At 64.5% G+C, this 41,154-nt stretch carries 35 protein-coding genes and 2 pseudogenes; 26 read left to right on the top strand and 11 right to left on the bottom strand.

The window, feature by feature from the left end:
* Nucleotides 1-1,435 (top strand): annotated as a pseudogene (locus Q0627_RS12315) (hypothetical protein); the annotation flags it as partial.
* Nucleotides 1,436-1,661: 226 nt separating this feature from the next.
* On the opposite strand, the gene Q0627_RS22500 reads toward Q0627_RS12315, so the two are convergent.
* From Q0627_RS22500 to Q0627_RS12300, 3 genes and pseudogenes are all read right to left on the bottom strand, one after another.
* Nucleotides 1,662-1,919, bottom strand: coding sequence for a hypothetical protein (locus tag Q0627_RS22500; RefSeq protein WP_367180763.1), 258 nt, complete (start codon nt 1,917-1,919; stop codon nt 1,662-1,664).
* A gap of 107 nt (nt 1,920-2,026) precedes the next feature.
* Nucleotides 2,027-3,287, bottom strand: a pseudogene (locus tag Q0627_RS12305) (IS256 family transposase).
* A 220-nt stretch (nt 3,288-3,507) separates the two neighbouring features.
* Nucleotides 3,508-3,762 carry a type II toxin-antitoxin system Phd/YefM family antitoxin gene (locus tag Q0627_RS12300; RefSeq protein ID WP_291019712.1) on the bottom strand — a complete coding sequence of 85 codons (255 nt, stop codon included), beginning with the start codon at nt 3,760-3,762 and terminating at the stop codon, nt 3,508-3,510.
* A gap of 180 nt (nt 3,763-3,942) precedes the next feature.
* Between Q0627_RS12300 and Q0627_RS12295 the strand changes: the two genes are divergently transcribed.
* From Q0627_RS12295 to crcB, 5 genes are all read left to right on the top strand, one after another.
* Complete coding sequence (locus Q0627_RS12295) at nt 3,943-4,137, top strand: FitA-like ribbon-helix-helix domain-containing protein (protein ID WP_291019714.1); 195 nt, start codon at nt 3,943-3,945, stop codon at nt 4,135-4,137.
* Between the two features lie 16 nt (nt 4,138-4,153).
* On the top strand, nt 4,154-5,035 hold the full coding sequence (locus Q0627_RS12290; RefSeq protein WP_298810195.1) for a Sir2 family NAD-dependent protein deacetylase: 882 nt from the start codon (nt 4,154-4,156) through the stop codon (nt 5,033-5,035).
* A 129-nt stretch (nt 5,036-5,164) separates the two neighbouring features.
* Nucleotides 5,165-6,529: an amidohydrolase family protein gene (locus Q0627_RS12285; RefSeq protein ID WP_298810194.1), complete on the top strand. Its 1,365-nt coding sequence runs from the start codon at nt 5,165-5,167 to the stop codon at nt 6,527-6,529.
* 173 nt (nt 6,530-6,702) lie between these two features.
* Nucleotides 6,703-7,224, top strand: a complete 522-nt coding sequence (locus Q0627_RS12280; RefSeq protein WP_291013188.1) for a CrcB family protein — start codon at nt 6,703-6,705, stop codon at nt 7,222-7,224.
* Nucleotides 7,221-7,598 (top strand): fluoride efflux transporter CrcB, encoded by a 378-nt coding sequence (gene crcB / locus Q0627_RS12275; RefSeq protein ID WP_291013190.1) that lies wholly within the window; start codon nt 7,221-7,223, stop codon nt 7,596-7,598. Before Q0627_RS12280 ends, crcB begins: the two co-directional genes overlap by 4 nt.
* Here crcB and Q0627_RS12270 read toward each other — a convergent pair whose 3' ends face one another.
* Both Q0627_RS12270 and Q0627_RS12265 read right to left on the bottom strand, forming a co-directional pair.
* A complete protein-coding gene (locus Q0627_RS12270; protein ID WP_291013193.1) occupies nt 7,599-8,363 on the bottom strand; it encodes an SDR family NAD(P)-dependent oxidoreductase in 765 nt (254 codons plus the stop codon). It lies immediately after the preceding gene.
* Between the two features lie 31 nt (nt 8,364-8,394).
* Nucleotides 8,395-9,546 (bottom strand): acyl-CoA dehydrogenase family protein, encoded by a 1,152-nt coding sequence (locus tag Q0627_RS12265; protein ID WP_291013215.1) that lies wholly within the window; start codon nt 9,544-9,546, stop codon nt 8,395-8,397.
* 95 nt (nt 9,547-9,641) lie between these two features.
* On the opposite strand from Q0627_RS12265, the gene Q0627_RS12260 reads away from it, so the two are divergent.
* Nucleotides 9,642-10,217, top strand: a complete 576-nt coding sequence (locus tag Q0627_RS12260) for a TetR/AcrR family transcriptional regulator (protein ID WP_291013218.1) — start codon at nt 9,642-9,644, stop codon at nt 10,215-10,217.
* A gap of 94 nt (nt 10,218-10,311) precedes the next feature.
* Here the strand turns inward: Q0627_RS12260 and Q0627_RS12255 are convergent, their stop codons facing one another.
* Together Q0627_RS12255 and Q0627_RS12250 are read right to left on the bottom strand one after the other, a co-directional pair.
* A complete protein-coding gene (locus Q0627_RS12255; RefSeq protein WP_291013220.1) occupies nt 10,312-11,535 on the bottom strand; it encodes an amidohydrolase family protein in 1,224 nt (407 codons plus the stop codon).
* A 163-nt stretch (nt 11,536-11,698) separates the two neighbouring features.
* Nucleotides 11,699-12,598, bottom strand: coding sequence for a LysR family transcriptional regulator (locus Q0627_RS12250; RefSeq protein WP_291013222.1), 900 nt, complete (start codon nt 12,596-12,598; stop codon nt 11,699-11,701).
* Between the two features lie 253 nt (nt 12,599-12,851).
* Here Q0627_RS12250 and Q0627_RS12245 point away from each other — a divergent pair, with 253 nt between their 5' ends.
* The 5 genes from Q0627_RS12245 to Q0627_RS12225 all read left to right on the top strand — a co-directional run bounded on the left by Q0627_RS12245 (nt 12,852) and on the right by Q0627_RS12225 (nt 17,343).
* Nucleotides 12,852-13,205 (top strand): helix-turn-helix transcriptional regulator, encoded by a 354-nt coding sequence (locus tag Q0627_RS12245; RefSeq protein WP_291013225.1) that lies wholly within the window; start codon nt 12,852-12,854, stop codon nt 13,203-13,205.
* A 46-nt stretch (nt 13,206-13,251) separates the two neighbouring features.
* A complete protein-coding gene (locus Q0627_RS12240) occupies nt 13,252-13,554 on the top strand; it encodes a hypothetical protein (RefSeq protein ID WP_291013227.1) in 303 nt (100 codons plus the stop codon).
* Between the two features lie 121 nt (nt 13,555-13,675).
* On the top strand, nt 13,676-15,211 hold the full coding sequence (locus Q0627_RS12235) for an AMP-binding protein (RefSeq protein ID WP_291013229.1): 1,536 nt from the start codon (nt 13,676-13,678) through the stop codon (nt 15,209-15,211).
* Nucleotides 15,212-15,263: 52 nt separating this feature from the next.
* Nucleotides 15,264-16,070, top strand: coding sequence for an alpha/beta hydrolase (locus tag Q0627_RS12230; protein WP_291013232.1), 807 nt, complete (start codon nt 15,264-15,266; stop codon nt 16,068-16,070).
* Between the two features lie 142 nt (nt 16,071-16,212).
* Nucleotides 16,213-17,343, top strand: a complete 1,131-nt coding sequence (locus tag Q0627_RS12225) for an NAD(P)/FAD-dependent oxidoreductase (RefSeq protein ID WP_291013234.1) — start codon at nt 16,213-16,215, stop codon at nt 17,341-17,343.
* A gap of 2 nt (nt 17,344-17,345) precedes the next feature.
* On the opposite strand, the gene Q0627_RS12220 is transcribed toward Q0627_RS12225, so the two are convergent.
* The gene (locus Q0627_RS12220; protein WP_291013236.1) at nt 17,346-18,392 is read right to left on the bottom strand and encodes a DMT family transporter; all 1,047 of its coding nucleotides are present in this window, start codon (nt 18,390-18,392) and stop codon (nt 17,346-17,348) included.
* A 226-nt stretch (nt 18,393-18,618) separates the two neighbouring features.
* Between Q0627_RS12220 and Q0627_RS12215 the strand changes: the two genes are divergently transcribed.
* Entirely contained in the window at nt 18,619-20,853 is a 2,235-nt protein-coding gene (locus Q0627_RS12215) for an NADP-dependent isocitrate dehydrogenase (RefSeq protein ID WP_298810178.1), read from the top strand.
* 24 nt (nt 20,854-20,877) lie between these two features.
* Here the strand turns inward: Q0627_RS12215 and Q0627_RS12210 are convergent, their stop codons facing one another.
* Genes Q0627_RS12210 through Q0627_RS12200 form a run of 3 tightly spaced genes read right to left on the bottom strand, consistent with a single transcriptional unit; the run spans nt 20,878 to nt 26,439 of the window.
* The gene (locus Q0627_RS12210; protein WP_298810199.1) at nt 20,878-24,222 is read right to left on the bottom strand and encodes an ATP-binding protein; all 3,345 of its coding nucleotides are present in this window, start codon (nt 24,220-24,222) and stop codon (nt 20,878-20,880) included.
* The gene (locus tag Q0627_RS12205; RefSeq protein WP_291013241.1) at nt 24,216-24,968 is read right to left on the bottom strand and encodes a DUF4194 domain-containing protein; all 753 of its coding nucleotides are present in this window, start codon (nt 24,966-24,968) and stop codon (nt 24,216-24,218) included. Before Q0627_RS12205 ends, Q0627_RS12210 begins: the two co-directional genes overlap by 7 nt.
* 7 nt (nt 24,969-24,975) lie before the next feature.
* Nucleotides 24,976-26,439, bottom strand: coding sequence for a DUF3375 domain-containing protein (locus Q0627_RS12200; RefSeq protein ID WP_291013244.1), 1,464 nt, complete (start codon nt 26,437-26,439; stop codon nt 24,976-24,978).
* A gap of 221 nt (nt 26,440-26,660) precedes the next feature.
* On the opposite strand from Q0627_RS12200, the gene Q0627_RS12195 reads away from it, so the two are divergent.
* The 13 genes from Q0627_RS12195 to Q0627_RS12135 all read left to right on the top strand — a co-directional run bounded on the left by Q0627_RS12195 (nt 26,661) and on the right by Q0627_RS12135 (nt 41,080).
* Nucleotides 26,661-26,888, top strand: coding sequence for an AbrB/MazE/SpoVT family DNA-binding domain-containing protein (locus Q0627_RS12195; protein ID WP_291013246.1), 228 nt, complete (start codon nt 26,661-26,663; stop codon nt 26,886-26,888).
* Nucleotides 26,881-27,294, top strand: coding sequence for a type II toxin-antitoxin system VapC family toxin (locus Q0627_RS12190; protein WP_291013248.1), 414 nt, complete (start codon nt 26,881-26,883; stop codon nt 27,292-27,294). Before Q0627_RS12195 ends, Q0627_RS12190 begins: the two co-directional genes overlap by 8 nt.
* Before the next feature lie 248 nt (nt 27,295-27,542).
* A complete protein-coding gene (locus Q0627_RS12185; protein WP_291013250.1) occupies nt 27,543-31,106 on the top strand; it encodes a DEAD/DEAH box helicase family protein in 3,564 nt (1,187 codons plus the stop codon).
* Entirely contained in the window at nt 31,106-32,524 is a 1,419-nt protein-coding gene (locus tag Q0627_RS12180) for a restriction endonuclease subunit S (RefSeq protein ID WP_291013252.1), read from the top strand. The genes Q0627_RS12185 and Q0627_RS12180 overlap by 1 nt, the downstream gene beginning before the upstream one ends.
* A 29-nt stretch (nt 32,525-32,553) precedes the next feature.
* Entirely contained in the window at nt 32,554-33,462 is a 909-nt protein-coding gene (locus Q0627_RS12175; protein ID WP_291013254.1) for a hypothetical protein, read from the top strand.
* Nucleotides 33,455-34,201: an HIRAN domain-containing protein gene (locus Q0627_RS12170; protein ID WP_291013256.1), complete on the top strand. Its 747-nt coding sequence runs from the start codon at nt 33,455-33,457 to the stop codon at nt 34,199-34,201. The genes Q0627_RS12175 and Q0627_RS12170 overlap by 8 nt, the downstream gene beginning before the upstream one ends.
* Before the next feature lie 31 nt (nt 34,202-34,232).
* A complete protein-coding gene (locus tag Q0627_RS12165) occupies nt 34,233-35,237 on the top strand; it encodes an Rpn family recombination-promoting nuclease/putative transposase (protein ID WP_291013258.1) in 1,005 nt (334 codons plus the stop codon).
* 82 nt (nt 35,238-35,319) lie between these two features.
* The gene (locus tag Q0627_RS12160; protein WP_291013260.1) at nt 35,320-35,664 is read left to right on the top strand and encodes an Rpn family recombination-promoting nuclease/putative transposase; all 345 of its coding nucleotides are present in this window, start codon (nt 35,320-35,322) and stop codon (nt 35,662-35,664) included.
* 65 nt (nt 35,665-35,729) lie between these two features.
* Nucleotides 35,730-37,244: a class I SAM-dependent DNA methyltransferase gene (locus tag Q0627_RS12155; RefSeq protein ID WP_298810171.1), complete on the top strand. Its 1,515-nt coding sequence runs from the start codon at nt 35,730-35,732 to the stop codon at nt 37,242-37,244.
* A 127-nt stretch (nt 37,245-37,371) separates the two neighbouring features.
* Entirely contained in the window at nt 37,372-37,728 is a 357-nt protein-coding gene (locus tag Q0627_RS12150) for a PadR family transcriptional regulator (RefSeq protein ID WP_291013266.1), read from the top strand.
* Nucleotides 37,725-39,056 carry a permease prefix domain 1-containing protein gene (locus Q0627_RS12145; protein WP_291013269.1) on the top strand — a complete coding sequence of 444 codons (1,332 nt, stop codon included), beginning with the start codon at nt 37,725-37,727 and terminating at the stop codon, nt 39,054-39,056. Before Q0627_RS12150 ends, Q0627_RS12145 begins: the two co-directional genes overlap by 4 nt.
* 69 nt (nt 39,057-39,125) lie before the next feature.
* The gene (locus Q0627_RS12140) at nt 39,126-39,803 is read left to right on the top strand and encodes a Clp protease N-terminal domain-containing protein (protein WP_291013272.1); all 678 of its coding nucleotides are present in this window, start codon (nt 39,126-39,128) and stop codon (nt 39,801-39,803) included.
* 50 nt (nt 39,804-39,853) lie between these two features.
* Nucleotides 39,854-41,080, top strand: coding sequence for a multidrug effflux MFS transporter (locus tag Q0627_RS12135; protein ID WP_291013275.1), 1,227 nt, complete (start codon nt 39,854-39,856; stop codon nt 41,078-41,080).
* Nucleotides 41,081-41,154: the final 74 nt, after the last annotated feature.

Raw genomic sequence — 41,154 nt, 5'->3', positions numbered from 1 at the left:
GAGAAATTTGAGGCGCTACTCAAGGCCAATGTTGCTTCCACGGCTTGACACTGCCGTGTACTGGGCGCCGCACTACCGCGACACCCGGTTGGTGGAAGTCCTGGCGTGGATTGTGGGAATGCTGCGTCGAAGACGCAGCAGCGTCACGACCGTGAGGCTTCGAGGCGAAGATGACAAGCTGCCCGTCGCCACCCTGATTGCGCAGTTGGTCGTTCTAGCTCTTGCGATCATATACGTAGTCTTTGCGATCGTCGGGAAACCGTCGTGGTGGGTATCGATTCTCGTCTGCCCGGTCGTCATGGCCGTGGCCCTTTTGATTCTCGCATGGTCGGGATACTGTGGGCTTCAAGCAATGTTGCGCTGCTTGGTGGTCTTCATTCCGACCGTCATTCCGACCGTCGTACTGACCTTCGTGGCCGCCGGAATCGGGATTGCGTGCATCGAAGACAAGTGCTTGCGCGCGGTACTCTATATCCTGGTTGTGCTGCTCGGTGCGCCGTTCGTTGTGGTGCCCGTTGTGGCGACTATATGGGGCGGAAAATTCCTCGCAATGTCACTTGGCGACGTCGCTCGATACTTCTCGACCAGCCCAGCCGTTATTCGTGAGAATGACAGCATCCGAGCCCAAGCCCGAAAACTGATCGAGGAGTTGCACGATCTGACTGTCGCCGACGTTTCCCAAGACGCGCAGAAGCGATTTCGGTACTCGCGCATCATCGTCGTCGGCCATAGTTTAGGTAGTGTGATTGCCTACGATGCGGTGCACTCCGCCTGGCGTGCACGTCACAACGATATTCCCGTCCCTAGTCGAAGATTCAATAGCACTCAGCAACGTGAGCTGTTAAAGGAACTCGAAAGTGCTTTCTACGAGCCCAAGGTTCAGGATGGGGCGCCAGCGCCACGCCCTGAAGAAGCGAAGCGATGGATCGTGTCGGATCTGATCACCTTGGCATGCCCACTGGCTCATGCTGAAGTTACGCTCGCTAGGTCGCCAGAGGACCTCGAGAAGCGATTCGCTGCCGGTGAACTGCTGTCGTCGAATCCTCCGGAACCGCCGTTCCCGGGTAACGATTACGAAGGCGAGGACAGGGAGGAGTTAGGTCTGTACCTGCGACGAAGCTCCAACAGTACGCGTCGACTATATCATCGCACGCTGTTCGCATTCACCCACTGGACCAACGTGTGGATCAGCCACGACATTGTCGGTGGACCATTGCCGTACCCCACGTCGCCGGGCTCTAAGAAGTGGAATAGTTTCGGTGACATGGTCAAGAATGAGCCCTGCGGAGGGTCGAATTGGATGTGGAACATGATCTTCCAATATCCGCACTCTTCGTACTTCACCCTGTCTGAGCGGTCCAAAGTCAAAGACCCGAGCAAGAAAAGCCTGGAAGCCATCCGCAATATTGTCGATCCGTCGCGTCGCGATAAATGAGCGTGATGGCGTCGACTATTGAGGGCTCCGGCCACAGCCGCACCGCAGCCCGACCGCGATCTCGGTCCGATCCACAGGCCATCCACCACATTTGATCCCGACCCAACCCGGTCTCACAATGGCGCTCAGTGCCATTGTCGAACCGGTGGTCGATCGGATACTGGAGTCGCTCGGCCTCGGACGTGGCGATTCGTACCTGGTTGAAGGGTTCCTTGCCTGGCGCACCTCAAACGCCGGGACGGATCACGGGAAGACCGATCTCTTCGGCTGCCCCGGCGAGGCGAATGTCATAGGTGACCAACGCATCGACGTCGAGACGTATCGATGCCGCCAGGTGCAGAGCGTCGAGGGATCGCAGAGACTGCCCGGGGAGTAGGCCAGCCGCGCGGTACAGACTCGGCGGAAGGTCGTGAATGTCGACTCGCGCGAGGATCGCAGACACGTCGGCCTGCGGGAGTTCATGCCGCCCCGCAAACCGTCGCAGCTCGGTCTCCAGGAGATGCGTCGCGACGAGGTCACCGCCGATCTTATCGGCCCACGGTCAAGTCCCAGGGAGTGGTGTAGCTCGGTGATTCCTTCTTGTTGAGATTTCTAGGCGGTGATTTCGGCTAGCGGTACGGGTTCGGTGGGTACCTCCGTTTGTGGGGTGGTGTCGGGATCGGTGGCGGCGCGGGCGCGGGCCAGGACGTCCAGGCCGAGGTAGCGTCGGCCTTCGGCCCATTCATCGGTTTGTTCGGCCAGCACGGCGCCGACCAGCCGGATGATGGCTTCGCGGTTGGGGAAGATCCCGACGGAGTCGGTGCGGCGCCGGATCTCGCGGTTGAGCCGTTCAGCGGGGTTGTTCGACCAGATCTGGACCCATACGTCCTTGGGGAACGCGGTTAAAGGCCAGGACGTCTGTGCGTGCGCCGCCGAGGTGTTCAGCCACCGGCGGTAGCCGCTCTTCGGTGTACTCGATGAGACGATCAAACTGTGCAGCAACAGATTTGGCGTCGGGCTGGTCGTAGACCGAGTGCAACATCGCTTTCACTGCCGGCCACATGCTCTTGGGGCACACATCCATCAGGTTCGCCGCGTAGTGGGTGCGGCAGCGCTGCCAGCCAGCACCGGGCAGGTTCGCCGCGATTGCCTCGACCAGACCTTTGTGGGCATCGGAGGTCACCAATCGCACGCCGGCCAGGCCGCGGGCGACCAGGTCGGCGAAGAAGGTGTTCCATGCCGCCCCGGTTTCGCTGGTGGCCACGTGCAGGCCCAGGACCTCGCGGTGCCCGTCAGCGTTGACGCCGGTAGCGATCATCGCAACCGCGCTGACCACTTGCTTGTTCTCCCGAACTTTCATCGTCAGCGCGTCGGCGGCAACGAACGTGAACGGCCCGGCGGTATCGAGGCGACGGTGCCGGAACGCGGCGACCTGCTCGTCGAGTTCTGCGGCCATCCGCGAGACCTGGGACTTTGACAGTGAGTCGATGCCCAGGGTCTTGACGAGTTTGTCCATCCGGCGGGTTGAGACCCCGGCCAGGTAGCAGTCGGCGACCACGGTGATCAACGCTGATTCGGCGCGTTTGCGTCGTTCGAGGAGCCATTCGGGGAAGTACGAACCGGACCGCAGTTTCGGGACGGCCACATCGATCGTGCCGACCCTGGTATCGAGGGGACGGTGCCGATACCCGTTGCGCTGGTTGCTGCGCTCGGTACTGCGCCGGCCCCATTCAGCCCCGCACACCGCGTCAGCCTCAGCCGAGAGCAGAGCGTTGATCATCGTTTGCAGCAGATCACGCATCAAGTCCGGCGATGCATCGGTCAGCGCTTGGCTCAGGACACCAGAAGGGTCGACAATGTGAGGTGCGGTCATCGTGTTGATCTCCATTCGAGGATTCTTTGGAAGGTTGACTCGAAAGATCACGCGGTGACCGCACCCACCTCCAGCAGCGACACGCCACTGGCATCAGGCCCGGTCACCAGGTTCTACACCACTCTATGGGGCACTACCCGGCCCACGCCGCCAGTGCGGCACTCTCGTCCTCTTTCTACCAGCAACTTGGCTGCTGCCGAGGTGTCGAGATAGTAGCGGCTCAACGATCTCCCCGAAGGTCGTTGATCGTCTCAGCGCTTGCTGTCGCAATCGTATGCCGACGCAACCCGGAGAACCCACCGTGAACCGCCGCCGGACGGTGCAGCGGCAGATCGGGACCCGCGTCCGCGATCGGCACCAAGCGAGCCACCGGTTTGCCGCGATTGGTGACGGTGTACGTCTCGCCGCTTTCAACGGCATGCAGAACCTCTCCGCTGCGATTACGCAGGTCACGATGACTGACGGTCGATGACATCCTACAAATTGTAGCGCGCGTAGCATCCCGCTTGTCGGATTTGTCCACAGCCCAGCTCGCTGAGCAACGCGGACCCCGTGGCACAGGTCCTGCCCGGGCGAAGCGGCCGGTCTCCCCTACGCGGGCGAGGTCATCGCCTGGCGTACCGTTTCCGAAGGAAACATACGTGGGAGGGCGCCCATGACCATTCTGACTATCCGCAATCTCAAGCCCGAAGTTCATCAGAAACTCCGTGAGCAGGCGGCGGTAAACGGCCGATCGATCGAGGCCGAGGCATGCGCGATTCTTGAGGCCGGTGTGGGCGCCCAGGCAATCAGCCTGGTCGAGGCGCTGCGTGGATTCGCCGACGACGCCGCCATGAACTCGCGTCACTGACAACTATCCTGGCGGGGTGCGTACGCGCTTGCAGCTGGGCCGGATTCCGGTCGAACCGACTCCGCTCGACGAGGACGTCGACGTGCGGGTCGGGCGGTTGCGGGAGATGGTGCGCGGCGGACGGATCACGGAGCTGACCGGTGCGGGGTTGTCGACTGATTCGGGTATTCCCGACTATCGGAGTCCTGGCGCACCGACGCGGACGCCGATGACGTTGCAGATGTTTCTGTCGTCGGATGAGTTTCGGCGGCACTATTGGGCGCGGAACCATCTGGGGTGGCGGCACATGGATTCGGCCAGGCCCAATGACGGTCATCTTGCACTGACACGGTTGCAGGGGCAGGGGCGGTTGACCGGGGTGATCACGCAGAACGTCGACATGTTGCATCTGAAGGCCGGCACTCGGCGCGTCGTCGAACTGCATGGGTGTTATGGCCGAGTCCGCTGTCTCGAATGTGGCGCGTTGTCGTCGCGGCAAGAACTGGCCGGCCGGCTTGAGGCGCTCAATCCCGGTTTCGCCGACAGGGTTGCGGGGCGTGGGGCGATCGAGGTGGCGCCGGATGCCGACACCACGCTCACCGACACCCGCGACTTCGTTGTTGCCGACTGCCGCAGGTGTGGTGGCATTCTCAAACCCGACATCGTCTACTTCGGGGAGAACGCCGCCAAAGAGATTGTTGATCAAGCATTTTCGCTGGTCGATGAGGGCGATGTGCTGCTGGTGGCGGGTTCGTCGCTGACGGTGACCAGTGGTCTGCGGTTCGTTCGCCACGCGCACCGCATCGGCAAGCCCGTCGTAATCGTCAATCGTGGTGTCACCCGGGCCGACTCGATCGCCGACCTCAAGATCGACCACTACTGTTCGCGGGTTCTCTCGGCCCTCGCCGAATCCGTGTGAAACATGGCGAACCACCAGGAGTAACCGGGCCGAAACCCGGACTCCCTAGCGTTGGCGAGCGTGATCCCGCACCCGTGCGGGATAGACGACGCCAGTGCCGGTCGCCGCATACAGGAGGTAGCTGTCCGGATGAGTGACACGGTTTTTCATAACGCACTGATCGTGCCCGTCGACGGTGTCCGCGACTGGTTCGAGGGCTGGCTGTCGGTCGACGAGAAAGGCATCATCACCGGGATCGGTTCAGGTACGGCGCCCACCGGTGCGGCGAACTACCGGGACCTCGGCGGTGCCTTGGTGGGGCCTGGATTCGTCTCGGCGCACAGCCACATCTTCACCGGCGGGATGCGCGGCACCGCGGCCTGCAGCCCCCTGTACGACTGGGTGTCGACGATGGGGCGAATGATGGTCGGCGCCGAGGCCGACACCCTGTACTGGCTCACGCTGTCCGGGGCGCTCGATCACATCTCCAACGGCATCACCTCGGTGTACAACTTCGCCCAATCGCGGGTGGTGTCGGTGTTCGACTACGAAACCTCCACCCTGCGCGCCGAGCGGGTGCACTCCCCCGAGTTCATCACCCGGCAGATCGACGGCATGGCCGATGCCGGGATCCGGTTCGTCACCAGCGTCCGCCTCGACGACGAACAGCTGCCCGAGGCAGATGCGTTCGACGCGTTCGGGGTGGCGATGGCACACCTGGACACCGTCGACCCACGATTGACCCTCGGTGGGTCGGTGTACGGGGCGGTGCAGTGGTCGTCAGCGGCGGTCACCGCCGAACGCGAGCACGAGATGATGACCCGGTACGGAGTCACTAACCAGGCCCATTTCGTGGAAACCGCCGAACAACTCGACATCCAGCAGAACAAGTTCGACTGGTACGACCAATCAGGTTGTCTTGGAACTGATTTCGCGTTCGGCCATTTCGTGCATCCGACGTCGCGGATGGTGGAGCGAGTCGTGGAGACCGGATCGTCGGTGGTGTGGCAGCCCATGTCCAACGGGCGTCTCGGCTCCGGGATCTGTGATACTCCCACACTGCTCAAGCGTGGCGTCCGAGTCGGGATGGGTGTCGACGACCAGTCGTGCACCGATCTGTCCGACCCGTTCCAGAACATGCGCACCGGTCTGTACCTGCAGCGTGCCCTGCACTCGGACGCCTCGATCATCTCCCCGCTGGACATGCTGACGCTGCACACGATCGGGTCGGCGCGGGCGATCGGCGTCGACGACCGCGTCGGCTCCCTCGAAGTGGGCAAATACGCGGACTTCCTCGTCGTCGACCCCACGAACCCACACCTGGGACCGATCTGGGATCCGGTGGCCACCTACGTGCTCGCGTGCGGGCTGCGCAACCTCGCCGAGGTTGTCATCGGCGGGACGACGGCGTGGTGTCGTGATCAGGAACAGCCGTTGCGGACCGAAGCCGACGAGCAGGCGACCGCTCGGATGATCGCCGCCGGAGCGGTGTCGGGGTTCACACCGGTGCGATAGATCGGACCGGACAACGGCCGGTTACGGTGGGCGATCACTACCGGATATGAGAGCATGGCAAACAGGCACTGCGGTGCCGCGGCGGTGGGGCTCGCCGTACCCAACCTCGGATCGTCCGACAACAGTCCCTACCCGAATGGCGCACCCGTGCGCCCACACGGTAGGAGACCCGCATGCATTCCGACGCCGACATGACCGCCGGAGACCCCGCACACGAGACGACGTCCGGCCTTCCGGCCGATCCCGATACCGCGTCCCCCGACACCACGCCCAGAGACCGGCCGGCACATCTACGTCCGGACTACATCGGTGCCGTCTTCGCCGGCGGCTGCTGCGGCGTCGCGGCACGTGAGGCGCTCATCGACAGATTTCCGACCGACGGCGTCCCGTGGACGGTCTTCGTGATCAACATCGTCGGCGCTTTCCTTCTCGGCATCTTGCTCGAGGCGCTGGCCAGGCGCGGCCCGGACATAGGCCGAAGACGATTCCTCCGGATGCTGGTGGGTACCGGGTTCATGGGCGGATTCACCACCTACAGCGCGCTGGCCACCGACGCTGCCGACCTGCTGTCGTCGGGATCACCGGGGGCCGGAGCCGCCTACGGCGTGGGCACCGTGATCGTTGGAGCGATCGCCACCTGGACCGGAATCGCCGTCGGCGCACTCACCCACCGCACCGAAGGCGACGTCCGATGAGCCCGGGAGTGTTCATCGCCGTCGCGGTGGCCGGTGGGTTCGGTGCGGTGTGCCGGCTCGTTCTCGACGGGGTGATCCGCGCCCGGACCGGCGGCCCGTTGCCGTGGGGAACGATCACGATCAACCTCACGGGATCGTTCGTCCTGGGTGTGGTCACGGGGCTGGCTGTCGATCACGTTGTGTCCGAATCGTTCCGGATGGTCGTGGGGACGGGCTTCCTCGGTGGCTACACCACGTTCTCGACCGCGTCGTTCGAGACGGTCCGGCTGCTGCAACAACGTCGGTGGACCTCCGGCGTTGTCAATGGATTCGGCGTTCTCGTCGGTGCCACCTGTGCGGCCGGGCTGGGATTGTGGCTCGGCGGGCTCTTCTGACTAGCGGGGTGCCATCCGGATCGCGCCGTCGAGCCGGATCGTCTCGCCGTTGAGCATCGGGTTGTCGACGATGTGCATCGCGAGGGCGGCGTACTCGGCGGGCTTGCCGAGCCGCGACGGATGCGGCACCTGCTGTCCGAGAGAGCGCTGGGCCTCCTCGGGGAGGCCGGCCATCATGGGTGTCTCGAAGATGCCGGGGGCGATCGTCGCCACGCGGATCAGGTGATCGGCGAGCTCGCGTGCCACAGGCAGGGTCAGCGCGGCGACACCACCCTTGGACGCGCCGTAGGCGGCCTGACCGATCTGGCCGTCGAACGCGGCGACCGATGCGGTGTTGATGATGACGCCGCGTTCGCCGTCGACCGGCTCGGTCTGCGATATCTTCTCCGCACCCAGGCGGATGACGTTGAATGTGCCGATCAGGTTGATGCGGATGACGCGTTCGAATGCGTCCAGCGGCAGCACACCCTTGCGGCCGAGGACCTTTCCCGGGGTGGCGACGCCGGCGCAGTTGACCACCACGCGGACCGATCCGAGTGTCGCGGCGAAGTCCATCGCGGCGGCCACGTCGTCGGCCGAGGTCACGTCGGCGGCGACGAAGTGGGCGCCGGAACCGATAGCGCTTGCGGCGTTCTGGCCGTCCGAGGACGGCAGGTCCACGAGGACGACCTGCGCGCCGCGGGAGTGCAGTGCGCGGGCGGTGGCATTGCCGAGGCCGGAGGCTCCGCCGGTGATGACGGCGACGGATGAGGTGTCGATGTTCATGGTGCTTCTTTCTGTGCGGAGCAGGTGGTGGCTACGCGCCGGTGGTCAGGCTGCGGCTGATGACCAGCCGCTGGATCTGGTTGGTGCCTTCGAAGATCTGGGTGATCTTGGCTTCACGCATGAGGCGTTCGACGCGGAAGTCGCGGGTGTAGCCGTAGCCGCCGAACACCTGCACCGCATCGGTGGTGACCTTCATGGCGGCGTCGGTGGCGACGAGTTTGGCCACGGATGCGTTGCGCGAGTACGGCAGTCCCGCGTCGCGGCGGCGGGCGGCGTCGAGGTAGGTGGCGCGGGCCGAATCCACGGCGGCGGCCATGTCGGCCAGCAGGAATCCGAGGCCCTGATGGTCGATGATCTTGCGGCCGAACGTGGTTCGTTCCTGGGCGTAGGTGACGGCGTCGTCGAGGGCGGCCTGTGCGATGCCGACCGCCACAGCGGCGATGCCCAGTCGCCCGGAATCGAGTGCGCTGAAAGCGATCTGGAGCCCTTGGCCCTCGGTGCCGATGCGCCGGTCGGCGTCGATGGCGGCGTTGTCGTAGTGGGCCGCGGTGGTGGGTACTGCGTGCAGCCCCATCTTCTCCTCGGGTTTGCCGAAGCTCAGTCCCTCGGTGCCTTTGGGGACCAGGAAGCATGAAATCCCTTTGGAGCCTTCGCCGGTGCGGGCGAAGAGGTTGTAGAAGTCGGCGATACCGCCGTGGGTGATCCATGCTTTGCTGCCGTTGATCACATAGCCACGGCCGTCGGCTGAGGGGGTGGCCTTGCATGCCAGGGCCGCGGCATCGGAACCGGCCTGCGGCTCGGACAGACTGTAGGCGCCGACGGTCGACCCGCCGAGCATGTCCGGCAGCCACCGCTGTTTCTGCTCGTCGGTGCCGAATGCGGTGAGCGGATGGCAGGCAAGGCTGTGCACGCTGACGGCGACCGCCACGGCGGCCCAGCGAGCGGCCAGTTCCTCCAGGACCTGCAGGTACACCTCGTACGGTTGCGCTCCCCCGCCCCACTCCTCGGGATATGGCAGGCTCAGCAGTCCCGCCGCGCCGAGTGTCGCGAACACGCCGTCGGGGTATGTCTCGGCCTTTTCGTGGGCGTCCGCGATGGGGGCCAGTGCCTTGTCGGCTACGTCGCGGGTGAGTGCGATGAGGTCGCGTGCCTCGTCGGTCGGCAAGAGTCGGTCAACGGCCATGCGAAACTCCCTGAACTTGAAACAGTACTAAATTACCAGTGACAGTACTGTTCGGGAACTAGTACTGCAAGAGGTGTGTCAGTACTATTTCGTCCATGACCGGGCCACAGTTCGCCACCCGCCGCCGGACCGAGCTGTTCGATGCACTCGTGCGGTTGTTTCTCGCCGACGGATTCGCGCACCTGACGCTCGATGAGATCGCGGCCTCCCTCAAGTGCTCCAAGTCGACGCTGTACACACTCGCCGGAAGCAAGGAACAACTTGTCCGGGCCGCCACGATCCACTTCTTCCGCCGCGCGACCGAGGATGTCGAGGCCCAGGTCGCGGCCACCTCGGGTGCCCGCGACCGCATCATCGCCTACGTGTCGGCCGTCGGCACCGCACTCGGTGGCGCGTCCGCGCAGTTCATGACCGATCTCGACGGCTTTGCGCCGGCGCGGGAGGTCTACGAGCAGAACACCCGCTTCGCGGCCGCCCGGGTGGCCGAACTGGTCGACGCTGGTGTGCGGGCCGGAGAGTTCAGGGACGTGCACGCCGCCTTCGCCGCCGACGTCGCCGCGGCGACGATGGCACGCATCCAGCAGGGCCTGGTCCGCGAGGCCACCGGGCTCGATGATGCACACGCCTACCGCGAGCTGGCCACTCTGCTGACGGCCGGCCTCACCGCCTGACCAAGCGTCCGGATATCACGGGAAATACCTCTGAAAAACACCGATGCCCACTCGCCGGGAGCGAGTGGGCATCGGTGTGGGTCGCCGGTGAGGGCTATGTCGCCGCTGCTGTGACGTTGAGCCCGACGAGATCGAGAGCGTTGTCGCGCATGACCTTCCGGGTGTCCTCGTAGCTGAACTCGGGGAACTGCGGGATGTCGGCGGTAAAGCTCGTCGGGTCGGCGAGGCCTTCGCCGTGCGGCCAGTCCGAGCCGAACAGGATACGGTCGACGCCGATCGTGGCGGCCAGCAGCTTCACGTCGTCCTCGTAGTACGGGGCGATCCACACGTTGTTCTTGAGCTGCTCGACCGGGTCCTCCTGGTAGTGGTACGGCGCATTGTTGGCAGACTTCTTGAGCCGCTTGATGAGCCGGTACACGAAGTAGGAACCGTTCTCGATGCTGCACACCTTGAGCTTGGGATGCCGCGAGAACACCTGGTGCACGATCATCGAGGCCATCGTGTCGTGGATGGCGCGGTCGTCGGAGAGCACGTTGTCGAGCGGATCGCGGCGGCCGAACCCCTCGAACCGGCCCTTGCCGCCCCACATCGCGTTGATCGCGAGATAGCCACTGTCGCTGAGGTGAAAGCCCACCGGCACACCGGCTTCGGCCAGACGAGCCCACACCGGATCGTGCAGCGGGTCACCGAGCGAGCGCGGCTTGACCACGCCCGGAACGGGTGCCGGACGCACCAGCACCAGTTTGGCGCCGCGCGCCAGGACGAACTCGACCTCCTTGACCGCTTCGTCCGGGTCGGCCAGCGAGATCATCGGGGCGGTGATGAAGCGGCCGTCCGGCCGGTTGAAGCCCCAATCCTCATCGAGCCACAGGTTGAAGGCGTGCAGCGAGGCCATCGTCGCCGGAATATCGTGCCGCAGTGACTGTTCCACGCCGCAGGCAAAGGTCGGCAGCATGAATACGGTCTCGAGGTTCTGCTTGTCGAGGATCTTCACGCGGGCCTCGCGGTTCTGATACTCGGGATGGTCGGCGAGGCTGTCGAGTTTCATCAGGCTGGCCGGGTCCACGCCCTCGGGAACCTCGCCGCGGAACAGCAGATCGAGGCAGCCGGGCTCGATGATCGGGTCGAAGGTGGGGTTGGGGATGAAGTGGTTGACCTGCTCGCCGATCACCGCCATGGTGCGTCTGCCGTTGCGGACCATCTGCACCCCGCGCGTCCGGAACTCCTTGGGCAGGTGGCGGGTGAACGCGTCGAGCGGTTCGTAATAGTGGTTGTCGACGTCGACAGCCTGGTAGTCGAGCTTGTCCATCGCAGTCATCCTCTCAATCGGCGCCGCTGAGCGCAGGTGCATGGTCCAGATGTGCGGGTCGTCGAGCTACCCGACCATTTCCCATACTGTACACCTATCAGTATGTATGACGATATGCGCCTCGCATGCCAGTGTCGGGCGCTCCCTGCACAGACCGCCCGTCCGGCTGAGATCACTGCTGCGACGGGGAGATCCGCTGGTGGCAGACCTCGGCGACGCGCTGCCGGAACCAGGTGCTTGCGGCATCGCCGGTCAGCCGGTGCGACCAGGTGATGCGATAGTCCAGCGGTGGCAGCTCCAACGGTGTGGCGAACGAACGCAGATCCGGCCCGACGGGTGAGGTAAGTGCGCCGATCGTCACCAGATCGGTCTCGGCGATGATCTCGGGGATGAGTTCGGAATTGGTCAGTCGCAGAACTACATTGCGGGAAAGGCCGCGTCCGGCCAGGGTGGCGTCCACACGATTGTGCACGAGCGCCCCGTCGACCACCAGGTGTGGTAGCCGGCAGAACTCGGCCAGCGTCATCGAATCGCTCACCTGGTCGTTGGTCGCCGCGGCCAGGCCGTGCCAGCCGACGGTACAGGCGAACAGCGACGAGTGCTCCGGTGGAATGCGGTCCGATGGCAACAGGATCGCGTCGATTGAACCGCTCGGTGGTTCGCCGACCGCGGTGGGCATGCTGTGGCTGTCCATGCTCGCGCCGGGAGCTTGTCGGTGCAGCAGCCTGGTCAGCGGCGGAAGAACTTCCACCGCAAGGAAATCCGGAATGACGAGCGTGAACGACGCTGTGGTGGTGGCAGGGTCGAAACCGGGCGCCTGCAATGCCTCGGTGAGCAACCGCATCACCTGATCGGTGATGGGTGCGAGCCGCTCGGCCTCGGGGGTCGGTTCCAGTTCCCTGCCGACCCGCACCAGCAGTGGGTCACCGAAGGCTTTGCGGAGGCGTCCGAGTGCATGACTGGTGGCGGCCTGACTCAGCCCGAGGCGCTCGGCGGACCTGCTGACGTGGCGCTCTTCGAGCAGTGTGTGCAGGACGCGGATGAGGTTCAGATCCAGGTCGCTGACATGCATCCTATGAATGTAAATCATCAGTGGTATGCATTTGAACTTGATATGAGATGTGAGTCACAATCGAATCAACTTGAAGAGGGAGGCTGGCGATGACGCCCGCGATGGATGCACCTACCTGATCCGCGATCATGCGTTGCATACAACGCATATGCGTTGTATGCTAAGCAACGCACGGGTTCACCACCTCGGGAACGGCTTCCCGCACAGGGATTTTCCACAGGGGTGAGCGAACGGAATTCGGTAGAGGAGAACGATGAGCACCCCCTTCAATGAAGAGGCGATTGACGATCTCGGCCGCTACATCAAGGCGCAGAGGGAGATCGCCCGGCTGTCCGTCCGACATCTCGCACGGATGGCCGAGGTTTCCGACTCGTACCTGAGTCAGATCGAGAAGGGTCGGTACCAGCCATCAGCACAGGTACTGACCAATCTTGCGAAGGGTCTCAACCTCCAACCCGACGTTCTGTTCCGGATGGCCGGCTGGCTGCCGACGACTCCGGCTGAGGAGAAATGCTCGGTTGAGGACGCCATCCGCCACGACGACCGCCTGACCGAAGGTCAGCGATCGGCGCTTGTGCAGTTGTACCGGACGATGGTCGGCGATTGACGCCCCATCGGTCCCAGCCACCACATCCCAGCAAGGAGAACAGATCATGAGCAGCTACGCCGATATCACCACCCAGCTCACCGACCAGTGGGTCGCCGCCGTCGAGCGTGCCAAGGAGTCCTTGCCCAACCTCGACCGTCGTGTCAATCTGCTGCCCAGCGGATTCCAGATGCCCGAGTTCGGCAAGAACCTGCCCGGCAACTTCCCCGAGCTCCCCAGCCCGCGTGAGGTCGTCGAGGCGAACTTCCAGGTGGCACAGCGTCTTCTGGAAGCACAGCGCGACTTCACCCTCGCTGTCATCGAGCGGGCCACCAAGGACGGCGCCGACGCCGGCACCAAGTCGGAGTAATGATCGACTGATCGAATGCGAGAGGCCCCGTCGCCGAGGCAACGACGACGGGGCCGGTCGATAAGACACCACGATGAACACACCGCGGTGAGGCAAACCCCCCAGCAAGGAGAGTATCGACATGACCAGCTTATCGGACCCGGTGTTCGCCCAGGCGGCAGCCGATCCCGAGCAGGAGGCGGCGCGCGGCGCGGGCACCGTCCTGACCTACCAGCAGCTCGCCGACGCCACGCTCGCGTACGCGGGCATGCTCGCCGACATCGGTATCGAACCCGGTGACCGCGTGCTCTTCATCGCCCCGACCCTCCCCGAGTTCGTCGTGGCCTACCTCGGGATCAACGCGGCCGGCGCCATCATCGTGCCGGTCAACCCGCTGTGCACCCCGAGCGAACTCGGCTACTACATCTCCGACGCCGGCTGCAAGCTCGTGATCGCCTGGGACAGTGTCTCGCAGGCCGCGCGCGAGGCTGCCGAGGCCGCGGGCATCGAGTTTCTGGCGCTCGCCCACGGTGCGCAGGCCGACCGTGGCACTCCCCTCACCGAGGCCGTCGACCGCGGGGAGGACGAGGTGGGTTGTATCCTCTACACCTCGGGCACCACGGGCAAACCCAAGGGCGCCGAACTGACCATCGGCAATCTGACCTCGGCGGCCCGCATCGCGATCAAGCTCGGCGGCACCGCCCCCAACGACCGCATCGCCACCGCCCTTCCGCTGTTCCACGTGTTCGGCCAGGCATCGGTTCTGCTGGCGTCGATCGGTGCCGGTTGCCCGATGAGCCTGGCACCGACATTCCATCCCCAGCAGTTCATCGAGATGATCATCGAAGATCGTGCGACCCTGGTCGAAGGCGTGCCCACGATGTGGAACGCCATGCTGCACAGCTCGCAGGACACCCCGGCCGACGCGTTCGAGCATCTGCGGCTTGCGGTATCCGGTGGCGCGTCATTGCCGCTGGAGGTCCGTGAAGCCTTCCACCGTCGGTTCGAGTGCAAGATCTCCGAGGGCTACGGAATGACCGAGACGTGCGCGATCGCGACGTTCTCCAAGCCGGGCACGGAGGCGCCGGCGGGCACCGTCGGACCGGCAGCACCCGAGATGGAGGTCGAGATCCGCCTCGCCGACGGCACACCCGCCCCGGTCGGGGGGCGTGGCGAGGTGTTCGTCCGGGGACCGGTGGTGATGCGCGGCTACTGGAACCGACCCGAGGCCACCGCCGAGACCATCAGCCCCGACGGCTGGCTTCGCACCGGCGACATCGCCGAAATGGACGACGAGGGCAACGTGCGTATCGTCGACCGGGCCAAGGACCTGATCATCCGCGGCGGGTACAACGTGTACCCGAGCGAGATCGAGGAAGTCCTATACGCGCACCCCGACATCGTCGAGGCCGCAGTCGTCGGTGTTCCCGATCCGCACTACGGTGAGGAGATCGTCGCCGTGGTGGCCATCGGACCCGATGCGGAGTTGAGTGCCGACGACGTGAAGGCGTGGACCGCCGAACGCCTTGCGGCATATAAGCATCCACGTGCGGTGATGTTCGTCGACGCACTCCCCAAGGGGCCGTCCGGCAAGATTCTCAAGCGCTCGATCGAGCGGGCTCCGCTCGAGGCAGCGGTCGCCGAGTATCGCGCCGCGCGAGCGGCTGCCCACCACTGACCACGCCGCACACGGCGTCAGGAACGAAAGTCCGCACCAGGAGGTGACCCACGTGGTCGAGAAGATGGAACACACCGGAGAGATAGAACCACCGCACTGGTTCTACTACCTCACCGAACCGCACCGCGCGATGGCCGAGCACATCGGGTTCGCCTCAAGCAAGAAGCTGCTCACCATGCAACACGCGGGCGGCGGCGATGGCCGGCATGTCCTGGTGCTACCCGGGCTGATGGCCGACGACCGTTCCACCCGCGCGCTGCGGGGGGTGCTGAAAGAGGCCGGCTACCAGGCACATGGCTGGAAGCTCGGCGTCAACGTCGGCCCCACCAACGGCATCCTGTCGGGCATCCAGGGCCGCGTCGACGACCTGGTGGCCCGGTCGGGTCGGCCGATCAGCGTGATCGGCTGGAGCCTGGGTGGTCTGCTCGCCCGGGAGGTGGCAAAACTGCGTCCTGAGGATGTCGACCGGGTGATCACCCTGGGCAGCCCGCTCAATATGTCACACCGCAGCCAGTCGCGGGCGTCGGCGGCGTACGAGATGTTCGCCTCCCGGCATCTGCCCGACTACGCCTTCGAAGCATGGGTGGCCGCCCGCAAGGACGGCCTGGCCCAACCGTTGACGTCGATCTACAGTCGCGCCGACGGCATCGTGCACTGGCAGTCGTGTCTGGTCGAGCCGGGACCGATGAGCGAGAACGTCGAGGTACGGGGCAGCCACTGCGGCCTGGGCGCCAATGTGGCGGCCGCGCACGTGGTCCTCGACCGGCTGGCTGAGCCACTCGATGACTGGAAGCCGTTCCGTCCGCGCCGGGCCTACCGGAGCGCGTTCCCCGGTAGTCCTCTCGCGGCCGCCGGCTGACAGCACAGTCACCACAACACAACAGCGGATCGGCCCGTCGTCACCGCACGACGGGCCGATCCGCTGTGACATCCGCGGCCCCGTGGCCGGACCTGACACCATTGCCGGAGAATGTCAGCGGAGTCGGCAGGAGGTGAGGTCCGTGACCGATCGGGTCGAGTGTGTGGTCGTGGGCGCCGGGGTCGTCGGATTGGCCATCGCGCGGGAACTGGTCGTCGCCGGGCGGGAGGTGATGATCCTGGAGGCCGCCGACACCTTCGGCACGGGCATCAGCTCGCGCAACTCCGAGGTCATCCACGCCGGAATCTACTATCCGGCAGGAAGTCTGAAGGCGCGACTATGTGTGCGTGGACGCGGCCTGCTGTACCGCTACTGCGCCGACCACGCCGTCCCCCACGATGCGATCGGAAAGCTGATCGTCGCCACCTGCGATGATCAGCGCGGACGACTGGCAGCGCTCGCCGATGCGGCAATCGACAACGGTGTCAACGATATTCGGGCGATCGATGCGGACGAGATCGGTGAACTCGAACCGGAGATCACTGCGGTCGCCGGTCTGCTGTCACCGTCGACGGGCATCGTCGACGCTGCGGCGCTGATGCGGGCGTTGCTGGCCGATGCGACGGGTGCGGGGTCCGAGGTCGCCTACCGCAGCCGCGTCACCGGCGCGCGGTGCAGAGGCGGCGCCCTGGAGGTCGATGTCGACGGCGCGGGATCGTTGGCCTGCGACTGGCTGATCAATGCCGCAGGTCTGGGTGCCCAGGAGGTCGGCGGCGGCATCGAAGGACTGGCCGCCGGGGCGCTGCCCGACCGGTACTTGGCCAAGGGCACCTACTTCCGGCTCGCCGCCGGCCCGGCGCCGTGCTCGCGGCTGGTCTATCCACTTCCCGTCGACGGCGGTCTGGGTGTGCACCTGACCCTCGACCTCGCCGGCAATGCGCGATTCGGTCCCGATGTGCAATGGATCGACGATCCCGATGTGCAATGGATCGACGGTCTCGACTACACGGTGAACGTCGACCGGGTGCCGGAGTTCGTCGCCGCGATCGAACGGTACTGGCCCGCGGTCACCGAACGCGAACTGGTCGCCGACTACGCCGGCATCCGGCCCAAGCTCGGCGGGCCGGGTTCGCCGGCCGCCGATTTCCGGATCTCCACGCCGGCCGACCACGGTGTCCCCGGACTGATCAACCTGTTCGGCATCGAATCCCCGGGTCTGACATCGAGTCTGGCGATCGCAGAACTGGTCGGCGCGCAGATTGCCGGTACCTGACACTACGCGCGCGGCGGGTTGCAGTCGGCGGCGTCGGGCCCCGGCGGCTCGTCGGAAAGTCCGCAGGTGTCAACGACGTCGGGTGCGCCGACCACCACCTCACGGCCCGCGTCGGCGGCGGATTCCGGTTCGCCGAGTTTCGCGCACACCACACCGGCGATCACCAGCACACCGCCGGCCAGCTGGATCGCCGACGGAACTTCGCTGAGCAGAACCGCCGCCCAGATCGTCGCAGCGATCACCTCGGTGAGAGCGATGAGCGAGGCCAGCCGGGCGCCCAGGATGCGTGCGGCGACGATACCGGTCGGATAGGCCACGGCGACGGTGATCACCGCCAGACCGAGTAGTGCGAGCCAGGCCGGAATAGAAAACCCGGTGAAGTCGGCAGCGCTGTCACCGATGTCGAAGGGCATCAGGCCCACTGACCCCAGGACTCCCAGAAGCACTGCTGCAGCGATCATTCCGGCCGCCGACAGTACGGACGGCGGCAGGTCCCGGTGCGGTTTGGCGGAAATGAAGAAGTAGCCGACGGCCCCGACCATCGCGGCGGTGGCCCACAGCACCCCGGCGACGTCGAGACCCCCGCCACCGGTCACTTCCAGAACGCAGAGCAGACCGATCGCGCACAACATGACACCGACGCACAACAGCGCACTCGGTCGCTGACGGTGTGCGGCCCACAGCCACAACAGGACGACCACGGGTGCGGTGTGTTCGATCAGCATCGCCGACGCCACCGGAATCGTCTGGATCGCCGAGAAGAAGCAGAACTGCGCGATGACCACGCCGAACAACCCGTACAACCCGATCGTGAGTGCGTGTTTGCGCAGCAACGACCACCGACCGTGCATGTCGCGCAACGCCACTGGGACCAGCGCGAGGCCGCCGACACCGATCCTGATCGTCACAATGGTGCCGCTGCTCCACCCCGACTCCAGAAGCGGCCGGGCCAGCGCACCCGAGAGCCCGAAGCTCAGTGCCGAGATCAGTGCGAACGCCAGCCCCGAACGTCCTTGTGACCACACCTTGTTCTCAACGACCGACGCCACGAATTCTCACGCTAGGCGCGGATCATTCGCTTCGGCAAACCGAAGACGCCCGGTTTACCCGCGTCGAGAGCCTTCCGATGGATAAGGTCAAGGGGAAGAGTGTGCCGGGTCACCGGCACAGGGTGTGCCTGGGCACGACCACTCTCGACAAGTGATACTGGTAACGCTCATACGGTTCGGGCCACTGATCGTGACCGGACCGGACAACCGGAGACGAAAGCGGGACATGCACGTGGAGCAGCCGACCATCATTTACACCCTGACCGACGAGGCGCCGATGCTGGCGACGCACGCGTTCTTGCCGGTCATCCGCACCTTCGCCGGCGCAGCTGGGATCAACATCGAAACCAGCGACATCTCGGTTGCGGCACGTGTGCTGGCGGAGTTCCCGGAAAACCTGACCGACGAGCAGCGCGTGCCCGACAATCTGGCCGAACTGGGCGCACTGACCCAGAACCCGGACACCAACATCATCAAGTTGCCCAACATCAGCGCGTCTGTGCCGCAGCTCGTGGCCACCATCAAAGAACTCAAGGCCAAGGGCTACGACATCCCCGACCTCCCGGAGAACCCGAGCACTGACGCCGAACGCGAGATCCGCGATCGATATACCAAGTGCCTCGGCAGCGCCGTCAATCCTGTTCTGCGTGAAGGTAATTCCGATCGCCGTGCGCCGCGTGCGGTGAAGGAGTACGCCCGCAAACACCCGCACAGCATGGGTAAGTGGTCGATGGCCTCACGCACGCATGTCGCGCATATGCGCCACGGCGACTTCTACCACGGTGAGAAGTCGATGACCATCGACCGTGACTGCGACGTGCGGATGGAACTGGTCACCACCGCCGGTGAGACCATCGTCCTCAAGCCGAAGGTGTCCCTGGGCAAGGGCGATGTCTTCGACTCCATGTTCATGAGCAAGAAGGCCCTCATCGAGTTCTACGAGGAGCAGATGGACGACGCCTACAAGACCGGCGTCATGTTCTCCCTGCACGTCAAGGCCACCATGATGCGGGTCTCACACCCGATCGTCTTCGGTCACGCCGTGCGCACCTTCTACAAGGACGCCTTCGCCAAACACGGCGAGTTGTTCGACGAACTCGGCGTCAACGTCAACAACGGTCTGTCGGACCTGTATTCGAAGATCGAGGCGTTGCCGGCGACCAAACGTGAAGAGATCATCGATGATCTGCACGAGTGCCACGAGCACCGGCCGGAACTGGCGATGGTCGACTCGGCGCGCGGTATCTCCAACTTCCACTCCCCCTCCGATGTGATCGTCGACGCGTCGATGCCGGCGATGATCCGGGCCGGCGGCAAGATGTACGGCGCCGACGGGCGCACGAAGGACACCAAGGCGGTCAACCCGGAGTCGACGTTCGCGCGCATCTATCAGGAGGTTGTGAACTTCTGTAAAACCAACGGCGCGTTCGATCCCACTACGATGGGCACCGTGCCCAACGTCGGCCTGATGGCGCAGAAGGCCGAGGAGTACGGTTCGCACGACAAGACTTTCGAGATCCAGGCCGACGGTGTGGCCAACATCGTCGACATCGCCACCGGTGAGGTACTGCTGTCGCAGAACGTCGAAGAGGGCGACATCTTCCGGATGTGCGTGGTCAAGGACGCCCCGATCCGGGACTGGGTCAAGCTCGCGGTCAACCGGGCGCGCAATTCGGGTACGCCGGTGGTGTTCTGGCTCGACCCGTACCGTCCGCACGAGAACGAACTGATCAAGAAGGTGGAGACCTACCTCCAAGATCACGACACCGAGGGCCTGGACATCTCGCACATGTCGCAGGTGCGAGCGATGCGGTACTCGCTCGAACGGGTCGTTCGCGGCATGGACACCATCGCCGCGACCGGCAACATCCTGCGTGACTACCTCACCGACCTGTTCCCGATCCTCGAACTCGGTACCAGCGCCAAGATGCTCTCGATCGTGCCGCTGATGGCCGGTGGTGGACTGTACGAGACCGGTGCGGGCGGTTCGGCGCCCAAGCACGTCAAGCAGCTCGTGGAGGAAAACCACCTGCGGTGGGATTCGCTCGGTGAGTTCCTGGCGCTGGCGGTGAGCCTGGAGGATCTGGGCCGCAAGACCGACAACGCCAAGGCCGGCCTGCTGGCCCGGACCCTCGATGCCGCGACCGGCAAACTGCTGGAGAACGACAAGAGCCCCTCGCGCAACACTGGTGAGCTCGACAACCGCGGCAGCCAGTTCTACCTCGCCATGTACTGGGCGCAGGAGCTGGCCGCACAGACCGAGGACACGGAACTGGCCGAGCACTTCGCGCCGCTGGCGCAGGCACTGGCCGAGAACGAGGACACGATCGTCGCCGAGTTCGCCGCCGTGCAGGGTCAGGAAGTCGATCTGGGCGGCTACTACGCCCCCGACAACGTCAAGACCGACGCCGTGATGCGCCCGAGCGAGACGTTCAACAGCGCTCTGGCCTCCGCGGAGTAGTCACCTCGCCGGCCGGCTCCCGCGCTACAGCGGGAGCCGGCCCGCGTTGGTGCGCCGTACCTCGGTAAAACCCTGGATCGAGGTGGACAGCGCAGACGCCGTGGGCCGGCCATCGACGCCCTCGGATTTCGACACCATCACCACGTTGTCGATGTAGGGCTGGATGGTGCTGGTGTTCTGTACGGTGGCGACGATCACGAGCTGGAAACCGAACTTGCGGAACGCCGAGAGTGCCTGCTGGGCGAACTGCGGATCGGACTTGGAGAACGCCTCGTCCAGCATCAGCTGGGCGAACAGTGGCCGGTTGTCGTCGCTGCCGGGGGCTGCGAGATTGAAACTGAGCGCACCGGCCAGGCAGAACGCCATTAGCTTTTCCTGCTCGCCGCCCGAGTTGTCGCCGGCGTTGCTGTAGGTGCGGATGACCTCCCCGCTGCTCGCGTCGCGTTCCTCGCAGTAGAAGTCGAACCGGTTGCGCACGTCGAGGGCGTCGCGGGTCCAGGCCCTGTCCTCGGGGGAGTCGCCGGCCAGGCGCTGGCGCAGCAACAGGATGTCGGCGTACTGCTCGAGGATGGCCTGTTCGTCGCCGAAGCTGACGGCGGCGGTTCGGGCGGAGATCTGCCGGGCCTTCTCGTTGAGTTCGGCCACGGCGGGCAGGGTTTTGCGCCCTGGTTGCAGTCGCAGCCGGGTGCCGCTGTTGAACGCGACCGACCCGAGACCGGAGTTGACGCGTTCGATCTGCTCGACGATGCGCCGTTCCTCGGCGTCGGCGGCCATGTGCAGGCTCAGGATTGCGCCCGGTGCCTGCTCGGTGATCAGTCGGCGCATCCGCTCGTAGGCCGACGGCAGTTCGCGTTCGTCGATCCGGCGGCACACCGACACGTAGTCGTGCACGCGTTCGTCGAAGTCGTCGCTGTCGTTGGGGATGGCGTCGGGGAACTCCTCGTCGTAGCTCGCGACGATGCGGGCCAGTTCGTCGCGAGAGCGCCGGGCGTCGGCCCGCATGCGGTCGCGGTCCCGGTTGACCGCCTTCATCAGTTCCTGCCGATAAGGTTCGGGCGCAAGCACATCGAGTACCGCCGCCGATTCCTCGCGGAAACCGTCGAGGGTGGCGGCGGCCTGGTCGGCGATGGGTTCGTGGGTCAGCCGGTCGGTCAGGTCCAGCAGCTGGGTGCGCCGCTTGTCGTGGGTGGCGATCTTGTCGCGGACCAACGCTGCCTGGGAGATGGCCCCACGCACCTGTTCCCAGATCTCCTCGGCCTTGCGTTGCAGCGCCTCCACATCAGGATTGGCATCCATCAGCAGTTCGTACTGATCGGTGAGAGCGTCGACACGGTCGTCGGCGGTGTCGGTGTCGATCTCGCTCCACTGTGTGAACTGCTCACACACCCGTCGGTAGGCGTCGCGGCGCTGTTGCAGTTCGGTACGGTCCCGGTCCAGGTCGGCGCTGGCTTGATGGGCGGCGTCATACAGGCGCTGCTCGTGATCGAGTTCCTCACGCAGCGCGGTGATCTTGGAGTCGACGTGGCCGACGAAGATGTACTGCGACGGCCGTAACGCCTGCCGGTCGTCCTTGACGGCCAGCTTGGCCGAATCCTTGCGTAGGCCCTGATCGGTGACAGCCTTGGCATGATTGCGGAACTCTGCCGGATCATCCACGCACACATGGTTTCCCAGCCGTGCCAGGATGGTCAGCGCCTCGGCGGCGCACGGATGGTCGGGGTCGACAGCGCGCAGCATCGCCCCGAGGGTGCCCGGTTCGGGGGTGGGCATCGGGTGTTGTTCGGCATGATGAAGCTGGATACGCCCACGCATGTCGTGGCTGTTGACATAGCGCAGCGCGGCCCGGAAATGCTCGTCGGGCACCAGCAGCCGCAGCCCCGCGCCACGCAACACCTTCTCCACCGCCAAACGCCAGCGGCCCGCATCGGGACGCAACTCCACCAGTTCGGCGACATACCGCAATTCCGATTCGTCGATCTGCAGGTGGTTGGCGAGCATGCGCCGCATCTCATGTTCGGCTCGCGGCAGCGTCGACCCGGCCTGCTCGACGCGGTGGAGTTCTGCGGCGACCGCATCACGCTGGCCGCGGCGGTCGCGGGCCCGGGCGAGGGTTTCGGCGAACTGTGCCTTGCCCGCCTCGAGCTGGCTGTCGATGCGGGTGGCGTCGTCCATCAGTTGATCGCGCAGTTCCCAGAACTGTCCGCCGTCGTCGGGCAGTTCGAAACCCAGTGCGGCGATGCGATGTTCGTAGTTGGTGCGTTTGATGGCCACCTCACCGGCGAACTTCTGGGCTGCCGCGAGCTGCTCCTGCAGTGGGGCGAGGTCGCCGGTGGAGGTGGATATCCGCGAGAGCAGGTTGCTGTGGTCGGCGCGCAACTGATCGTGCTGGGCGGTCAGTGAGTTCAGGTCACCGTCGAGGCGGGCGATCTGATCGTCAAGGTCAGCGATTTCCGGCCCGGCGGTGCGCAGCCGCAGATTGTTCAGGTAGGCGCGCACCGCGTCGGTGTCGATGGTGTCGAGCACGCTGAATGTGGCCGACTCCCCCGCGTACCGTTCCTGGACCTCCTCGATATTGCCGAGAATGGTGCGTTTGCGGCGTGCGACGTCGAGCAATTCGCGGGCCTGCACCAGCGGATCGATCTGGTCGAGCGCATCCTTGATCCCGGCGACGCTACGCGGCTCGTCGAGCATGAACTCGCGCACGAATTGGGCAAGGCCACCAACGCTTTTCAGCGATTTCGCTTTGCCGAGCAACTGCTGAGCCGCATCGGAGCCGCGAATCCCGATGAGCGAGTACAGGGTGGCGAGGTATTTGCCCTCCCCCGGCCCGCCGCGCCAGCCGCGGTCGCGGAACCGGGAGGTGTTGTACCCCGCCGACGCCCATTCGTTGCAGACCTCGACGATGTCGGTGTCGCCGTCGTGAATGAAGTACGAACTGCCGGCGTCGGTCAGCTTGCCGGCGGCAAGCCATTTGAGGACCAGGCCGGTGATGGACGTGCCGGAGGTGGATGTGTAGGTGACAGCGATCGCCGCCCACGCCGGTCCGGTACCGCGCAAGTACATGATCTCGCGGCCGGCGCTCGTCCCGCTGCGCCGCTCCCCCCACGCCCCGCGCACATACTTGCCGACGGTCCGTTTGCCGCTGGACGATCCTGCCGCCGTCGCATCGCCGGAGGCATTGAAATTGCGCCGGTGATCGGGCAGAAACGCCAGCGAAATCGCGTCCAGCAGAGAGGATTTGCCGCTGCCGGAGGAGCCGGTGATGAGTGCGCCGTTGGCGCTGAACGGAATCGAATGATAGCCATCGAACACGCCCCAGTTGATCAGCTGTAGCCGGGACAGGTGGTATTGGTCGATAGTGCTCACCAGTCCGCTCCCTCGGTCGTGTCCGGGCGGTTGTTACCGGCGTCCGTATCCGGGGCGCTGTCGGAGTCGTCGGCTTGGTCGCCGGAGGACATGAACTGCTCGAACTGCCGTTGCAGGTCGGTGATCACCGAGGCGGTCATCACTGCCGTGATCACCGGGCTCAGCACGAAGGTGTCGGGGTCATCGCGCTGAGCCCGCAGAAACTCCATTTCCTCCATCTTGTCGACGGCACGGTCGATGCGTTTGTCGAAGGCCGCCAGGTCGCGGTCGATGGTGTTGGAGACACCGGCGAACATCTCGTGGATGTCCTCGCGGGTGATGAGCACATTGTCCTCGCGCGAGGCACGCATGTACTTGGCCAGGTGCAGCGCCAGGATAGCGTCGTAGGTGTTGATCGTCTCGCGTTTGAGCAGCCTTCGGCCCCAACGAGATTCATAACCGACTTGCTCGACGAACGCGATCTGCAACTCGTCGACGATCCGCAGCCGCAGGTCCAGCTCGGACAGCCGCACGCGCAGGACATCGGCGAATTCGGCCACCCACGACCACAATTGGGGCTGGCGTTCACCGCTGATGTGGCGGCGGGTCAGCAGGTTCTGCAGCGCCCAGCACGCCCGGTCGGGCAGTGCGCTCACGTCGCCGTCGAAACGCGGCACCTTGGGGCCGTGGTCGGCGGAGGTCAGCGGTACCGCGGGCAGGTCGTCGTAGCCGGCGAACTCGTCGGGAACATCGGTGGTGGTGTCGGTCATGGGTACCTCAGACCTCGTCGATCAGGATGTCGGCGGTCGGGATCGGTTCGGAGAACATCAGGGCGGGGATCTCGATGATCCGGTCGTCACCTTCCAAGGACTGGAATCGCACGATCTCGGTGGTCGTCGGCGCGGTGCCGGGCTGTTTGAGGGCCAGCGACCATAGGACGATGACGTGCGCGAGATACGCCTCGTCGAGGCGGCCCAGGACATCGGGCAATGCGACCGGACCGTCGGCGACCGCACGGTTGACCAGGTCCGTCAGCTCGACCGTGTCCACCTGACCGGCCAGGGAAGCGAATGAGCTGAGGTCACCGCCGGTGTCTCCCGGCAGTGCGGGCGGTGGTGGTGCCGGGTCGCGGATCTCGAATGCGACCCGGCCGATGGAGGTGAGGTCGGGGGTGGCCAGCGGTATCTCGTAGCCCAGGCGCCGGTCGGCGAGCGAGGCCTTGAGCAGCTCGTTCGCGGTGGCCAGGGCATCGTTGAGTTGCCGGGCGATACCTCGGCTCTGTTCCAGGGTGCCGGCGGCGACGAACCGCCGGATGCGGCGGGCGCAGCGTTGCCGGGTGCGGCCCACCTCGGCCATCTGTTCGGTGATCAGCGGAAAGAAGTCGGTCATCACCGCGCGCAGACCCGGTTCCATGTCGGGCAGGCTGCGGGTGACGGTGTCGATGTCGGCCGAGAGCCGGGCGCGTTGGTCGGGATCCTGGATCATCCGGGTGAACGCGTGATACGACGCGCTCTGCGACGACCCGAGCAGGGTTTCGTAGTCGTCGAACAGTTGCCGTTGCCGGTCGCGGTAGGCCAGGTCGGAGTCGCTCGGGTCGTCGAGCAGTGCGGTGGTGATGCGGTCGAGCATCGTGCCGTATTGCGCGATGTCGGAGATGACCTGTTCCATCTGGTAGGCGATGGCGCGGGCCTCGTCGGCGGCGATCCGCAGGTCGGGTTCGGGGCGGACCCCGGCGTCGAGATCGGCCAATTCGGCGTCGAGATCTGCGAGCTGGTTTTCGATATCCTCGCGGATCTGGTCGGGATCACCGGCCACCTGCCCGGCCACCCGATGCAGCCCGGCGGCGATGCCATTGATCGATCCGCCGGTGGCCACGGAGTCCTCGCGGCGGCGCCGGCGCATGAAGTCGAGGACGGACCGGGCGTCGGCGGTCAGGTAACAGATGTTGGGAGCAACGGCGTCGGAAGTGTCGGTGACCCGGTGCAGCCACCCGTTGCGCGCCCATAGCTTGATCAGCTCCACGCCGGTCGGGGTGTCCTCGGCGTCGAGTTCGGTCATATCCCGTTCGAGGCGGACGGCCAGCTCGGGTTCGGCCAGCCGTGCCCCGAAGTCGAGGTGCCGTTCCATCAGCGTCACGTACAGGGCGGAGTTGGTGGCCGCGAACAGCCGCACCGCCGCCGACTTCTGGATCGTCCGGTTGTCCTGCCACGCCTGCGTCAGGGTCGCGTGTTCGTCGCTCATCATCACCACCTCAGCTCGCTGACGTAAAACTGCCCCGCGTAGTCTCCCACGTCCCGCCGGCAGACCCTCGCAGTGTGCGAGTTCCTGCACACCTCCGACGACTTCGACTGTCGGATCTTCAGTAGCGATAGCTGACCACCTGCTGACTTCGATCAAGCGACCCGTTCCGGCGTATCCTGGGTCAGACGTAGTACGCGACACACGCTATCTAGGAGGTCACGGTGCGACTCAACAGCAAAGGTCAGGTCACCATCCCCGCTGAGTTGCGGCACCGATTCGGATTCGTCGAGGGCGATGAGGTCGACGTGATCGCCGACGGCGACACGTTGCGCATCGTGCATACCGTTCCCGCCGTCTCTCGCGGTGAGCGGATGGTGGCCCGTATGCGCGGCCGCGCAACTACCGCATACACCACCGACGAACTCATGAAACTGCTTCGGGATGAGTGAATCGACCCTCGTTGACTCGAATGTCCTGCTCGACGTCTTCACCGATGATCCGGTGTGGTCGGGTTGGTCCGGGCAAGCGCTCGCCGAGGCTATGGACCGCGGCACGGTGATCATCAATCCGATCGTCTACGCCGAAGTATCAGTGGGCTTCGATCGTATCGAAGACCTCGACGCCCTCCTGCCCACCGACTACTTCATCCGTGAGGCGCTCCCCTGGTCCGCAGGTTTCCTCGCCGGGAAAGCCTTTCTCGCATATCGGCGCCGGGGCGGCACCCGGCCGACACCACTACCCGACTTCTACATAGGCGCGCATGCCGGTGTGTCCGGCCATCGCCTCCTCACCCGCGACCTGGGCCGATACGCCACATCGTTTCCCCAGGTGGTGCTCGTCACCCCTGACACCTGACAACCGCGACAGCAATGAGGCAAATACCGTACTCGCGCAATATGAGCCTATGAATCAATCACAACGTCATGATGATGTTTTGTAACTATCATCCAGCGGTCGATGGCCTGCCTGATGGACGCGGCGGTGAGATGACGCTGCGGTGGCTAGCACGCTGTCAAAGACGATGTCGATCCTGGTGCTACTGGGTGTGTAGGCGAGCCGTCTAAGATACGGAGCGGAACTACGCAGCAGGTTTTGGGGGCGGAATGCACACTGTCGATCCGGGATTGATCGACGCCGCCAAGCAGTCGGTGAACTTCGGTGTCCTCGCTCCGATTGAGCCCTTGTTGGCCATCTACGGTGCGGGTGCCGAGTCCGGTGTCTACACCGACCCGAACGGTGCGCTCATCAAGTGCCGGCAGTTCGGTGAGGTACTCGCCGAGCAACTGATTCAACGCAGCGGCACCCGGTTCGACGGATCCAGACAGGTCGAGCGCATTACCACCCTCGAACGTGCCGGGGTTCTCACGTCCGGCGCCGCCGACGCCCTGCACAGCATCCGCAAGATCGGCAACGAGGCCACCCACAGTCACCTGTTCAACGTTCGTGCTGCTTTGGTGGCCCTCGAACAGTGCTGGGAACTCGGCAACCTGCTGTACCTTGCGCTGTCTCCGGCCGACCAGCGTCCACGGAGTTTCATCGCACCGCGGCCGCTCACTCAGCCGACAGTGGTCGGACGCGAGGATCAGCAACAGCTGGACGCGATCAACCGCCGGCTCGCCGAGTCGCATACGCAGCTGACCGAGACGTTGACCGTGCTCAATGCCACCAAATCCGCGCAGGCCGCCGAGTCGGAAGCACGTCTGGCGGCCGAGAAGGCACTTGCGGATGCGCAGGCACGAGAAGCCGTGGTCGCCGCGAAACTGGCCGCACTGGAGAAGAAGCTCTCTGCCCTACAGAGTTCAGGCGCGCTCGCCACCCAGGACACGGCGAAGGTATCGGCAGCGGCGGGGAACTCGTTCTCGCAGGCTTTCCGGCGCCGTCCGCCACTCAACGAGGTGCAGGCACGCCGGGAGATCGATCGTCAACTCGTCGCGGCCGGCTGGGTTGTCCAGGACTATGGCGACCTCAATACCGCTGCGGGCATCGGCGTCGCCGTACGCGAGTTCCGGCTCTCCACCGGCTTCGCCGACTACCTGCTGTATGTCGATGGCAAGATCGTCGGCGTCATCGAGGCCAAACGCGAGGGCACCGCACTGATCGGTGTGGAGCAGCAGACCGCGAAATACTCGGTGGGACTACGCAAGGAGGATCAGCTCGCCGCCTGGCGACGTGACGAACCGCTGCCGTTCCTGTACGAATCCACCGGTGCGGAAACCCGGTTCACCAACCGCCTCGACCCGAAACCGCGCTCACGCGATGTGTTCACCTTTGCCAAGCCGGAGACGGTGCGGTCCTGGATGCAGCAGGCGGACGAGCGGCCTGACGCGCCGACTTTCCGCGCCCGATTGCAGCACCTCCCCACACTCGACCCGAAGGGTTTGCGGCCCAACCAGATCCAGGCGGTCACCGGGATCGAGAAGTCGCTCAAGGACAATCGTCCCCGGGGTTTGGTCCAGATGGCCACCGGCGCGGGCAAGACCTTCACCGCGGTTACCGCGAGCTACCGGCTGATCAAACACGCAGGCGCAGCAAAGATCCTGTTCCTCGTCGACCGCAACAATCTGGGCGAGCAGGCACAGGCCGAGTTCGACAACTATGTGCCGATCGACGACGGCCGCCGTCTCGGCGAGATCTACAACGTGCAGCGCCTCGCCGGGCACACTGTCCTCGGGTCGACCAATGTCGCGATCTCCACCATCCAACGGCTGTACGGCCTGCTACAGGGCAAGGAGCTCCCCGACGCCGATGTCGATGACGACGCGGACGGCGAAACGTTCGAACCGGAGTCACCGGTCGATGTGGTCTACAACGTGAACGTGCCACCGGAGACGTTCGATCTGGTCATCGTCGACGAATGTCACCGGTCCATCTACGGCCGCTGGCGTGCGGTGCTCGACTATTTCGACGCACCGGTCATCGGGCTGACCGCGACCCCGACCAAACAGACGCTGGGCTTCTTCGACCAGAACCTCGTCAGCGAGTACACCTACGAGGAGTCGGTGATCGACGGGGTGAACGTGCCGTTCGACGTGTACCGGATCCGGACACAGATCACCGAACAGGGCGCGAGGATCGAAGCGAAAACGGTGGTACCGGTCCGCGATCGCCGCACCCGCGCGCAGCGCTATGTCGAACTCGACGACGACTACGCCTACACCGGCAATGCGATCGGCCGGGACGTGATCAGCGAAGACCAGATCCGGCTGGTGCTCACCACGTTCCGGGACCGGCTCTACACCGAGGTCTTCCCGGGCAGGTCCGCGGTCCCCAAAACGCTGATCTTCGCCAAGACCGACGCACACGCCGACGTGATCGTCGAACAGGTGCGGGAGGTGTTCAACGAGAGCGCCGAGTTCGCCGCCAAGATCACCTACAAGTCGAAAGCCGAGGGCAAGGACCCCAAGCACCTACTGCAGAACTTCCGCAACAGCCCGTCGCTGCGGGTGGCGGTGACCGTCGACATGATCGCCACCGGCACCGATGTGCGCGCCATCGAGTGCGTCTTCTTTCTGCGATCGGTGCAGTCGGCAGTGTATTTCGAGCAGATGAAGGGCCGCGGCTCCCGCATCATCGGCACCGACGACTACGCCGCGCTGACCCCGGATGTGGCCAAGGGCGTCACGAAGGACCGCTTCGTCATCGTCGACGCGGTCGGCGTCACCGAATCACCACTGGTGGATGCGACGCCGATGGAACGTGAACCCGGCGTGTCACTGGAGAAGCTGCTGAACAAGGCCGCGAATCTGACGATCACACCCGACGAGGCATCGAGCCTGGCGATGCGGCTGGCGAAGCTGGCCACTCAGATGGACGCCGCCGAAGCCGCCGAACTGGCCGAGATCGCCGGCGGAGTCGAACTACGCGAGATCGCCAAACAGGTCGCCGACGCCAGCGACACCGACGCCGTGCTGGCTGCCGAGAAACGCGGCGGAAAAGACGAGGTGGCAGCACAAATCCATGGTGGTGTGGCCCCGCTGTCGAGCAATCCGGAACTGCGGCAGGCGATCCTGGACCTGCGCCGCAAGAAGGATCTGATCTTCGACCAGGTCAACGCCGACACCCTCATCAGCACCGACCGCATCCCCTACGGCGAGGGAGCCCACGAACCGGTCCGCTCGTTCCGCGAGTACCTTGCCGAACACCGCGACGAGATCGCCGTGCTGCAAATCCTGCACGGCAGCGCGCCGGGACGCCCCACCTACGCCGAACTCAAAGCCCTCGCCGAGCGGGTAGCGAGGGTTCCCGCGATCGGCAGCATCGAAACCTTGTGGCGTGCCTACGCCGACCTCGGTGAACTGGCAGATCCCGGGCACAAGGTCGACGTACCCGACCTGGTCACCATCCTGCGCCACGAACTCGCCAAAGACTCCGGTGCAGGAACGGAGTCGAAGATTCAGCCGTTCGCCTCCACAGTCGAGGAGAAACTCGCGCACTGGCTGTCCGACCAGCACCGTCACGGAGTCGACTACACCGACAGGCAACGCCGCTGGCTCGACATCATCAGCGACGTCGTCAAAACCAACATGGCCGTGGAGATCACCGACCTCGACCACATCCCGTTCAGCGACCTCGGCGGCAGCCAACGCTTCGCCACCGACTTCAACATCACCACCCGAGAGGAAGCACTACAGTTGCTCGACGAGTTGAACACGGAACTGATCGCGTGATGGAGCAGGAGCTGCCGCAGGGGTGGGCGTGGACGACTCTGGGGGACGTAGCAGACATCGGTTCAGGAGCGACTCCAAAGACCAAAGTAGCCGAGTACTGGGGTGATGAAGTCGCGTGGGTGACTCCGGACGACCTTTCTCGCAACAAGGCGACTAAGTTTATCGGGTCGGGTCGTCGTAGCCTATCAACGCTTGGCTATGAATCCTGCTCAGCACGAACATTTCCATCGGGTTCTGTTGTTTTCAGCTCACGTGCCCCAATTGGGCACATCGCAATCACATCAGGGCCGGTAGCGACCAACCAAGGTTGTAAGACCGCAGTCCCACGGCCATTGATCGACAGCAGGTTCTTGTATTGGCTACTGAAGTACGTCACGCCCGAGATCGAGAGTCGCGCAAGCGGGTCGACGTTCAAAGAAATCTCGGCGAGCGGGTTCGCTGCGACTCAGATTCCCCTCCCCCCACTCCCTGAGCAACACCGCATCGTCGAGGCCCTTGAAGACCACCTCTCCCGACTGGATGCTGCGGAACTGACTCTTGTATCGGCAGCTCGTCGTGCGGAATTGTTGATATCGAGACTCGTGGATCATACGGTCCTCGGCGTTGCCACGAGCACTCCCATCAGTGGTGCGCCAGCCTCTGATCTGAAGGGCAAACACAACCGCTTCGACTACCAGGGACTTCCTTCGCTTCCCCAGGGTTGGTCATGGAAACTCGCTGCCGACCTGTGTAAATCTATCAACTCTGGCTCGACACCCAAATCTGAGTTCATGCAGCAAGGCCAGGGTGAGATACCCTTCCTTAAAGTATACAACATCGACCCTGCGGGCAGGGTTGACTTCACGAAGAATCCAACCTTTGTATCGCGTGACACCCACTACGGGCAACTGAAACGGTCGATTGCGTTACCGGGAGATGTTGTTACCAATATTGTCGGACCACCACTCGGTAAGAGTGCCGTAGTGCCGGATAGTTACCCGGAATGGAACACAAATCAGGCGATTGTCTCCTTCCGTGCCGGTGATTCGATTCACCCATCCTGGCTTGCATTGTGCTTGCGTTCACCATTTATTATTCGTCTCCTAAAGAGCACCGCCAAGGCAACGGCAGGACAATTTAATATTGCATTGTCGACGTGCAGAGAATTGTCGCTGCCGGTGCCTCCACTAAGGACTCAGGAAGTACTGTTGGAAGAACTTGACGCTGCAATACTTGCGCTCGAACACGCAAATATCGCCCAGCGAACGTCGCGGTCGAGATCCACGACTCTCCGCAGCGCGCTCCTACGCTCGGCGTTCAATGGCCGGCTCGTCGACCAAGACCCAACTGATGAACCTGCGGGTGTCGCTCTCGAACGGACCCGCAACCATCAGCCCGCCGCCCCGCCCCGGCGCCGGCGGAAGGCAGCTGCGAAATGAGTCGACACTACCGGACCGCCAGGTGATCGATGTCCTACGAATGGCACGTCGAAGCAGTAGACGCCTGGACAGTGGCAACGACCACCGACGAACCTCAAACGGCAGACGAGCCGCTGGGAACGAAAGCGAAATTCTGGGTTGTCGACCCCGACGGTCGTCGCTGCTTGTTCAAGTATGCGCGGGCGCCGCAAGGCCGGACAATGGGTGAGGATTGGGTCGAGTGGGCGGTCCATCATTTGGCGACCATGCTGTCAATTCCCTCCGCGACGGCCATCCCGGCAACCCACGAGGGGCAGCGAGGAGTCCTGTCGCGTTCCGTACTCACTGCGGATGATCGCCTCGTTCACGGTAACGAACTGCTCACGCTCACAGACCCGGAGTACGACGCGACCGCCGAACGCGAGTACCACCGCTACACGATCGATGCGGTGCGCAGAGCGCTCGATGGAATTGCCGCACCCACGTCGTGCGGGGCACCGATCACAACCGCCTTCGATGCCTGGGCCGGTTACCTAATGCTCGACGCGTGGGTCGCTGGACGTGATCGTCATCATGAGAACTGGGCAGTCATTGAGCGAGCCGGGGAACTGAGCCTCGCGCCATCGTTTGACCATGGGAACGCACTCGGCTTCCAAGTAGCAGAAGCGGAGGCTCGAAACCTCTCACTCGACGGCAACCGCCTGGTCAAGTGGGCGCGGCGTGGTCGTAGCCATCACTTCAACGGCAGACCTGGGCTTGTGGATCTCGCTACAACGGCGCTGGGCCTGGCTGACCGTGAAGCGCGCGATTTCTGGATTGCCAAGCTCGCAGCGGTCACGGACGATGAGGTGGCAAGTCTACTGGCGAGTGTGCCCGCCGACTATTTGTCAGACCCGGCGCGTAAGTTCGCAGTGAAGCTTCTCCATCTCAACAAGGAAAGGATCCTCGACGGTGACTAGCGCTTCCTGCAGGGTGGCTACCGTCGCCGATGTCAGCGTGGCCAGGCGTCTCTTCCTGATCTGGCAGAACCCCGGATCACGGCAGTTCGTGCGGGTGGGCACCCTGTTCGAGCTCGTTGACGGCCGGTATGCGTTTGAATACACCGCCAGCGCCCGAGCCACCGATGACTTCTACCCACTGACCCAGTTCCCCGACATGGAACGCACCTACGTGTCAACCGGCTTGCCGGCGTTCTTCGTCAACCGGCTCATGTCGCGCAAGCGTGAGTCGTTCACCAGCTACCTGCACGCGCTCGGCATCGACTCGGACGCCGTCGACACTCCGATGGAGTTGCTGGCCCGGACCGGCGGCCCCAGGGCAACTGACACCTTCCATCTCGTCGATGACCTGATGGCCGATGCGGATGGTGTCGTCGTCAGCAGATTCCTGGCTTCAGGCGTTCGCTACCTTGACGCCGATGGCACCCACCTTGCACGTGTTCGGGACGGCGACCGCCTGCGGCTGCGACCAGAACCCGACAATCCCAAGAACGGGCGAGCCCAACTCGTGTGCGTCGCCAGTGGCGCCGCCGTGGGTTACGTTCCCGACTGGCTCCTCAACGACCTCGAAGACCTCCAAGCCAGAGTCGACGAACTGAGCGTCATCGCTGAACGCGTCACCGCAGACGCGCAACCGCACCTACGTTTGCTGTGTCGAATCGAGGCACGGGTCCGAGGTGGGAAACAACACTCGAACTGATTTGTCAGTACTGGACCGTATGGTTGTTCCCATGACCAGTGGGGGTTCGGGTGAATCGGCACATCAGCCGCATGACGGGTTGTTCCGGCGGGTGTTCGGCGACCCCAAACACGCCGGATCAGAACTGCGTTCGGTGTTGTCGGCGGAAGTGGCCGCACACATCGACCTCGAACACCTCGAGCCGGTCGCAGCATCGTTCGTCGACGACTACCTGAGCCAGGTGCACAGCGATCTACTGTTTCGCACCACCTTCGACGGCGACGACGCCTACCTGTACTTTCTCATCGAGCACCAGAGCAGCCCCGACGACCTGATGGCCTTCCGGATGCTGCGCTACCAAGTCCGCATCTGGGAACGCCACCTCAAGACCGAACCCACGACTTCGGGCAAGACCGGCCTACCAATGATCGTGCCGGTAGTGCTCTACCAAGGCCATCGGCGCTGGACCGCCCCCACCGACATCGCCGACATCATCAAGGTCAGCGACCACGCCGCCACCGCGTTCGCCGACCTTCTACCCCACGTGCGGTACATCCTTGACGACCTGACCGTCGTCGACGAGGCTGCTATGCGAGCGCGGCCACTGACCCCGGCGGCAAGAATCGCCGCGCTCCTGCTGGGACCGGCATCCAAAGACGCCGACGTCACGACGACGTTGCGTGCCTCACTCGATGACTGGCAGACCGTCGCCGACACGGAGCCAGCCCTGCTCGTCGTGTTCTTCACGTATCTTCTAATAGTCGGCGAAACACAGGCCGACGACATCACGCACTTCGCTGCGCAACTGGGCCAAGAAGCTAAGGAGGCCGCCGTGACCACAGCACAACGACTCCGCCAAGAAGGCATCGAGCAGGGCATCAGTCAAGGCATCAGTCTGGGACAGTCACAGCTACTGGTGGCCATGCTCGAAGCCAGATTCGGCGAACTCGACAACGACACCCGTCTCCGAATCGAACACGCCACGGCCAGCCAGATCGCAGACTGGAGCACCCGCTTCGCGCGTGGAGCAAACTCGATCAGCGCCGTCGTCGACTGACATCTGCTGAGCCGTCCTGTCCCCGCCCCTGTCGGCATCGGCGCTCGGACTGATTTGTCAGTACTGGCACGTATGGTTACTCGTGATCAGCGGAGGTTCGGGTGAGCGGGCGTATCAGCCGCATGACAGGTTGTTCCGGCGGGTGTTCGGCGACCCCAAACACGCCGGATCAGAACTGCGGTCGGTGTTGTCGGCGGAAGTCGCCGCGCACATCGACCTCGATCATCTCGAGCCGGTCGCGGTGTCGTTCGTCGATGACAACCTGCGCCAGGTGCACAGCGATCTGCTGTTCCGCACCACCTTCGACGGCGACGACGCCTACCTGTACTTTCTCGTAGAACATCAGAGCAGCCCCGACGACCTGATGGCGTTTGCGGATGCTTCGCTACCAAGTCCGGATCTGGGACCGCCATCAGGTCGTCGATGACCGCAGAAATGTCCCGTGGGAAACCGGTGGACATCGAGCGGGTGGCCTGCGGCTACCCTCGACACGTGAGTAACGCCGCTGAACTTCGTCGCCTCGTCGACAAACTATGGAGCTACTGCGACGTCCTGCGCGATGCCGGGGTGTCGGCGATCGACTATGTGGAACAGCTCAGTTTCATTCTGTTCCTGAAGATGGCCGACGAACGTCAGCAGAACTTCATGAACCCGGTGCAGATCCTTCCGCCCGAACTCGACATCTCGTGGGAACGACTTGCGAAGCTCGACGGTGTGGCTCTTGAGGAGGAGTACCGCCGTATCCTGAGCGAGCTCGGCAAGGAAACCACCAACCTCGGTGTGGTCTTTCGTAAGGCGCAGAACAGGATTCAGGAGCCCGCTCTGCTCCGGAAGCTGGTCGTCGACCTGATCGGCTCGGAGAACTGGTCGAGCATCGGCGGTGACCTCAACGGTGACGCCTACGAGGGCCTTCTGCAGAAGTCGGCGTCGGATGTGAAATCCGGTGCCGGACAGTACTTCACCCCGCGAACGCTGATTCACGCCATGGTGAACGTGATGCGCCCGAGCCCGGCCGACACCATCATCGACCCGGCTTGCGGTACGGGCGGATTCCTGCTGGCGGCCGTCGAGTATCTCACCCATCATCACGGTGACTCGATGACACCGGCTCAGCGCCGGGCGCTGAGTGACGGCCGCACAGTGCGCGGCGTCGAACTGGTAGACGGCACAGCCAGGCTCGCAACCATGAATATGTTCTTGCACGGCATCGGGCAGGCCACCGGCGAACCGGTGATCGATGTCCATGACGCGCTGGCCACCAAGCCGTCCCGTACCGCGTCGATGGTGCTGGCCAATCCGCCGTTCGGCAAGAAGTCATCGATCACCGTCGTCGGTGACGATGGGCGCGCCGAACGCGAGGATGTCGCGTACAACCGGCAGGACTTCTGGGTCACCACCACCAACAAGCAACTCAACTTCGTTCAGCACATCGCGTCACTGCTCGCCATCGACGGGCGAGCGGCGGTCGTCGTGCCCGACAATGTGCTGTTCGAGGGTGGTGCGGGTGAGACGATTCGCCGGCGACTGCTCAACGAATACGACGTCCACACCCTGCTGCGTCTGCCCACCGGCATCTTCTACGCGGGCGGCGTCAAGGCGAACGTGCTGTTCTTCGACCGCAAACGGGCGCGGCCGAACCGACCATGGACCGACAGGTTGTGGGTGTACGACTTCCGCACCGGTGAGCACTTCACCCTCAAACAGCGACCGCTGCGTGACGAGCATCTACAGTCGTTCATCGATGCGTTCAACGCCGACGACCGTTCGGCACGAGTCGAATCCGAACGTTTCAAGGCCTACGCCTACGACGACCTCGTCGCCCGGGACAAGGTGAACCTCGACATCACCTGGCTCAAAGACCCTTCACTCACCGACGCCGACGACGGTGTACCGCCGGAGATCATTGCGCAGGAGATCGTCGAGGACCTGACCGCAGCACTCGCCGAGTTCACCGCAGTGGCCGACGCGTTGGCAGCCAGGGCTGCGGAGGTGGCCGCCCGCAACTGAACCTTCACCTTCCGGTGAGTGGCTCGATGACATCACGCCCTGCGAAGCTGCGATGAGCAACCACTCGTCCTGATACCTAGAGGTCCGAGGTACTGTTACCTTGTAGTTCTAGGTATGGAGGTTTGGCGTGCACATCGACAAGGACCTGGTGGCGGCCTCGGCGACGCCACTCGTGTTGGGAATCCTCGCCGATGAAGGCGCGTCGTATGGCTATGCCATCCTCAAGCGCATCCGTGAGCTGTCCGGGGGCAATCTGGAGTGGACCGACGGGATGCTCTATCCGCTGCTGCACCGTCTGGAGCGGCACGGATACGTGCAGTCGTCGTGGCAGACGTCCGGGGAGGGCCGGCGGCGCAAGCACTACACGCTCACCGATGCCGGACGCCGAACCCTCGCCGAACGACAGGACCAATGGGCCGTGGTGAGTGAGGTCCTGGACCGTGTCTGGCACATCGGCCCACTTCCTCAGGCGTTGAACCCATGAGCGAAGAACACATCCAGCAGTGGCGCGGCTACGTTCAGCGACGGTCCGTCCTCGCAAGCGAGGACATCGCCGAACTCGAAGAGCACCTGCGCTCGCAGGTCGACGACCTCAAGGCCCTCGGACTCGCGGACGACGAGGCGTTTCTGGTCGCGGTCAAACGAATGGGACGCATCGACGACCTGTCGCGTGAATACGCCCGGGAGCACTCCGACCGGCTGTGGAAGCAACTGGTCATAGGGTCGGACGACACCGGTGAGTCCGGGTCTGGGCGCCGTGACCTGTGGGTGGCGATCGTCCTGGCCGTCGGCGCCGCAGTGACGCTGCGGACGGGACTGGCCTGGCTGGACGAGGACGTATCCGTCCGGCTCGCATCGGTGCTCGTACTCCCCTGGCTCGCGGGCTTCTTCGCGTGGAAGCGTGGCATGGCGCGCTCGGCGATCGCGATCACGGCGATCGGATTCGTAACCTTCGGCGTGCTGTTGGCCGTCTACCCCTTCGACGACGATCCGGGCGACACGTTGGTGTTGGCGTCGATCCACGCCCCGGTATTCCTGTGGCTGCTGATGGGTGTGGCCTACGTCGGCGGTGACTGGAGATCTGGGCGCCGCCGGATGGACTTCGTCCGGTTCACCGGTGAGTGGGTGGTGTACTACTTCCTTCTTGCGGCCGGTGGCGGTCTGCTCATCGGCCTGACCGTCGGCACCTTCCACGCGGTCGGCATCGACGTCGAAGATGTTGTGACCGAATGGATCATGCCGTTTGGTTCGGCTGGGGCGACGGTGATCGCGGCGTGGTTGGTGGAGTCGAAGCAGAACGTCATCGAGAACATCGCACCGGTGCTGGCGCGGGTATTCTCACCGCTGACCATCCTGCTGCTAGTGGCCCTGCTCATCGCTTTCGCCGCGGACCCCGACCTGATCGACGTCGACCGCGAACTGCTCATCCTGATGACGGTCATTCTGGTGCTGGTTCTGGCACTGTGGCTGTACGCGGTGTCCGCGCGGCCTCCGCAAGCCCCGCCCGGTCTCGGTGACTGGCTGCAGGTGGCGCTGGTGGTGACGGCGATCGTCGTCGACCTCGTCGTTCTGATCGCCATGGCCGGCCGGATCGCCGAACTGGGGCTGACCGCGAACCGGTCGGCCGCCCTGTGTCTCAATGTCGTCCTGCTGGTCAACCTCGCGGAGTCGGCTCGGCTCGGCCTGGCTTTCGTGCGTGGCAATCGTCCGGTCGCGGTGCTGGAACGCTGGCAGACCGCCTACCTGCCGGTGTACGCCGCATGGGCGGCCGTGGTGGTGATCGCCTGGGGACCGCTGTTCAGCTGGGCGTGAAACGAAGGTACATCAGTACTTGTCAACCTCTGGTTGACGAAAGAAGTGTGTCAACCTATGGTTGACGGCATGACTCAATCAATCAAACTCGATGACCTCATCTCGGCGATCGTCAAGGTCCACGACGACCCACTCGACCAACTGCAGGACGCCGCGCTGGCGGCTCAGCATCTCGGTGACCTCGCCGACCATCTGCTTGGGCATTTTGTCGACCAGGCCCGGCGTTCGGGGGCGTCGTGGAGTGATATCGGCGAAGCGCTCGGGGTGACCCGGCAGGCGGCGCAGAAGCGGTTCGTGCCGGGCAAGGACAGCAAACAGGACTTCAGCCGCTTCACGCCGCGTGCGCAGAAGGTGGTGACCGCGTCGTTGACCGACGCACAGACCCGCAAGATCGCCTTCATCGAACCGGCCAATCTGGCGGTGGCCCTGTTCACGCAGCCCGACGGTATCGCCGCCAAAGCCCTCGAAGCTCAGGGGGTGACCGTCGACAAGTTCACAGAGAAGCTGGAGTTGCCGGGTCCCGCGGAGAATCCACCCGCGCTGGTACCGTTCAGCGCCGACGCCAAGAAGGCTCTCGAGCAGACGTTCCGGGAGGCGCTGCGTCTGGGCCATAACTACGTCGGAACCGAACACATCCTGCTCGCCCTGCTCGAAACCGAGAACGGTGACGGGCCCCTGCACGCGGCGGGTGTCACCAAGTCCGCCACCGAGGAGTTCGTCGCGAAGGTTCTGTCGGCGTTCGAGTGAGCCCAGCGGGGTGCTTCGCTGAGCCCGGCCACCGGTCGCTAGCGTGAGCTATGCGATTGAACGACGGCGCGGACTGGCCCTCCGACGGTGGAATCCGGGGTCGCCTGCTGGTGATCCTCGGCGCGCTGTCGGCGTTCGCGCCGATCTCCACCGACCTGTACCTGCCCGCCCTTCCCGACGCCGCCGACGACCTGGGCACCAGCGCGAGCGGAATCCAGATCACGCTGGTGGTGTCGATGATCGGGCTCGGACTCGGGCAACTCCTCATGGGGCCGCTCTCGGACCGATACGGCCGGCGGGGGCCGCTGCTGGCCGGTACGGCCGTGTTCACAGTGGCGTCACTGCTGTGTGTGCTGGCGCCCGATGTTGTTCTGCTGGCGGTGTTTCGGTTCCTGCAGGCGCTCGGCGGGTCGGCAGGCGTGGTCATTGGACGTGCCATCGTCCGCGACCGGGTGGCGGGGCATCGGCTGGTCGAACTGTTCGGCGTGCTGACCGTGGTGGTCAGCCTCGCACCGATCATCGCTCCTCTGCTGGGTAGTGCGATCCTGCTCGTCGGCTCCTGGCGGACCATCTTCGCCGCCCTCGTGGTCATCGGGGTGCTGCTGGCGATCGCGACTATGTTGTGGGTGCCGGAAACGCTTGCCCCCGAACACCGAGGTATCGGCGGGGTGCTGCCCGGGGCGTTCCGTTCCTACCGGATACTGCTGCACGATCCTCGGTACATCGCGGTGATCCTGACCTCGGCCGCTGCCTTCGGTGCACTGTTCGCCTACATCACCGGCTCCCCGTTCGCGTTGCAGACCCTTCACGGTCTGTCACCGCAGATGTTCTCGATCGTCTTCGGAATCAACGGGCTGTGTCTGATGGCCGGTGCGCGCTGGATTCGGGTGGGCGGCCCGGGGCTGCGCATCGCCGTGGGTGCCGGGTTCTTCACTGTGGCCACAGCGCTGCTGCTGATCGCCGCCGCCACCGACCAACTCGCGGTTCTTCTGGTCGCGTTCGCGACGTTGTCGACCGGTTACGGACTCATCGCGCCCAGCACCGCCGCGCTCGCCCTGATGAGCCACCCCGAACGGGCCGGTGCCGCGGCGGCCCTGCTCGGAGCGACTCAGTTCGTCGGCGGGGCGCTTGCCGGATCGCTCGTCGGGCACGGCGCCGAGAACAGCATCACCGGCCTCGTGGTGGTGATCGGGGTGTCTACGGCGGTGACGGTTGTGCTGGCTGCGGTGTTGAACGGTGGTCCGGGAATGCGTGTCGGGTCGCCGGACCCTTCGTGACCCTCGCTCCTGCGTCGCTTCGGCCTCAGGGATCAAGAGGGGTACCCGGTTCCTGCGTCGCTTCGGCCTCGGGG

Origin of the sequence: uncultured Gordonia sp., from assembly GCF_937858515.1 — a bacterium.
Taxonomy (GTDB): Bacteria; Actinomycetota; Actinomycetes; order Mycobacteriales; family Mycobacteriaceae; genus Gordonia.
Note: the sequence above shows the minus strand (reverse complement) of the source record. Positions and strands in the feature narration are given on the sequence as shown.

Excerpts from the sequence above, each read along its gene's own strand:
- Q0627_RS12285 (WP_298810194.1), top strand. The coding sequence starts at position 5,165 with ATGAGTGACACGGTTTTTCATAACGCACTGATCGTGCCCGTCGACGGT.
- crcB (WP_291013190.1), top strand. The coding sequence starts at position 7,221 with ATGAGCCCGGGAGTGTTCATCGCCGTCGCGGTGGCCGGTGGGTTCGGT.
- Q0627_RS12235 (WP_291013229.1), top strand. The coding sequence starts at position 13,676 with ATGACCAGCTTATCGGACCCGGTGTTCGCCCAGGCGGCAGCCGATCCC.
- Q0627_RS12265 (WP_291013215.1), bottom strand. The coding sequence starts at position 9,546 with ATGGCCGTTGACCGACTCTTGCCGACCGACGAGGCACGCGACCTCATC.
- Q0627_RS12250 (WP_291013222.1), bottom strand. The coding sequence starts at position 12,598 with ATGCATGTCAGCGACCTGGATCTGAACCTCATCCGCGTCCTGCACACA.
- Q0627_RS12260 (WP_291013218.1), top strand. The coding sequence starts at position 9,642 with ATGACCGGGCCACAGTTCGCCACCCGCCGCCGGACCGAGCTGTTCGAT.
- Q0627_RS12300 (WP_291019712.1), bottom strand. The coding sequence starts at position 3,762 with ATGTCATCGACCGTCAGTCATCGTGACCTGCGTAATCGCAGCGGAGAG.
- Q0627_RS12295 (WP_291019714.1), top strand. The coding sequence starts at position 3,943 with ATGACCATTCTGACTATCCGCAATCTCAAGCCCGAAGTTCATCAGAAA.
- Q0627_RS12145 (WP_291013269.1), top strand. The coding sequence starts at position 37,725 with ATGAGCGAAGAACACATCCAGCAGTGGCGCGGCTACGTTCAGCGACGG.
- Q0627_RS12270 (WP_291013193.1), bottom strand. The coding sequence starts at position 8,363 with ATGAACATCGACACCTCATCCGTCGCCGTCATCACCGGCGGAGCCTCC.
- Q0627_RS12165 (WP_291013258.1), top strand. The coding sequence starts at position 34,233 with ATGACCAGTGGGGGTTCGGGTGAATCGGCACATCAGCCGCATGACGGG.
- Q0627_RS12280 (WP_291013188.1), top strand. The coding sequence starts at position 6,703 with ATGCATTCCGACGCCGACATGACCGCCGGAGACCCCGCACACGAGACG.
- Q0627_RS12200 (WP_291013244.1), bottom strand. The coding sequence starts at position 26,439 with ATGAGCGACGAACACGCGACCCTGACGCAGGCGTGGCAGGACAACCGG.
- Q0627_RS12180 (WP_291013252.1), top strand. The coding sequence starts at position 31,106 with ATGGAGCAGGAGCTGCCGCAGGGGTGGGCGTGGACGACTCTGGGGGAC.
- Q0627_RS12240 (WP_291013227.1), top strand. The coding sequence starts at position 13,252 with ATGAGCAGCTACGCCGATATCACCACCCAGCTCACCGACCAGTGGGTC.
- Q0627_RS12185 (WP_291013250.1), top strand. The coding sequence starts at position 27,543 with ATGCACACTGTCGATCCGGGATTGATCGACGCCGCCAAGCAGTCGGTG.
- Q0627_RS12190 (WP_291013248.1), top strand. The coding sequence starts at position 26,881 with ATGAGTGAATCGACCCTCGTTGACTCGAATGTCCTGCTCGACGTCTTC.
- Q0627_RS12245 (WP_291013225.1), top strand. The coding sequence starts at position 12,852 with ATGAGCACCCCCTTCAATGAAGAGGCGATTGACGATCTCGGCCGCTAC.
- Q0627_RS12175 (WP_291013254.1), top strand. The coding sequence starts at position 32,554 with ATGTCCTACGAATGGCACGTCGAAGCAGTAGACGCCTGGACAGTGGCA.
- Q0627_RS12215 (WP_298810178.1), top strand. The coding sequence starts at position 18,619 with ATGCACGTGGAGCAGCCGACCATCATTTACACCCTGACCGACGAGGCG.
- Q0627_RS12255 (WP_291013220.1), bottom strand. The coding sequence starts at position 11,535 with ATGACTGCGATGGACAAGCTCGACTACCAGGCTGTCGACGTCGACAAC.
- Q0627_RS12205 (WP_291013241.1), bottom strand. The coding sequence starts at position 24,968 with ATGACCGACACCACCACCGATGTTCCCGACGAGTTCGCCGGCTACGAC.
- Q0627_RS12140 (WP_291013272.1), top strand. The coding sequence starts at position 39,126 with ATGACTCAATCAATCAAACTCGATGACCTCATCTCGGCGATCGTCAAG.
- Q0627_RS12135 (WP_291013275.1), top strand. The coding sequence starts at position 39,854 with ATGCGATTGAACGACGGCGCGGACTGGCCCTCCGACGGTGGAATCCGG.